The organism is Luteibacter yeojuensis (genome assembly GCF_011742875.1).
Lineage (GTDB): Bacteria > Pseudomonadota > Gammaproteobacteria > Xanthomonadales > Rhodanobacteraceae > Luteibacter > Luteibacter yeojuensis.
Genome location: NZ_JAAQTL010000001.1, coordinates 459,372 through 515,595 on the forward strand (window position 1 = coordinate 459,372; position 56,224 = coordinate 515,595).

Annotated in this window: 55 protein-coding genes and 1 tRNA gene (2 of these 56 only partly in view); 36 read left to right on the forward strand and 20 right to left on the reverse strand. The window is 65.2% G+C overall.

The features are described 5' to 3' along the window. Positions 1-1,079, reverse strand: partial view of a peptidase domain-containing ABC transporter gene (locus HBF32_RS01915; protein WP_338039723.1) — the 5' portion only. It extends 1,054 nt beyond the left edge of the window; the window shows 1,079 of its 2,133 coding nt (coding positions 1-1,079); it begins with the start codon at positions 1,077-1,079; its stop codon lies beyond the left edge, outside the window. Positions 1,080-1,113: 34 nt separating this feature from the next. After that, positions 1,114-2,091, reverse strand: coding sequence for a beta-barrel domain-containing protein (locus HBF32_RS19445; protein WP_166697946.1), 978 nt, complete (start codon positions 2,089-2,091; stop codon positions 1,114-1,116). A gap of 557 nt (positions 2,092-2,648) precedes the next feature. On the opposite strand from HBF32_RS19445, the gene HBF32_RS01925 reads away from it, so the two are divergent. Then, on the forward strand, positions 2,649-2,984 hold the full coding sequence (locus tag HBF32_RS01925) for a DUF6932 family protein (protein ID WP_166697947.1): 336 nt from the start codon (positions 2,649-2,651) through the stop codon (positions 2,982-2,984). A 5-nt stretch (positions 2,985-2,989) separates the two neighbouring features. Here the strand turns inward: HBF32_RS01925 and HBF32_RS01930 are convergent, their stop codons facing one another. Next, positions 2,990-3,502, reverse strand: a complete 513-nt coding sequence (locus tag HBF32_RS01930; protein ID WP_166697948.1) for a mismatch-specific DNA-glycosylase — start codon at positions 3,500-3,502, stop codon at positions 2,990-2,992. Between the two features lie 32 nt (positions 3,503-3,534). Here HBF32_RS01930 and HBF32_RS19175 point away from each other — a divergent pair, with 32 nt between their 5' ends. Next, complete coding sequence (locus HBF32_RS19175; RefSeq protein WP_166697949.1) at positions 3,535-4,098, forward strand: DUF1003 domain-containing protein; 564 nt, start codon at positions 3,535-3,537, stop codon at positions 4,096-4,098. Positions 4,099-4,167: 69 nt separating this feature from the next. On the opposite strand, the gene typA is transcribed toward HBF32_RS19175, so the two are convergent. Next, positions 4,168-6,018, reverse strand: a complete 1,851-nt coding sequence (typA, locus tag HBF32_RS01940; protein WP_166697950.1) for a translational GTPase TypA — start codon at positions 6,016-6,018, stop codon at positions 4,168-4,170. A 163-nt stretch (positions 6,019-6,181) separates the two neighbouring features. Here typA and HBF32_RS01945 point away from each other — a divergent pair, with 163 nt between their 5' ends. The 5 genes from HBF32_RS01945 to HBF32_RS01965 all read left to right on the forward strand — a co-directional run bounded on the left by HBF32_RS01945 (position 6,182) and on the right by HBF32_RS01965 (position 11,988). Continuing rightward, positions 6,182-7,927: a 3-hydroxybutyrate oligomer hydrolase family protein gene (locus tag HBF32_RS01945; RefSeq protein WP_166697951.1), complete on the forward strand. Its 1,746-nt coding sequence runs from the start codon at positions 6,182-6,184 to the stop codon at positions 7,925-7,927. A gap of 124 nt (positions 7,928-8,051) precedes the next feature. Next, complete coding sequence (locus HBF32_RS01950) at positions 8,052-8,558, forward strand: peptidylprolyl isomerase (protein WP_166697952.1); 507 nt, start codon at positions 8,052-8,054, stop codon at positions 8,556-8,558. 178 nt (positions 8,559-8,736) lie between these two features. After that, positions 8,737-9,936, forward strand: coding sequence for an aminotransferase class I/II-fold pyridoxal phosphate-dependent enzyme (locus HBF32_RS01955; protein WP_166697953.1), 1,200 nt, complete (start codon positions 8,737-8,739; stop codon positions 9,934-9,936). A gap of 34 nt (positions 9,937-9,970) precedes the next feature. After that, a complete protein-coding gene (locus HBF32_RS01960) occupies positions 9,971-10,954 on the forward strand; it encodes a malate dehydrogenase (protein ID WP_166697954.1) in 984 nt (327 codons plus the stop codon). A gap of 92 nt (positions 10,955-11,046) precedes the next feature. After that, positions 11,047-11,988 (forward strand): cation diffusion facilitator family transporter, encoded by a 942-nt coding sequence (locus tag HBF32_RS01965; RefSeq protein WP_166697955.1) that lies wholly within the window; start codon positions 11,047-11,049, stop codon positions 11,986-11,988. 117 nt (positions 11,989-12,105) lie between these two features. Here the strand turns inward: HBF32_RS01965 and gnd are convergent, their stop codons facing one another. Next, a complete protein-coding gene (gene gnd / locus HBF32_RS01970; protein WP_166697956.1) occupies positions 12,106-13,110 on the reverse strand; it encodes a phosphogluconate dehydrogenase (NAD(+)-dependent, decarboxylating) in 1,005 nt (334 codons plus the stop codon). Between the two features lie 174 nt (positions 13,111-13,284). Between gnd and HBF32_RS01975 the strand changes: the two genes are divergently transcribed. From HBF32_RS01975 to HBF32_RS01985, 3 genes are read left to right on the forward strand one after another with little or no spacing between them, the layout of a single operon-like run. Then, a complete protein-coding gene (locus HBF32_RS01975) occupies positions 13,285-15,204 on the forward strand; it encodes a M1 family metallopeptidase (protein WP_166697957.1) in 1,920 nt (639 codons plus the stop codon). A gap of 11 nt (positions 15,205-15,215) precedes the next feature. Further along, positions 15,216-15,857 (forward strand): Pr6Pr family membrane protein, encoded by a 642-nt coding sequence (locus HBF32_RS01980; protein ID WP_166697958.1) that lies wholly within the window; start codon positions 15,216-15,218, stop codon positions 15,855-15,857. A 30-nt stretch (positions 15,858-15,887) separates the two neighbouring features. Continuing rightward, a complete protein-coding gene (locus HBF32_RS01985) occupies positions 15,888-17,720 on the forward strand; it encodes an ABC transporter ATP-binding protein (RefSeq protein WP_166697959.1) in 1,833 nt (610 codons plus the stop codon). 95 nt (positions 17,721-17,815) lie between these two features. Here HBF32_RS01985 and HBF32_RS01990 read toward each other — a convergent pair whose 3' ends face one another. Continuing rightward, positions 17,816-18,694, reverse strand: coding sequence for a LysR substrate-binding domain-containing protein (locus HBF32_RS01990; RefSeq protein WP_166697960.1), 879 nt, complete (start codon positions 18,692-18,694; stop codon positions 17,816-17,818). Between the two features lie 98 nt (positions 18,695-18,792). On the opposite strand from HBF32_RS01990, the gene HBF32_RS01995 reads away from it, so the two are divergent. Both HBF32_RS01995 and HBF32_RS02000 read left to right on the forward strand, forming a co-directional pair. Next, positions 18,793-19,695, forward strand: coding sequence for a DMT family transporter (locus tag HBF32_RS01995; RefSeq protein ID WP_166697961.1), 903 nt, complete (start codon positions 18,793-18,795; stop codon positions 19,693-19,695). Between the two features lie 67 nt (positions 19,696-19,762). Beyond that, positions 19,763-21,397: a serine hydrolase gene (locus HBF32_RS02000; protein ID WP_166697962.1), complete on the forward strand. Its 1,635-nt coding sequence runs from the start codon at positions 19,763-19,765 to the stop codon at positions 21,395-21,397. Between the two features lie 43 nt (positions 21,398-21,440). Here the strand turns inward: HBF32_RS02000 and HBF32_RS02005 are convergent, their stop codons facing one another. Continuing rightward, positions 21,441-23,855 (reverse strand): DUF3772 domain-containing protein, encoded by a 2,415-nt coding sequence (locus tag HBF32_RS02005; RefSeq protein WP_166697963.1) that lies wholly within the window; start codon positions 23,853-23,855, stop codon positions 21,441-21,443. Between the two features lie 161 nt (positions 23,856-24,016). Here HBF32_RS02005 and tpiA point away from each other — a divergent pair, with 161 nt between their 5' ends. From tpiA to HBF32_RS02045, 8 genes are all read left to right on the forward strand, one after another. Further along, complete coding sequence (tpiA, locus tag HBF32_RS02010) at positions 24,017-24,769, forward strand: triose-phosphate isomerase (protein WP_166697964.1); 753 nt, start codon at positions 24,017-24,019, stop codon at positions 24,767-24,769. A gap of 25 nt (positions 24,770-24,794) precedes the next feature. Then, positions 24,795-25,226, forward strand: coding sequence for a preprotein translocase subunit SecG (secG, locus tag HBF32_RS02015; RefSeq protein WP_166697965.1), 432 nt, complete (start codon positions 24,795-24,797; stop codon positions 25,224-25,226). Between the two features lie 23 nt (positions 25,227-25,249). Then, a tRNA-Leu gene (locus HBF32_RS02020) sits at positions 25,250-25,334 on the forward strand. A gap of 236 nt (positions 25,335-25,570) precedes the next feature. After that, complete coding sequence (locus HBF32_RS02025) at positions 25,571-26,800, forward strand: AAA family ATPase (RefSeq protein ID WP_166697966.1); 1,230 nt, start codon at positions 25,571-25,573, stop codon at positions 26,798-26,800. A 73-nt stretch (positions 26,801-26,873) separates the two neighbouring features. Continuing rightward, the gene (locus HBF32_RS02030) at positions 26,874-27,425 is read left to right on the forward strand and encodes an RloB family protein (RefSeq protein WP_205287744.1); all 552 of its coding nucleotides are present in this window, start codon (positions 26,874-26,876) and stop codon (positions 27,423-27,425) included. Between the two features lie 102 nt (positions 27,426-27,527). Then, on the forward strand, positions 27,528-28,022 hold the full coding sequence (locus tag HBF32_RS02035) for a hypothetical protein (protein ID WP_166697967.1): 495 nt from the start codon (positions 27,528-27,530) through the stop codon (positions 28,020-28,022). A 16-nt stretch (positions 28,023-28,038) separates the two neighbouring features. Further along, positions 28,039-28,542 (forward strand): GNAT family N-acetyltransferase, encoded by a 504-nt coding sequence (locus HBF32_RS02040; RefSeq protein WP_166697968.1) that lies wholly within the window; start codon positions 28,039-28,041, stop codon positions 28,540-28,542. 24 nt (positions 28,543-28,566) lie between these two features. Continuing rightward, complete coding sequence (locus tag HBF32_RS02045; protein ID WP_166697969.1) at positions 28,567-29,001, forward strand: hypothetical protein; 435 nt, start codon at positions 28,567-28,569, stop codon at positions 28,999-29,001. Positions 29,002-29,051: 50 nt separating this feature from the next. On the opposite strand, the gene HBF32_RS02050 is transcribed toward HBF32_RS02045, so the two are convergent. Together HBF32_RS02050 and HBF32_RS02055 are read right to left on the reverse strand one after the other, a co-directional pair. Beyond that, positions 29,052-29,417, reverse strand: coding sequence for a UBP-type zinc finger domain-containing protein (locus HBF32_RS02050; RefSeq protein ID WP_166697970.1), 366 nt, complete (start codon positions 29,415-29,417; stop codon positions 29,052-29,054). Then, positions 29,414-29,680 (reverse strand): hypothetical protein, encoded by a 267-nt coding sequence (locus HBF32_RS02055; RefSeq protein ID WP_166697971.1) that lies wholly within the window; start codon positions 29,678-29,680, stop codon positions 29,414-29,416. The genes HBF32_RS02050 and HBF32_RS02055 overlap by 4 nt, the downstream gene beginning before the upstream one ends. Before the next feature lie 133 nt (positions 29,681-29,813). On the opposite strand from HBF32_RS02055, the gene HBF32_RS02060 reads away from it, so the two are divergent. The 4 genes from HBF32_RS02060 to HBF32_RS02075 all read left to right on the forward strand — a co-directional run bounded on the left by HBF32_RS02060 (position 29,814) and on the right by HBF32_RS02075 (position 33,528). Beyond that, positions 29,814-30,173, forward strand: a complete 360-nt coding sequence (locus HBF32_RS02060; RefSeq protein WP_166697972.1) for a DUF1304 domain-containing protein — start codon at positions 29,814-29,816, stop codon at positions 30,171-30,173. Positions 30,174-30,249: 76 nt separating this feature from the next. After that, positions 30,250-31,959, forward strand: coding sequence for a patatin-like phospholipase family protein (locus tag HBF32_RS02065; RefSeq protein ID WP_166697973.1), 1,710 nt, complete (start codon positions 30,250-30,252; stop codon positions 31,957-31,959). A 152-nt stretch (positions 31,960-32,111) separates the two neighbouring features. Further along, positions 32,112-32,483: a response regulator gene (locus tag HBF32_RS02070; protein ID WP_166697974.1), complete on the forward strand. Its 372-nt coding sequence runs from the start codon at positions 32,112-32,114 to the stop codon at positions 32,481-32,483. 7 nt (positions 32,484-32,490) lie between these two features. Beyond that, positions 32,491-33,528 carry an Lnb N-terminal periplasmic domain-containing protein gene (locus tag HBF32_RS02075; RefSeq protein WP_338039724.1) on the forward strand — a complete coding sequence of 346 codons (1,038 nt, stop codon included), beginning with the start codon at positions 32,491-32,493 and terminating at the stop codon, positions 33,526-33,528. On the opposite strand, the gene HBF32_RS02080 is transcribed toward HBF32_RS02075, so the two are convergent. Next, a complete protein-coding gene (locus HBF32_RS02080) occupies positions 33,495-34,511 on the reverse strand; it encodes a TraB/GumN family protein (RefSeq protein ID WP_166697975.1) in 1,017 nt (338 codons plus the stop codon). The genes HBF32_RS02075 and HBF32_RS02080 overlap by 34 nt on opposite strands. A 66-nt stretch (positions 34,512-34,577) precedes the next feature. On the opposite strand from HBF32_RS02080, the gene HBF32_RS02085 reads away from it, so the two are divergent. From HBF32_RS02085 to HBF32_RS02105, 5 genes are all read left to right on the forward strand, one after another. Beyond that, positions 34,578-35,297, forward strand: coding sequence for an NADPH-dependent F420 reductase (locus HBF32_RS02085; RefSeq protein WP_166697976.1), 720 nt, complete (start codon positions 34,578-34,580; stop codon positions 35,295-35,297). 155 nt (positions 35,298-35,452) lie between these two features. Next, the gene (locus tag HBF32_RS02090; RefSeq protein ID WP_166697977.1) at positions 35,453-35,698 is read left to right on the forward strand and encodes a DUF2188 domain-containing protein; all 246 of its coding nucleotides are present in this window, start codon (positions 35,453-35,455) and stop codon (positions 35,696-35,698) included. 65 nt (positions 35,699-35,763) lie between these two features. Then, positions 35,764-36,000: a hypothetical protein gene (locus HBF32_RS02095; protein ID WP_166697978.1), complete on the forward strand. Its 237-nt coding sequence runs from the start codon at positions 35,764-35,766 to the stop codon at positions 35,998-36,000. Positions 36,001-36,202: 202 nt separating this feature from the next. After that, positions 36,203-39,037 carry a TonB-dependent receptor plug domain-containing protein gene (locus HBF32_RS02100; RefSeq protein WP_166697979.1) on the forward strand — a complete coding sequence of 945 codons (2,835 nt, stop codon included), beginning with the start codon at positions 36,203-36,205 and terminating at the stop codon, positions 39,035-39,037. Between the two features lie 73 nt (positions 39,038-39,110). Next, complete coding sequence (locus HBF32_RS02105) at positions 39,111-39,317, forward strand: hypothetical protein (RefSeq protein WP_166697980.1); 207 nt, start codon at positions 39,111-39,113, stop codon at positions 39,315-39,317. 7 nt (positions 39,318-39,324) lie between these two features. Here HBF32_RS02105 and HBF32_RS02110 read toward each other — a convergent pair whose 3' ends face one another. Continuing rightward, positions 39,325-39,474 carry a hypothetical protein gene (locus tag HBF32_RS02110; protein WP_166697981.1) on the reverse strand — a complete coding sequence of 50 codons (150 nt, stop codon included), beginning with the start codon at positions 39,472-39,474 and terminating at the stop codon, positions 39,325-39,327. Positions 39,475-39,538: 64 nt separating this feature from the next. Further along, complete coding sequence (locus tag HBF32_RS02115) at positions 39,539-41,560, reverse strand: hybrid sensor histidine kinase/response regulator (protein WP_166697982.1); 2,022 nt, start codon at positions 41,558-41,560, stop codon at positions 39,539-39,541. A 146-nt stretch (positions 41,561-41,706) separates the two neighbouring features. Between HBF32_RS02115 and HBF32_RS19450 the strand changes: the two genes are divergently transcribed. Beyond that, positions 41,707-41,832: a hypothetical protein gene (locus HBF32_RS19450; protein WP_275690409.1), complete on the forward strand. Its 126-nt coding sequence runs from the start codon at positions 41,707-41,709 to the stop codon at positions 41,830-41,832. Between the two features lie 126 nt (positions 41,833-41,958). Here HBF32_RS19450 and HBF32_RS02120 read toward each other — a convergent pair whose 3' ends face one another. Then, the gene (locus tag HBF32_RS02120; RefSeq protein WP_166697983.1) at positions 41,959-42,144 is read right to left on the reverse strand and encodes a CsbD family protein; all 186 of its coding nucleotides are present in this window, start codon (positions 42,142-42,144) and stop codon (positions 41,959-41,961) included. Between the two features lie 197 nt (positions 42,145-42,341). Between HBF32_RS02120 and HBF32_RS02125 the strand changes: the two genes are divergently transcribed. Continuing rightward, complete coding sequence (locus HBF32_RS02125) at positions 42,342-42,929, forward strand: DNA-binding protein (RefSeq protein ID WP_166697984.1); 588 nt, start codon at positions 42,342-42,344, stop codon at positions 42,927-42,929. A gap of 53 nt (positions 42,930-42,982) precedes the next feature. Here the strand turns inward: HBF32_RS02125 and HBF32_RS02130 are convergent, their stop codons facing one another. Continuing rightward, the gene (locus tag HBF32_RS02130; protein WP_166697985.1) at positions 42,983-43,135 is read right to left on the reverse strand and encodes a hypothetical protein; all 153 of its coding nucleotides are present in this window, start codon (positions 43,133-43,135) and stop codon (positions 42,983-42,985) included. Positions 43,136-43,669: 534 nt separating this feature from the next. Between HBF32_RS02130 and HBF32_RS02135 the strand changes: the two genes are divergently transcribed. Both HBF32_RS02135 and HBF32_RS02140 read left to right on the forward strand, forming a co-directional pair. Next, positions 43,670-44,782 (forward strand): S-(hydroxymethyl)glutathione dehydrogenase/class III alcohol dehydrogenase, encoded by a 1,113-nt coding sequence (locus tag HBF32_RS02135; protein ID WP_166697986.1) that lies wholly within the window; start codon positions 43,670-43,672, stop codon positions 44,780-44,782. A gap of 11 nt (positions 44,783-44,793) precedes the next feature. Then, positions 44,794-45,018 carry an RNA-binding S4 domain-containing protein gene (locus tag HBF32_RS02140; protein WP_166697987.1) on the forward strand — a complete coding sequence of 75 codons (225 nt, stop codon included), beginning with the start codon at positions 44,794-44,796 and terminating at the stop codon, positions 45,016-45,018. 107 nt (positions 45,019-45,125) lie between these two features. On the opposite strand, the gene HBF32_RS02145 is transcribed toward HBF32_RS02140, so the two are convergent. The 5 genes from HBF32_RS02145 to lexA form a co-directional block, all read right to left on the reverse strand. Next, the gene (locus HBF32_RS02145; protein WP_193570315.1) at positions 45,126-45,461 is read right to left on the reverse strand and encodes a pentapeptide MXKDX repeat protein; all 336 of its coding nucleotides are present in this window, start codon (positions 45,459-45,461) and stop codon (positions 45,126-45,128) included. 187 nt (positions 45,462-45,648) lie between these two features. Next, complete coding sequence (locus tag HBF32_RS02150) at positions 45,649-48,795, reverse strand: error-prone DNA polymerase (RefSeq protein ID WP_338039725.1); 3,147 nt, start codon at positions 48,793-48,795, stop codon at positions 45,649-45,651. A 110-nt stretch (positions 48,796-48,905) separates the two neighbouring features. After that, positions 48,906-50,315, reverse strand: coding sequence for a Y-family DNA polymerase (locus HBF32_RS02155; protein ID WP_166697988.1), 1,410 nt, complete (start codon positions 50,313-50,315; stop codon positions 48,906-48,908). 16 nt (positions 50,316-50,331) lie between these two features. Then, a complete protein-coding gene (gene imuA, locus HBF32_RS02160) occupies positions 50,332-50,961 on the reverse strand; it encodes a translesion DNA synthesis-associated protein ImuA (protein ID WP_166697989.1) in 630 nt (209 codons plus the stop codon). A 2-nt stretch (positions 50,962-50,963) separates the two neighbouring features. Continuing rightward, complete coding sequence (gene lexA / locus HBF32_RS02165) at positions 50,964-51,629, reverse strand: transcriptional repressor LexA (RefSeq protein WP_166697990.1); 666 nt, start codon at positions 51,627-51,629, stop codon at positions 50,964-50,966. 109 nt (positions 51,630-51,738) lie between these two features. On the opposite strand from lexA, the gene HBF32_RS02170 reads away from it, so the two are divergent. Genes HBF32_RS02170 through HBF32_RS02180 form a run of 3 tightly spaced genes read left to right on the forward strand, consistent with a single transcriptional unit; the run spans position 51,739 to position 54,263 of the window. After that, a complete protein-coding gene (locus HBF32_RS02170; protein WP_166697991.1) occupies positions 51,739-52,857 on the forward strand; it encodes an MFS transporter in 1,119 nt (372 codons plus the stop codon). A gap of 18 nt (positions 52,858-52,875) precedes the next feature. Then, a complete protein-coding gene (locus HBF32_RS02175; protein ID WP_166697992.1) occupies positions 52,876-53,496 on the forward strand; it encodes an HAD family hydrolase in 621 nt (206 codons plus the stop codon). Further along, entirely contained in the window at positions 53,493-54,263 is a 771-nt protein-coding gene (locus tag HBF32_RS02180) for a DeoR/GlpR family DNA-binding transcription regulator (protein WP_166697993.1), read from the forward strand. The genes HBF32_RS02175 and HBF32_RS02180 overlap by 4 nt, the downstream gene beginning before the upstream one ends. Before the next feature lie 129 nt (positions 54,264-54,392). Here HBF32_RS02180 and ppsA read toward each other — a convergent pair whose 3' ends face one another. Then, a protein-coding gene (ppsA, locus tag HBF32_RS02185; RefSeq protein ID WP_166697994.1) for a phosphoenolpyruvate synthase crosses the window boundary here: on the reverse strand, positions 54,393-56,224 show its 3' portion. It continues 541 nt past the right edge of the window; the window shows 1,832 of its 2,373 coding nt (coding positions 542-2,373); its start codon lies off the right edge, out of view — the gene reads right to left on this strand; its stop codon occupies positions 54,393-54,395.

Consider the following 56,224-nt stretch of genomic DNA (forward strand, 5'->3'; position numbering starts at 1 on the left):
ATGGCTTGCACTCCTCGGATTGCTTCAATGAGGCAGCTCTGCTGTCGCGCATCCATGGCAATTTGATTTAAATTTTTCTCCAGAAGGGTTCTGTAATAGGCTGCCCGGAGAAGCGCATATAGAATGACGCCAGCGACAACAATGAAGCTCATCAATGTGCTGTAAAAAAAGAGCAAGGCTAGGGTTGCGAATGCCATTAGGCCATCAATCAACGCCGCTACGAGCTGCGTTGTGAGGCTTTTTTGTAGTGTAGAGATAGCACCCATTCTGGAGACGATGTCGCCTAGACTTCGTCTGAGGAAATAAAGCTGTGGCAGCTTCATCAAGTGCGAAAAAATGTTTCCCGTCCAGTTCATAGTGAAGCGGCTTCCCAGCCAAACTACTGCCCAGCCACGCAGAGCCGAAATTAGTGATTGGATGGCGACGAGTAGGACGAAGCTGATACCTACAATTGTCAGTAGGTCCTGGTCTTCGTCCGCAAGGACTTGATCGACCGTGATCTGCATGAATTGCGGCATGAGGAGAGCTACGGCCTCAAGTGCAATTGCAAACCCAAAAATTGTTCGGATTGCCTTGCCGAAGCCGGTGATAGTTCCGGCCAGCTTGACGAGGGATATGGGAGGCGGAGCAGGTCGTCGCTTGAAGTCCGGCCCGATGCTCATCTCCAGAGCTACGCCCGTAAAGCTTGATGCTGCGTTATCCAAGGATAAATATCGAATGCCCTTCGATGGATCATGAATGACAATCCGATTTCCCCGCACATGCTTTAGTACCACGAAATGGTCGAGATTCCAATGAAGGATGCAGGGAGCGCGGAGCTTTGAAAGTTCATGTATTTCTAGACGTACGGCCCTTGATGTGATGCCCATGGCATCAGCATGTCGCGTAATCACGGACAGGCTGCATCCACGATACGAGCTAGTGAATCGCTGGCGAAGTTCGCCAAGAGTGGCGTGGTGCCCGAACCAGCCTAGTATCATGGCTAGGCAGGAGAGGCCGCATTCCCCAACTTCTACCTGTCTAATCATGGGAAGTCGCCTACCGCGTCTCATCGTTAGGAGGTCTGAAAATGTGTTCATGGTTCTTGTCTCCCCGCGCAGGGTTTTCGCGATGTCATCCTTTCCATCGTTCCCTCGCCCCCAACAAAGGCTCAAATAGCCATTCGACGAGATGACGGCGGTCCAGAAGAAGGTCTGCCTCGACTGCCATTCCGGGACGTAGTTCTTCTTTGCGTCCGTAAGCGGTGATGGTTTGACTTTGGAGATCCACCTCCACTTGGTATAACGGTTCCTGTTCAACCTGTTTTTGTCTCAGTAGTGCCGCGACTTCTTCCGAGGACAGCGCGCTGTGGGAGACGTGCTTGACGATACCTTTCTGAATACCAAATTTTTGATATGGAAATGCCTTCAGGTGAAGCGCGACTTTTACTCCGGGTTTAACGAATCCTATAGCATTGCTCTTTACGAGAAGGCGGGCTACGAGCCTTGAATTTTCGGGAACCAAGGTGGCCAATGCTTGCCCCGCTTCCGTAGACTGACCTTCCTTTAGATGTATCGCCGAAACCTGTCCCTTCTCCGGTGCTGTAACGAAAATCTCCCGATCTATCTCAGTTCGTGCCAATGATTGATTGGTCGCAGATTGTTGGGCGTCTAGTTCGCTTAGTCGCGCAGACAACTGTAAGGGAAGTTGTCGGATTTTTGCTTCAGAGGTAGCGATTTGTTGGCTTAGTTCGCCACGCTGTCGAAGCAGAGACTTGAGTTCGGATTGAGCCTCTAATTTGCTTGCCTTATGTTGTTGATGCTGAAAGATTGATATGTATCCTTTGGACAGCAATGGCTCGATCTTTTCAACTATATCTTGCTGGAGCATTATCTTTTCGCGTAGAAGTTCTATCTGGTCGTTAAGATGCTTCAACTGAGAATTTGCTATTTCTATTTGCTGCCGATATGCCTTCGTCTGTTCCGTGTTCAGAAGGGCGGCGTCTTTTCGATCGGCTTTAATTCGTTGGCGGTCAGCGTGTAAATTTTCGACGACACTCGTTATTGCCGGACCAAGAGCTGTGCTGTTGCGCTCCGTGGAGATGATTGCCACGGCATCTCCACGTGATACATACTGTTTCTCCTTGACTAGTATTTGCGTGACCGTTCCCCCGGAGCGTGTATTTACGATTATTAGACCTCCGGCAGGCACCAGGTGGCCAGCTACATGCACGCGTCGCGTGTAGGTCCCGAACACGAGCCATGAGATCACGGTGATTACCAGGACGATGCAGGCATGCATCGCGACTCGATGCGACTGTGGTGGAGTGATGCACACGGAACCTCGGGGGGCGAGCTTATGATCTACAACTTCCGTTCGAAATAGGGTAGTCACGGCCTTCCCCGATTAGTGTAGAAATTGTATGACTCGGGGTTCTCGCGAGTAGGAGGCATCTTGGTGTTCTTCATCTAAGCGGCCCCCTCGATGTTGTGTAATTCTTCGCCTATATTCGGAGAGTCTTAGTGCTTCACAGTTGTCAGTTTCCTCCACTGCATGCACCTGAGAGTGAAGCTACGCCTCTCAATTCAAGCCCTTATCTCATTGGGCCGGCGGAGTTTTTAGCTTTGGCCGATGCGTGGGATGGCCGATCAGCATGGGCGCACCTACTCGTGAGTCAGCGCAGCCGTTCGCACAAGTTTGGCGTTGTCGTCGATGCTGCCTTGGTGGGCGGTTCTTTTATGGATGACTCGATTTCCCGTCCTCATGACATCGATTCAGTATGGTTCTACCGCTCCGAGACGTCGAGCGAGGTAGACGCCGTGGGTCTTAAGCAGGAGCAACATCGACTGAGATCACTTGGGTTGGATGTAAGGTTTATTCCCATTGATGGAGAACCTCTCATCCTCCTTCGTGCGATGGCATTCTTTACGATGATTTATTCCAAGCGCCGTGACTCAAATGCGTTGACTCGCGGCATGATATTGATCGACTTCTCGTCGAGCTAATCGATTCAGCGACGCAAGAATTCAGCCAGCTCCCGCCATGTGTGGAGATCCCAGGATCTTCGTGCCTGGCCGGAGGGCGAGGGCAGCACGAAGGTGGGCACGCCGGCAAACCGTGCCTCCTGCAAGCCATAGACGATGCCCTTGCCGAGCGCGGCCGTGCCGCCGTGCTTGCTGGTGAAAGCGATCGCCCCCGGCGCGTAGTGCTCGACCTTGGAGCGCAGCGCGGCCACGTCGAACGCGTCGACGGGAAGTTCAGCATCGTTGCCGTAATGGAACTTCGACAGATCGGTCAGCCCGATGCCGAAGCCCGGCAGCAGGGGATATTCTGCCGGCACGAGCAGGCGAGGCGTCAGCCCCACGGCGAACAACGTCCGCCAGAACATGTTGCCGGGATGCGCATAATAGGCCCCGTCCCGCGCGGATCGCGCCCCGGCGGCCGTTCCGCAGAACACGACCCGCAAGCCGGGACGGAGGAGGTCGGGAAGCACAAAGCTTTCGGTCTTCGGATGGTTCACCATGGACCTACTTTACCGTGCCCGGAGATATCCCCGTGACAACCGAACACAGCCCCGAACAGGCCGCGCGCCACTGGTTTTCGAAAAGCCTCGACGACCTGGGCCACGTCGAGCAGAAGATCCTGGAGAAGCTGGTCCAGCGCAAGACCGTGTCGCAGGACGTCAACGCGGAGTTCCGCTCGGACCTCACCTTCGGCCAGCGGCTCGCGGACAACGTATCGCGCTTTGGCGGCTCCTGGACCTTCATCCTCGTCTTCGCCGCGATCCTGGTGCTGTGGACCGGGGTGAACTCGTACGTGCTGCACAAGCCGTTCGACCCGTATCCGTACATCTTCCTCAACCTGATGCTGTCGATGCTCGCGGCGGTGCAGGCGCCGGTGATCATGATGAGCCAGAACCGGCAAGCGGCGATGGACAGGCTCGATGCCGCGAACGACTACAAGGTGAACCTCAAGGCCGAGATCGAGATCATGGGCCTGCAGGAGAGGCTCGACCACATCTGCAACGAGCAACTGGCGATGGTGCTGGCGAGGCAGCAGGAACAGATCGACCTGCTGACGAGACTGCTGATGGAGAGACCCGACGATCGGGCGGAATGAGTCTCCGGGCTCCCCTACGAAAAAGGCCCGGCTGATGCCGGGCCTTTTCGTTGCGCAACGACCGCGGGATCAAGCCTGGCCGCGCGAGGCCTTCTTGCGGTCGTTTTCCGTCAGGTGCTTCTTGCGCATGCGGATTTCCTTCGGCGTCACCTCGACCAGTTCGTCGTCGTCGATGAAGTCGAGCGCCTGTTCCAGCGAGAACTTCGTCGCCGGGGTCAGCTGGATCGCATCGTCCTTGCCCGAGGCACGCATGTTGGTCAGCGGCTTCGGCTTGATCGCGTTGACGGTGAGGTCGTTATCCTTCGCATGGATGCCGATCAGCTGGCCTTCGTACACCGAATCGCCTTCGGCGGCGAACAGCTTGCCGCGCTCCTGCAGGGGGCCGAGCGAGTAGGCCGGAGTGGTGCCCGGGGCGTTCGCGATCATCACGCCGTTCTGGCGCTTGGCGATCGGGGCGGTTTCCATCGGACCATAGCTGTCGAACACGTGGAACAGCAGGCCCGAACCCTGGGTGAGGGTCTTGAACTGGTTCTGGAAGCCGATCAGGCCACGCGCCGGGATCTTGTATTCCAGGCGCACGCGGCCCTTGCCGTCGGACACCATGTTCTTCAGCTGGCCCTTGCGGATGCCGAGGCGCTCCATGACCGGGCCCTGGTGGATTTCCTCGAGGTCGACCACGAGTTCCTCGATCGGCTCCATCTTCTGGCCGTCGATTTCCTTGATGATGACTTCCGGACGCGACACCGCGAGCTCGTAGCCTTCGCGACGCATGTTCTCGATCAGCACCGAGAGGTGCAGTTCGCCGCGGCCCGAGACCAGGAACTTGTCGGCGTCCGAACCGTCTTCCACGCGCAGGGCCACGTTGTGGACCTTCTCGCGCTCGAGACGCTCGCGCAGCTGGCGGCTGGTGAGGAACTTGCCGCCGGAGAGATCCTTGTTGCCGACGAACGGCGAATTGTTGACCTGGAAGGTCATGCTGATCATCGGCTCGTCGACGCTCAGCGGCGGCAGCGCTTCCGGCACGTCCGGCGAGGTGACGGTGTCGGAAATGGTCAGCTCGGGGATGCCCGCGATGGCGACGATGTCGCCCGCTTCGGCGCTGTCCTGCTCGATGCGCTCGAGGCCGAGGAAGCCGAGCACCTGCACGACCTTGCCCTGGCGCTTCTTGCCGTGGCGGTCGATGACGGCGACCTGCATGCCCTTCTTCAGCGTGCCGCGCTGGATGCGGCCGATGCCGATGACGCCCACGAAGTTGTTGTAGTCGAGCTGGCTGATGCGCATCTGGAAGGGGCCTTCCGGATCGACGTCGGGCTTCGGCGCATGCTGCATGATCGCTTCGTACAGCGGGGTCATGTCGCCTTCGCGGGCGTTCTCGTCGAGCGAGGCATAGCCGTTCAGCGCCGAGGCGTAGACGATCGGGAAGTCCATCTGCTCATCGGTGGCGCCGAGCTTTTCGAAGAGGTCCCACACCTGCTCGACGACCCACTCCGGACGGGCGCCCGGACGGTCGATCTTGTTGACGACCACGATCGGCTTGAAGCCCATCGCGAACGCCTTCTGGGTCACGAAGCGGGTCTGCGGCATCGGGCCGTCCATCGCGTCGACGAGGATCAGCACGGTGTCGACCATCGACAGCACGCGCTCCACCTCGCCGCCGAAGTCGGCGTGTCCTGGGGTGTCGACGATGTTGATGCGGTTCTTGACGCCCTTCTTCTTGTCTTCCCAGGTGATGGCCGTGTTCTTGGCCAGGATCGTGATGCCACGCTCCTTTTCCTGGTCGTTCGAATCCATCACGCGCTCGGCAAGCACGGTGCGCTCGTTGAGCGTGCCGGACTGCTTGAGGAGCTGATCGACGAGGGTGGTCTTGCCGTGGTCGACGTGAGCCACGATGGCGATATTGCGCAGGAATTCGATCGACATGCGTCATGCGCCGGCCTTCAGCCGGTGCACCTCTTTGGTGTGGGAAGCCGCCGATTATAAAGGAAATTGGCGACTTTCGCATGACTGCCCGGCCGCCGTCTTGCGCCGACGTCCGGAGGCGCGCATCTTGCCGCCTTCTCCAGACGCGAGGCCCGATGCGCCCATGGACCGTTTCGGCGAGGTACGTGCCACCACGCATCGCGACGGCGATGACCTGCTGAGTGCCGGCCTGGGGCTTCGCGGCCTCGCCGGCGCGCCGGTGCCGTTCACGCGGCCGGCGGCGCCCACACCCGCGGAACTGCGCCGGCGCGCCATCCAGTCCTGCTGGAAAGGCATCGCCGACCTCGGCCCGCTTGGCGGCTTCGGGACCCTCTATGGCCGGGTGCCCGACGTGCCCGGCCGGGAGTTCGCCGCCTTCACCACGCTGAATGGCGCGAAGGCGCCGCACCGCGTGCTGGTCCAGGTGCCGGACGCCTTCGATCGGGCGAAGCGCTGCCTCGTCGTCACCGCTTCGCCGGGCACGCGGGGGGTCTACGGCTCGATCGCCGTCGCCGGCGCATGGGGACTGCCGCGGGGTTGCGCCGTGGCTTACACGGACAAGGCGGCGGGCAGCGGCTATTTCGATACTGCGGACGGCAGCGGCGTCGCCCTCGACGGCACGCGGGCGAAAGCGGGCGAGGCGCCGCTCGAGTTCGAGCCTGCGGGGATGCGGGCCGAGGCCGGCATCGCCGTGAAGCACGCGCATTCCGGGGATCACCCCGAGGCGGACTGGGGGCGCCACGTGCTGCAGGCGGCCCGCTTCGGCCTGGCCATGCTCGACCGGGCATTTCCCGACGAGGCCCCGTTCACGCCCGCGAATACGCGCATTATCGCCACCGGCCTGTCCAACGGGGGCGGGGCCGTGCTGCGCGCCGCCGGCGAGGATACCGACGGCATCCTCTCGGCCGTCGTGGCCCTGGCGCCGAACATCCACGTGGCCGGCCACGGGCGGCCGTTCTACGACTACGCCACCGAAGCCGCGGTGCTCCTCCCGGCCGCGCTGGCGGCGCCGGATTTCGACGGGCTGCCCTTCGCCCGTGTGGGCGGCGCCCAGCCACCGGCATGGGCCCTGCGTGCCGCCTCCCTGCGCGCCCATGGCCGCTTGTCCGGCCTCCTGCCTCCCGCCCAGGCCGCGGAAGCCCTGGCGATGCTGCGGGCCTCCGGGTGGCAGGACGAGGCGCTGGCCGTCGGTGCGTCGTCGACCTCGCTGGACATCTGGCGCACCGTGACGGTGGCCTACGCGTCGGCTTACCTCCGGCGTTCCGCCGGGGGCATGCCCTGCGGCTTTTCTTACCGCCCGCAACACACTGGCGGTGTCGCGGGCCCGGTGGATGCCATCGTCCGCGCCGCGTGGTGGGCCGACGGTTCGGGCTCGCCGCCCGGCGCGGGCATCCTGCTGGCCGGCGGCAGCGACCTCTCGATGGATCCGACCCTGCCGGGCAACCTCTGCCTGCGCGACCTGTGGACGGGGCAGGGGTCGGAGACGACACGGCTGCGCGCGGCGGTGGACGCCACGGCCGCGGCCTTGCCGCGTGAGGACTTGCCGATCCTCGTGGTGCATGGCGCGCAGGACGGCCTGCTTCCCGTGGCGTTCACGTCGGAGCCGTACGTGGCGTGGCTGCGTGCGTCCGGGCGCTCGCCGGTCTTCTGGAAAGTGCCGTACGCCCAACATTTCGACGCCTTCCTGGCCTTTCCGGATTTCGGCGACCGTCATGCGCCGTTGCTTCCCTTCGGGTATGCCGCGCTGGACCGGGCCTGGGCGTGCCTGGCCGAGGGCAGGCCCCTGCCTGAGGACGCGGCGGTACGCGACACCCGGCCAAGGGGACCCGGTGCCTTTACTGCTTCCGCGCTCGCCGTGCCGGCGGGCTGAACCGCCATCACGCTTTCTTGCTTGAAGTCCTGTGACAGGGGCGCCATCTTCGGTAGCCTTGCATCCCCCGGGCCGGGCGCGACCAGCGCACCGGCCTGCATTTCAACGAGTTACAGGAACCGCGATGACCATCAACGTCACCATGAAGACGAACAAGGGCGATATCCACCTGCGCCTGCACGACGAAAAGACCCCGATGACGGTGGCCAACTTCGTGAACCTGGCCAAGCGCGGCTACTACGACGGCCTGTCGTTCCATCGCGTGATCGCCGACTTCATGATCCAGGGCGGTTGCCCGGAAGGTTCGGGCCGCGGCGGTCCGGGTTACCGCTTTGGCGACGAGTTCGACGGCAGCCTGAAGCACGACAAGCCCGGCGTCCTCTCCATGGCCAACGCCGGGCCGGGCACCAACGGCTCGCAGTTCTTCATCACCCACGGTCCGACCCCGTGGCTGGACGGCAAGCACAGCGTGTTCGGCGAAGTGGTGGGCCCGGAAGACCAGAAGGTGGTCGATGCGATCCGCCAGGAAGACACCATCGAGAAGGTGGAAGTCTCCGGCGACGTGGACGCGCTGCTCGAGAAGCAGGCCTCGAACGTGGCGAAGTGGAACGAGACCCTCGACGCACGCTGACAGGCGGGTGCAGGGACCTGTAGAGGCGCTATAGCGGCGAGAAGCCCACGGAGCGATGAAGCGGCGAGGCAGGTTCCCTCGCCGCTATAGCGGCTCCTGCAGGAGACAGACCTACAGCGGCGGACGGCGGGGCCGTGTTAAAATGGCGGCCTTTGCCCCAGCCCCCGTCGAGGAAACGATGCCGCAACTCGCCAAGCGTATCGGTCGCGCCAAACCCAGTGCGATCATGGTCATCGCCGAGAAGGCCAAGCGCCTGAAGGCCGAAGGCCGCGACATCGTCAGCTTCTCGATCGGCGTCCCGAACTTCCTCCCCGGCGACCACGTGTACGCCGCCGCGCGCGAGGCGCTGGCGAAGGATTCCGGCCAGTACGGCAGCAATCGCGGTCCCGACGCGCTCATCGACGCCTTCCTGGCGCACATCGAAGCGCTCGGCCTCACCGGTTACGCCCGCAAGAACGTCACTACCGGCGTCGGCGCGAAGCAGGTGCTCTATAACCTGGCCGAAGCGCTGCTCGACGAAGGCGACGAGATCTGCTTCCCGGCCCCGTACTGGACGAGCTACCTCGACATCGCCGAGATCGTCGGCGCGAAGATCAACATCCTCCCGTGCCCGCCTGAGCAGAACTACAAGCTCACGCCGGCGCAACTGGACGCCGCGCTGGCGCGCAAGCCGCGCGTGTTCCTGTTCAACAATCCGTCCAATCCCACGGGCATGGTCTATACGCGCGAGGAAATCGCCGCGCTGGCCGACGTGATCGCGAAGTACCCGGACACCTGGGTCGTCACGGACGATATCTACAACACGATGGTCTTCGACGGCGTGGGTTACCACAATTTCGTGCACGTCCGGCCGGACCTCAAGGACCGCGTGATCTTCGTCGATTCGATCTCGAAGACCTATGGCATGCCGGGCTGGCGCGTGGGCTTCATCGCCGCGCCGGAATCCGTGGCCCTGGCCGTCACCACGCTCAACTCCAACCACATCACCAGCCTGCCGGAAGTGGTCAACGCGGCGGCCCTTGCCGCGCTGTCCGGGCCGCAGGACATCCCCCTCGCGAAGTGCAAGGAATTCGCGGCGAAGCGCGACCGCGTGTACAACGCGCTGCTCTCGATTCCCGGCGTGGTCTGCCCGCGTCCGCAGGGAGCGTTCTACGCCTTCCCCGACATCTCCGTAGCCTTCGGCAAGAAGCACAACGGCGTGGCGATCGATTCCGATATCGATTTCTGCGCCGTGCTACTCGAAGCCAAGGGTGTGGCCTGCGTGCCGGGCTCGGCCTTCGGCGAGCCGCGCGCGCTGCGCATTTCCTATTCCTGCCCGGACGAGGCGCTCGACAAGGGCATGGCCCGCATCGTCGAGTTCTTCGCCGAGCTCACCTGATCTTCAGTCCAGCGATATTTTGAGGAGTCGAAAGATGAAAGCACCCGTTCGCGTCGCCGTCACCGGCGCAGCCGGCCAGATCGGTTATGCCCTTCTGTTCCGTATCGCCGCCGGCGACATGCTCGGTCCCGACCAGCCGGTGATCCTGCACCTCCTCGAGATCACCCCGGCGCTTCCGGCGCTGCAGGGCGTGGTGATGGAACTCAACGACTGCGCGTTTCCGACCCTCGCGGGCGTGGTCGCCACGGACGACGCGAACGTCGCCTTCAAGGACGTCGACTACGCGCTGCTCGTCGGTTCGCGTCCGCGCGGCCCGGGCATGGAGCGCAAGGACCTGCTCGAGGCCAACGGCGCCATCTTCGCGCCGCAGGGCAAGGCCCTGAACGACCACGCCAAGCGCGACGTGCGCGTGCTGGTCGTCGGCAACCCGGCGAACACCAATGCGCTGATCGCCCAGCAGAACGCACCGGACCTCGATCCGAAGTGCTTCACCGCCATGGTCCGCCTGGACCACAATCGCGCGCTGTCGCAGCTGGCCGAGAAGACCGGCGCGCACACCGCCGAGATCAAGAAGGTCACCATCTGGGGCAACCACAGCTCCACCCAGTACCCGGACCTGCACCAGGCCTCGGTGAAGGGCAAGCCGGCGCTGGAGCAGGTCGACCAGACCTGGTACGCCGACACCTTCATCCCGACCGTCCAGCAGCGCGGTGCGGCCATCATCAAGGCGCGCGGCGCGTCCTCGGCCGCGTCGGCCGCCTCCGCCGCGATCGACCACATGCGCGACTGGGCGCTGGGCACGGCCGAGGGCGACTGGACCTCGATGGCCGTCCCGTCCGACGGTTCGTACGGCATCGAGCCGGGCGTGATCTTCGGTTATCCGGTGACGGTGAAGGACGGCAAGTACGCCATCGTGCAGGGCCTGGCGATCAACGCCTTCTCGCAAGCCCGCATCGACGCGACCGACAAGGAACTGCGCGAGGAGCGCGCCGGCGTGGAGCACCTGTTCGCGAAGTGATCGCGACACGACCATGCAAACGAGGAGGCCGCGCTGCAAGGCGCGGCCTTTTTCTTTTTGCTCACCTTTGACCTTGCAACCTTCGAGTCGCCATGGCCCACAGTCCCCGCCTTGTCATCTATGCCGCGCTCGCTGCCAACATCGGCATCGCCGCGGCGAAATTCTTCGCCGCCGCCGTCAGCGGCAGCTCGGCCATGCTGTCGGAAGGCGTGCACTCGCTCGTGGACAGCGTCAACGAGGTACTCCTGCTGCATGGCCTGCGTCTTTCGCAGAAGCGGCCCGACCGGCAGAACCCCCTGGGATACGGACGCGAACTGTATTTCTGGAGCTTCATCGTGGCCCTGCTGGTGCTGGCCCTCGGCGCCGGTTTTTCGCTCTACGAGGGCGTCAGCCACATCCTCTCGCCCGAACCCCTGCGCGATCCGACGATGAACTACATCGTGCTCGCCGTGGGCGTCGCGTTCGAGGGCACGTCATGGTGGCTTGCGCTGAAGAGCGTGCGGCGGAGGAAAGGCATGCTCGGTTATTTCGAGGCGTTCCGCACCACCAGGGATCCGACCACGTTCACCGTGCTGTTCGAGGATACGGCGGCGCTACTGGGCCTCGCGATCGCCGCCACGGGCATCTACTTCTCGCATGCCCTGGGCGATCCGCGCATCGACGGCTGGGCATCCATCGGCATTGCCGTGGTGCTTGCGCTGGCCTCCGCGCTGCTGGCCCGGGAAAGCAAGGCGCTGCTCATCGGCGAACCGGCGACCCCGAACCTGCTGGCGAAGGTCTGCGGCATAGCCGGGCGTGTCAACGGCGTGGAGGCGGTGAACGGCGTGCTCACCCTTCAGGTGGGGCCGGATCATGTGCTGGTGGCGATTTCCGCGGCCTTCGACGACCGGCTGACCACGGTGGAGATCGAGGAGGTCGTGCGCACCATCGAGGCCCGCACGAAGGAGGCGAACCTGCCGATCGTGGCACTGTTCATCAAGCCGCAGACGCCCGAAAGGTGGCGCGAACGGTTACGGGAACTGGACGGCGATTGAGACGCTACGGGAGTGCGCCCTTGCGGGAGCCGGCCATGCCGGCGATCCCGCGGCAGCGGGCAAGCTGCCGCGAGTACCCATCGCCGCGGAAGCGGCTCCCACACAAAGCGCGCGCGCTCAGGAGTGCTCGCCTTCCTTCGGCGGTTTGCCGCGGCCTTCGATGTGGCCGCCGAAGCCCATGCGCATCGCCGACAGCAGGCGCTCCGCGTAGGTGTGGTCCTGGCGCGAGCGGAAGCGGGCGAAGAGGGCGGAGGTGAGCACCTCGGCCGGCACGGCCTGCTCGATGGCGGCGTTGACCGTCCAGCGGCCTTCACCGGAATCGTCGACGTACCCGGAATAGTTGTCGAGCTCCGGGCCCTTCGCCAGCGCGCTGGCGGTGAGGTCGAGCAGCCACGACGAGACCACGCTGCCGCGGCGCCATACCTCGGCGATGTCGGCCATGTCGAGCTCGTAGCGTTCGCGCTGGGGCAGGTGGGCGGCGTTGCGGTTCTTCAGGATGTCGAAGCCTTCCGCGAACGACTGCATCATGCCGTACTCGATGCCGTTGTGGATCATCTTGACGAAATGGCCCGCGCCTGCCGGACCGGCATGCATGTAGCCGTTTTCCACGCGCGGGTCGCGGCCTTCGCGGCCCTCGGTGCGCGGAATGTCGCCGGCGCCCGGGGCCAGCGTCTTGAAGATGGGGTCGAGATAATCGACCGTGGGCTTGTCGCCGCCGATCATCATGCAGTAACCGCGTTCGAGGCCCCAGACGCCGCCGGAGGTACCGACGTCGACATAGTGCTGGCCCTTCGCGGCGAGCGTTTCGGCGCGGCGCGCATCGTCCTTGTAGAACGTGTTGCCGCCGTCGATGACGATGTCGTCCTTGCCGAGCAGGTCGCTGAGCTTCGCGACGGTGGTTTCGGTGATCTCGCCAGCCGGCAGCATGACCCATACCACGCGGGGCGAGGGCAGGGCCTTGACCAGGGCTTCGAGGGATTCGACCGCCTGGCCGCCATCCTTCGCCAGCGCGTCGCGGGCCGCGGCATTGTTGTCGTAGACCACGGTCTCGTGACCGTCCCTCATCAGCCGGCGGGCGATGTTGCCGCCCATGCGGCCCAGTCCGATCAAACCGATTTTCATGCGTGGGGTCCTCGATGTGTACACATAAGCACTAGGGTATTGCGGTTATCCAGGCCGTACGCAAGATATACATACGGATACCGTCCGACCCGGGGCAGGAACCTGACTTCCGGCATGCTGGAGTCCGGATTCGGTTGCCGGTTACGCTGAGGGGTCGTCCCATGAGTGTAGCCGATGAAAAACCTTGTCCGATTGTCGCTCGCTGCCGTGGCGCTCGCCGGGGCCTTTGCCGCCATGGCCGCCAACTTCGATCCGCGCGAGACTTTCGCGCCCTTCACGTATCCGGAGCCGGTCAACGCGTATCGCTCGGGCAGCGGCATGCCGGGGCCGATGTTCTGGCAGAACCGCGCCGATTATGAACTGGCCGCCACGCTCGATCCCGTGAAGAACACGATGAGCGGCAAGGCGACCATCCGCTACACGAACAACAGTCCCGACGCGCTCGACGTGCTGTGGCTGCAGCTGGACGAGAACCGCTTCACCGCCGATGCGCGCGGCAACTTCACTTCGGGCAAGGCCGAGAAGCGCCATACCGACGGTTACCGCATCGCATCGGTGACGGTCGACGGCAAGAAGGCCGACTACATCGTCAGCGACACGCGCATGCAGGTCCGCCTGCCGGCGCCGCTCGCGGCGAAAGGCGGCAAGATTTCGCTGGCCATCGTCTATTCTTACGATCTTCCTGGCGATTTCGGCGGCCGCACCGGCTTCGCGCCGTCGAAGAACGGCAACATCTACGAGATGGCCCAGTGGTATCCGCGCATGTGCGTCTACGACGACCTGCGCGGCTGGGATACCGCGCCTTACCTCAACAGCGAGTTCTACCTCGAGTACGGCGATTTCGACTATGCCGTCACCGTGCCGTCCGACATGATCGTGGCCGGTTCGGGCGAACTGGTGAACCCGGAGGACGTGCTCACCGCCACGCAGCGCGAGCGCCTGGCCAGGGCGCGGCAAAGCGACAAGACGGTGATGATCCGCACGGCGGAAGAGGTCTCCGACCCGGCGAGCCGTCCGAAGAAGGGTGGCACGCTCACCTGGAAGTTCCGCATGAAGAACACGCGCGACGTGGCCTTCGGCGCGTCCACAGCCTATGTGTGGGATGCCGCGCGGATCAACCTGCCGGAAGGGAAGACGGCGCTCGCCATGTCGGTCTATCCGGTGGAGAGCGTGGGACAGGATCGCTGGGGCCGTTCGACCGAATACCTGAAGGCGTCGGTCGAGCATTTCTCCACGAAGTGGTATCCCTACCCGTATCCGGTGGCGATCAACGAGGCGGGCACGGCGGCCAGCGGCATGGAGTACCCGGGGATCGTCTTCGATCCCATGAGGGCGCCGGCCAAGCCGCTGCACATGGTGACCGCGCACGAGATCGGCCATACCTGGTTCCCCATGATCGTGGGCAGCAACGAGCGTCGTGACGCGTGGATGGACGAGGGCTTCAACACGTTCATCGACGTGTACGAAGCCGATGCGTTCAACCACGGCGAGTTTGCCCCCAAGCGCGACGCCGAATATGCGCCGAAGGGTGGCAACCCCGTCGACGAGATCCTGCCGCTGCTGGCCGACCAGGACGCGCCGCCGCTACTGATCGGCGCCGACATGATCAAGGAGAAGTACCGCCACCCGGCCACTTACTTCAAGGCGGCGCTTGGCCTCGTTCTGCTTCGCGAGCAGATCGTCGGCCCGGAACGCTTCGATCCCGCCTTCCGCAAATACATCGCCACCTGGGCGTACAGGCATCCGTCGCCGTCGGACTTCTTCCGTCTGATGGAAAGCGAGACAGGCGAGGACCTGTCCTGGTTCTGGCGCGGCTGGTTCGAGCACAACTGGCAGCTGGACATGTCGGTGGACAAGGTCGACGGCTCGACGGTCACGGTGTCGAACCTGGACCGGCTGGTGATGCCAGCCACCCTCCGGGTCACCTTCGACGACGCGTCCACCCGCGATATCCGCATTCCGGTGGAAACCTGGCAGCAGCACAAGAGCTTCGACGTGGACGTGCCCGGCGGTCGCAGGATCGTCCGCGCGGAAATCGACGCGGACCACAAGATTCCAGACCGCGATCGCGGCAATAATGCGTGGCCCCGCTGACGGACCGCCCGATGTCGAACCGTACCACCGCCGTGTCCAACCTCTTCGCCATCGTCGTCGCGGCGGTGGCGTGGCCCACACTCGTGCTGCAGTACTGGCTCATCGTCTGGTCGGGCTCGCTCGGGGCGGTGACGATCCGTTATTTCAGCTTCTTCACCATCCTCTCGAACCTGCTGGTGGCGCTCGTCGCCGCGTCCGCGGCGACGGGCGGCAACTGGGCGCCCATGCGGCTCCTGCGCGCACCGCGGGTCCGCGGGCTCGCCGCCGTGTCCATCGCGGTAACGGGCCTGGTCTACCTGGTGGTATTGCGCTCGTTGTGGCACCCCCTGGGGCCCCAGCTGATCGCCGACCGCTCGCTGCACTACGTGATACCCATGCTGTATCTGGCGTGGTGGCTGGCCCTGCTGCCGCACGGCGGCCTGGTATGGCACGACGCCTTGCGCTGGCTGTGGTTCCCCTTTCTCTTCGCCCTCTGGACCTTCGTGCGCGGCGCGATCGTCGACGAATATCCCTATCCGTTTCTCGACGTCGGCCAACTGGGCTATCCGGCGGCATTGCTCAACGCGACGCTGGTAGCTGTCCTGTTCCTGGTGCTGGGCGTAGCCCTGGTGACCCTGGACAAGGCCCTGGGTAAGCGATCCACCGACGGGTAGGAAGGCACCCGAGGGGACTACAATGGCGGCATGATCTTCCGCTGGTTCGAATCCCTCATCGACATCTTCCGCGAGGCGCCCGACCAGGCGCCGCCGAAGGGTGTCGTGCGTTTCTACGCGTACTACCTGCGCCAGGTCTGGAAGATCTTCGCGGCGACGCTCGTCGTCGGCCTGGCGGTGGCGTTGATCGAGGTAGCGCTGTTCGACTTCCTCGGCCGCGTCGTGGACATGGCACAGAAGACCCCGGCGGCCGTGTTCTTCCAGACGCACTGGCGCACGCTGGCCTGGATGGCCTTCGTCGTGGTCGTGCTCCGGCCGCTGGCCATGGGCCTGCACGACCTGCTGGTGAACCAGGCGCTGAGCCCCGGCATGACCAACATGGTGCGTTGGCAGCATCACCGCTATGTACTGAAGCAGAGCCTGGCGTTCTTCCAGAACGATTTCGCAGGCCGCATCGCCAATCGCATCATGCAGACCGCGCCGTCGCTGCGCGAGTCCGCGGTGCAGGTGGTGGATGCGCTCTGGTACGTGAGCGTCTATGCGGGCACCTCGGTCTATCTGTTCGCGAAGGCCGACGTTCGCCTGGCGCTGCCGCTGGTGGGATGGATCCTCTGTTATATCGGCATGCTGGTGTTCTTCGTGCCACGGGTGAAGGAGCGTTCCTGGCGTGCCTCCGAAGCCCGCTCCAAGCTGATGGGCCGCATCGTCGACGGGTACAGCAACATCATCACGCTCAAGTTGTTCGCGCATACGCACCGCGAGGAGGCCTATGCGCAGGAGGCGATGCGCGAGCAGACCGACAAGGTGCGTTCGTCCAGTCGCATGGTGACCGGGATGGATGTCTCGATCACCTCGCTCAACGGCCTGCTGATCGCGGGCACGAGTGCCCTGGCGTTGTGGCTGTGGGTGCGCGGCATGGTGTCGACGGGCCAGGTGGCGCTCGCGGTGGGCCTGGTGATCCGTATCAACAACATGTCCGGCTGGATCATGTGGGTGGTCAACGGCATCTTCGAGAACGTGGGCACGGTGCAGGACGGCATCACCACGATCTCGCAGGAGCGCACGGTACTGGACCGCGAGGACGCGGTGCCGCTGCGGGTGACCCGAGGCGAGGTCCGTTTCGACGACATCCATTTCCATTACGGCAAGGCCGGCGGCGTCATCGCGGGCCTGGACCTCATCGTGCGGCCGGGCGAGAAGATTGGACTCGTCGGCCCCTCGGGCGCCGGCAAGACCACGCTGGTGAACGTGATGCTGCGCCTCTACGACCTCGAGGACGGCCACATCGCCATCGACGGGCAGGACATCGCGAAGGTCACCCAGGAATCCCTGCGCTCGCACATCGGCGTGGTGACCCAGGACACCTCGCTGCTGCATCGCTCGATCCGCGACAACCTGCTTTATGGCCGCCCCGACGCGACCGAAGCCGAGATGCTGGCCGCGGTGCGCCAGGCGCGGGCGGACGAATTCATCCCGGGACTCTCCGACGGGGAGGGGCGGACGGGCTTCGATGCCCATGCGGGCGAGCGCGGGGTAAAGCTGTCCGGCGGGCAGCGGCAGCGCATCGCCATCGCGCGCGTGCTGCTGAAGGATGCCCCGATCCTGGTGCTGGACGAGGCCACCTCGGCCCTGGATTCGGAGGCGGAGGCGGCGATCCAGGAGAGCCTGGAAATCCTGATGCGCGGCAAGACCGTGATCGCCATCGCCCATCGCCTCTCGACCATCGCGAGGATGGACCGCCTGGTGGTGATGGAGCGTGGCGCCATCGTCGAAACCGGCACGCACGCGGAACTGATCGCGCATGGCGGCCTGTATGCCAGGCTTTGGGCGCACCAGACCGGCGGCTTTGTCGGGGTGGAATAGCTGGCTGTAGGAGCCGCTATAGCGGCGAGAAGCCAGCGAAGCGATGAAGCCGCGAGGTAAGCCCCCTCGCCGCTATAGCGGCTCCTACAGTTTCGTCACCCGCGAGGCTCCTGCGCCTCGCGCTCGATCCATCCAATGAACGCCAGCGCCGCCGCCGAAGGCGGGCGGTGGGCGGAGTGCGCTACGTAGTACGCGAACCGCGTCGGCAGCTCCGGGCCGGGCAGGCGCACCAGCCGTCCGTCGGCGAGGTGTGCCGTGGCCAGCCGTGTCCGCGCGAGCACGGCGCCCAACCCGATCGCGGCCGCGTTCAGGCTGTCAGCGGAGTCGCTGATGGTGTGTACGGTGCCTTTGCGCGGATACCGTACCCCGGCCGCCTTGAACCACTCGCGCCAGCCCTCGGGAGCGATGTCGGTCAGCAGGGGCAGGGCGGCGACATCGCAGATGTCCTGCACCCGCGCCGCGAGCTCGGGCGATGCCAGCGGCTGGAGCGAGTCGTTCATCAGGAACCGCGATGTCACGCCCGACCATTGCCCGAAGCCGTAGCGGATGCCGAGGTCCGGGCCGCCTTCGTCGAAGCGTGCCAGGGCGCGGTCGGTATCGATGGAAAGCCGGATATCCGGATGGGCGTCGATGAACCGGCGGAGCCTCGGCGTGAGCCAGTTCGCCGCCAGCGAAGGCAGCACACTGAGACGGAGGCCGTTCTCGCGCCGGTGCTGGCGCAGGCTGTCCAGCACCGACTCCACATCGGCCAGGGCCGAACCCGCGGCGTCCGCCAGCAGACGGCCCTCGGGGGTGAGGGCCACGCCGCGGGCATGTCGCTGGAACAGGCTCACCCCCAGGGACACTTCGAGCTTGCGTACGTGGTGACTGACCGCGCTCGCCGTGAGGTGCAGCTCCTCGGCCGCGTGCGCGAAGTTCTGGTGGCGTGCCGCGGAGGCGAAGGCGGCGAGGGCAGGGAGCAGAGCGGAACGCATGCGAGGGATGAATCAGATGAGAGGCTGGCTTGCAAAGGATGCGCTTGTCGCGCCTCCGGTTCCAGCGACAATAGTCACTAGCCACAAGTGAGGTTCGCATGTCGTCCGCTGCAGACTCCCCCATCGATTCCCTCGCCCCGACGGCGGACCGCGACTGGCGCACGCCGGTCGAGCTCGTGGCCCTCGGCGCCATCTGGGGCGGCTCATTCCTCTTCATGCGCGTGGCGGCGAAGGACTTCGGTCCGTTCCCCATGGTCTTCACGCGCCTCGCGTTCGGCTCGGCCATCCTGCTGCCGTTGTTGTGGCGCGCACGCTCGACCCTCCGCCTCGCCCACCTGTGGAAGATGCTGGCCATGGGCGCGCTGAGCGCCGCCATTCCGTTCACCCTGTTCGCCTGGGGTGCCGAACGAGCCCCCGCTGGCATCGGCGCCATCGCCAACAGCATGACGGTGCTCTTTGCCGCGCTCGTGGCCTTCGTCGGCTTCGGCGAGAAGATCGGCACGCGCAAGGCCATCGCCCTCGTCGCGGGCTTCGTGGGGGTGGTCATCCTCGCCAGCGGCCGCACGGCCGGCGAAAACGTCGCTCCCGCCGCCCTCGCCGGCGCCGCCGCGTCCTTCTGTTATGGCCTGGCCGGCAATCTCATCAAGAAATACCTCGCCGACATCGCGCCCACGGCGGTGGCCGCCGGCTGCCTGCTCGGCGCGACCATCCTGATGGCGCCCCTGGCGGCGGTCACCTGGCCCGACGCGGCCATCCCGGCGAAGTCCTGGGCCGCCGTCGTCGCCCTCGGCGTGCTCTCCACCGGCCTGGCTTATGCGTTCTATTTCCGCCTGATCCAGCGTATCGGCGCGCCGCGAGCGGCCACCTCCACCTACCTGGTGCCGCTGTTCGGCGTGGGCTGGGCGTGGATGTTCCTGGGCGAGGCCCTGACGCCGACGATGGCCCTGGCAGGCGTCATCATCCTGGGCAGCGTCATTTTCAGCCAGAAACGCAAGGCCTGATCGATCCCTTTCGCCGGAGGCGCGGCATCGACTAGTCTCGGCTCTCTTCATACAGCCGGGACTCTCCATGCCGCGCCTCCGTCACCTCCTCGCCTTCGGCGTCACCAGCTTCGTTTTCGCGCTCGCCGCGCACGCCCAGGAGGCCGGCTCGCCGGCGTCTCCGGCAGGGACCGAAAGCGCTGCGCGCCCCGCGGCGCTCGCCGATTTCGACGCCTACGTGGATGCGACACGCAAGCAGTTCGACGTCCCGGGCATCGGCGTGGCGATCGTGAAGGACGGCAAGACGGTGCTGGAGATGGGCTCGGGCGTGCGCAAGCTCGGCGAGCCGGCGAAGGTGGATGCGCATACGCAGTTCGCCATCGCCTCGAACACCAAGGCGTTTACCGCCGCATCCCTCTCGATCCTCGCCGACGAGAAGAAGCTGGACATGAACGACCGCGTCGTCGACCGGCTGCCCTGGTTCCAGATGTCCGATCCTTACGTGACCCGCGAGATGCGCATCCGCGACCTGCTCGCGCACCGCAGCGGCCTCAGCCTCGGCGCGGGCGACCTGTTGTACTGGCCGGCCACCACTTATACGACGCAGGAGGTGGTGCAACGCCTGCGCCACGTGCCGCTGACCAACAGCTTTCGCGCAGAGTACGCATACGACAATATCCTGTTCGCCGTGGCGGGCCTCGTCATCGAGCAGGTGTCGGGCAAGCCGTGGGCAGATTTCGTGCGCGAGCGCATCTTCACGCCCCTGGGCATGACCGAATCGCAGACGCATGCGCCCGACAGCATCGGGCCGAACGACGACATCGCCACGGGTCATGCGAAATTCGACTTCAAGGACCTTAAGCCGGTCGCCCCGATGTCTTGGAATAACAACCAGGCCGCCGGCGGCATCTATTCGAGCGTGCACGACCTATCGAAATGGATGAACATGCAACTGGCCGGCGGCACCTATACCGATGCCTCAGGAAAGCAGCAGCGGCTGTTCAGCGAGAAGCGGCAGGCCGAGATGTGGTCGCTGGTCACGCCGATCAAGATTTCCGAACCCAGCGTGCCGGAACTGAAGGCCACGAAGCCGAACTTCTCCGGCTACGGCGAAGGCTGGTTCGTTTCCGATTACCGCGGCCACAAGCTCGTATGGCACACCGGCGGCTGGCCCGGCATGGTGTCGCGCGTGACCCTGGTGCCCGATCTCAAGCTCGGGATCGTGGTGTTGACCAACCAGGAATCCGGCGCGGCCTTCCAGGCGGTGACATACCGTGCACTGGATGCCTACATGGATGCACCGAAGACCGACTGGAACGCGGCGTACGCGGCAAGCGTGAAGAAGTCCGAGGCCCATGCCGACGACAGCATGAAGAAACACGAAGCGGCACGTGCGAAGGGATCGAAGCCTTCGCTGCCGCTGGACGGCTACGTCGGCACCTACCGCGATCCCTGGTACGGCGACGTCAAGGTGGCGAAGCAGGGCGGCCGGCTGACGATGAGCTTCACGAAGACGGCGCAGCTCAAGGGCACGCTGGAACCGTGGCAGCACGATACCTTCATCGCCCACTGGAACGACCGCTCGCTCAACGGCGACGCCTTCGTGACCTTCGCGCTCGACCCGGACGGCAAGGTACGCGAGGTGCGGATGGAGCCGGTGTCGCCGCTGACGGACTTCAGCTTCGACTTCCAGGATCTGCGCCTGGCACCCGTCAAGGACTGACGGAACGCTCTATAGGAGCCGCTATAGCGGCTCCTACAGGCATCTACGCCGACGGATCCGGATCGATGGGCGATGGCGGTGCGCCGCTGGCGGTGGGGCCGACAAGATCGCTCACGCCGCCACCCGACCTCAGCACCAGGTCCTGCGGCCGCAGCAGCGGAATGTCCGCACCGCGCAGTCGCGCGACGATATCGAAGAGCAGGTCGCTCTTCACTCCGCCCACGTCGCGCGGACTGCCCACATAGCAGATGGCCATGAAGGTCATCGCCGCATGGTCGATGTGGTCGAGCATCAGCAGCGGCGGGGGTGTTTCCTGCACCGAGGCATGCGCATGCATCGCCGCGAGCATGTGGTTCCGCACTTCGACCGGGTCCGTGTCCAGTGGCATCGGCAGCTTGAACAGCACGCGGCCCTGCGGGTTCGCCATCGTCATGTTGCGCACGGGCTTCGTGATGAACGACGAATTCGGCACGATGATGGTCGAGCGGTCCGCCACCTGGATCTCCGTGGCGCGCACGTTGATCCTGCGGATATCGCCTTCGGCATCGTCCAGCACCACCCAGTCGCCGACCTTCACCGGCCGCTCCGCCAGCAGGATCAGGCCCGAAATGAAGTTCTGCACGATCGCCTGCAGGCCGAAGCCGATGCCGACCGAGAGCGCGGAAGCGACCCATGCCACGTTTTGCACCGAGAGGCCCATCGCCAGCAATGCGATGGCGACGACGATCACGATGCCGACGTATCCCAGCAGCGTGGTGAGCGAGCTGCGCATGCCGGGATCGAGGTTGGTCCGCGGCAGGTACTGCTCGGACATCCAGTTCTTGATGACCCGCACGGCCAGCAGGCCGAGGAAGAACAGGCCGATGGAACTCAGGATCTGGCTGGGCTTGAGTTCGACGTTGTAGATCTTCAGCGACTGCAGTTTGGCGCCCAGCGCGACGATGTCCGACGCACCCGCGCCGAAACCGGACGCCACGGCGGTGAGCCCGAAGAGGAACAGGGCCAGCCGCGCCACGCCGGAAAGCAGTACGCCGGCCTGGTCGAGAAGCTTCGGATGCGTGCCGAACACCGCCTGCGCACGTGCGCTCATCGGGCCCTTCTCGGAAAGGAGGGTCTCGAACAGGTCGTCGACGAGGCGCATCGTGAGGTACGTGGCCGCAATCACGATCGCCGTCCATACCACCTGGCCGGCCATGAACGAGGCGAACGCGATGAAACCGGCGAGTAACCCGATCCACGACGCGACGATGCCGATCCACGCCGCGGCGATGAACAGGCTGGCCCAGATCGGCCTCGGCGGCGGCGGGGTGCCTTCCTCGTCGTAGCGATACGTACGGCTGAGGCGCTGCAACGCCACCGCACTCAGCACGGTGAGTACGATCGCCTGCAAGCTGCTCGTGACCACGGTGGCGGCGAGGCTGGTGCCGATCGTGCGGTTCAGTTCCTTGAGGAAGTAGAACAGCACCACCGCCAGCGAAATCAGCATGGGAAAGCGGCGAAGGGCGAGCGCGGTCTCGTCGGGAATGGCGGGCAGGCGCCACGACGGGCGTTTCGCCGAGAGCAGCGCGCGGCCGAGTCCCGCCACGAAGGCGCCGAGGAACACGATACGCACGATGGCGCGCGCGATGTCGTCGGTCTCCTTGCCGAAGCCGTCGTTCCAGTTGAGCCCGAGGTAGAGCAATTGCGTGCCGAGGCCCGTCGTCAGCGTGGAGGTGAGGGCGATGCCGACGATCAGCGCCGAGCGACGCAATCGTCCGGGCGGCATGCGGTTGGCGGTGAGGCTGCGCACGCGCGATTCGATATAGAAGCGCACGGCGGTCATCAGGAGAAGGCCGAGCACGACGCAGGCGATCAGCGCCGTGCGGTTGCCGACTGTCCAGCTGCTGGCAAGGTCGCTCTTCACCGCGCTGGCGAATTCGCGCAGGTTCGCCGAGTCGCGCGGGAAGGCGTCCGCCGGCTGCGACCAGAATGGCCGGGAGAGCGGCGAGTTCGTGCGCTGCGAAATGGTTTCCTGGAAACGCGTGCGGCGCAGATCGGCCAGCTGGTTGCCGGTTTGCTGGGCCTCCAGGGCAAGGCCGTCCGCCTGCTTGATCCGCGCATCCACGCTGTCGAATGCCTTTTGCGCGTCCTTGCGCGTGGCGGCCAGTTCGGGAGCCTCCTTGGCCCCTCCGGCGGGCGGCGGGCCCAACTGGTCGAGCCGCGCCTTCGCGCTGTCCCTGTCGGGCTGCAGGGTGCCGGACAGTTTTTGCGCGGCTCCCGATACATCCACGGTCTTCCCGCGCAGGTCGTCGATGTCCTGGTTGGATATCCTGTCGTCCTTCATCGCCTTCTCGATCGCGTCGAGCTGGCTGCGCAGGTCGTCGATCTGCTGGGCGGGCGTGGGGTCGCCCGTCTGGGCCAGGGCCCCGCCCGAGCAGGCGAGGAACAGGGCGATGGAGAGAATTCTCAAGATGCGCATGGCGGGATGATCGAAGGCGGTTTCAGCAAGGTCAATGCCGGACCGTTGCGTTACCCTCGGTGAACGGCGCGCGTGTGGACGCTCCATGCGGCAATGCAGCTTTGCCGCGGAGAGTGTCGCCGCTATCCTGCCGCCCCTTTCTCCACGCCTGGAAGTCTCCCATGCGCAAGAAGCTGGTCGCCGGTAACTGGAAGATGCACGGCTCCCGCGTCATGGCCGACGCCCTCGTCGGCGAGATCGTCGAGAACCTGCCCGGAGGCGTGGAGGTGGTGGTCTTTCCGCCGGATGTGTACCTGGCGGGGCTGAGCGACCGATACGGCGACCGCGGCCTGGGCTTCGGTGCCCAGGACCTGTCCGAGCACCACGCCCTGGGCGCGTATACCGGTGAAATCGCCGGCGAGATGTTGCGCGATGTCGGTGCCGATTGGGTCCTGGTGGGCCATTCCGAACGCCGCCAGTACCAGCGGGAAACCGACGATCTGCTGGCGAAGAAATTCGACGCGGCGCGCACCGCCGGCCTGAAACCCATCCTGTGCGTCGGCGAGACCCTCGAGGAGCACGAGGACGGAAGGGCCGAGGAGGTCATCGGCCACCAGATCGGGGTGGTGATCGACTGCTGCGGCATCGAGAGCTTCCGCGACGCCGTGATCGCCTACGAGCCGGTCTGGGCCATCGGTACCGGGCTTACCGCGACCCCCGAGAAGGCGCAGAAAATTCATGCCGCCATCCGTAGCCAACTGGCAAAAAAGGATGCTAATATCTCGCTCCTGACCCGGGTGCTTTACGGCGGAAGCGTCAAGCCGGCCAATGCGGCCGAACTTTTCGCCCAGCCGGATGTGGACGGGGGACTCATCGGCGGCGCCTCACTGGTGGCTTCCGATTTCCTGGATATATGCGCCGCGGCGCGTCGATAAACGCGACACGGCAAAACAAGAAGACATGTTCATTCTCTTCAGCGTTTTCTATATCCTGATCGCCGCGGCGATGATCGTGCTGATTCTCATGCAGCGCGGTGCCGGCGCGGAGGCAGGTTCCGGCTTCGGTGGCGGTGCTTCCGCCACGGTGTTCGGTGCGCGCGGCTCGTCGAGCTTCATGACGCGAGCCACCGCTGTGCTTGCCACCCTGTTTTTCCTGCTCAGCCTCGGCATGGGCATCTACCTCGGTCGTACGGGCAATCCCCAGCCGGCCGCGGATCTTGGCGTGATGTCGGGTGTCACCACCCCGGCCGCTCCCGCCAATAACGCCCCGGTGGCCCCGGCCGCGTCGGACGTGCCCAGCGCACCCGCCGCCACGGCACCGGCAGCGAACAACGACGTTCCGGCCCCGAAGCAGGAAGCCACGCAGGCTCCCGCCGAACCGGCCAAGAAGTAATCGCGACACGCAGTAAAAGTTATGCCCAGGTGGCGGAATTGGTAGACGCACTACCTTGAGGTGGTAGCGGCTTAGGTCGTGGGGGTTCGAGTCCCCCCTTGGGCACCAACGCAAGATCCGGACAACCTCGACCGGATCGCAAAAGAACCCGCGAAAGCGGGTTTTTTTGTGGCCGCATGCTCACGCTCGTCATCCCGGAGAAAGCCGGGACCCAGCGCCTCGGTCGCCCTGTCTCCGGCGGCCTCCGGCGCGATCCCGTTCATTCTTCTGCAGTTTTTTTGCAGTTGATCTTAGTAAATGCTAGATTTGCTGAGCATTTATTACCTCAGCTACGGAGTTTCTGCATGTTGATCGAATTCTCCGTCGCCAATTTTCGCTCGTTCCGGGAGCGCCAGACGTTCCAGATGACCGCCGCGCCGAGACCGGGAAAGAGGGAAAACGTCTTCAGCACCAACGTCCCCGGCGACAAGCTGCCCGACCTCTTGAAGGTTGCTGCGATTTACGGCGGCAATGCGTCGGGAAAGACGAACCTCATAAGGGCCTTGGGCATCTTCTCCAAACTGGCAGCTCATCGTCCCGAGGCCAGAGCCCGAAGCCTGCCTGTGGAACCATTCCGTTTCGACGCTGCGTTATTGAACGAGCCGAGCGTGTTTGAGGTCCACTTCATCGCGAACGGCACCCGCTATCAGTTCAACGTAAGTGCGACGCGCGAGCGCATCATGCACGAATCCCTCATAGCTTTCCCTCGCGGCAAGGAAGCACTGCTCTATGTGCGGGCTCGTGGGGAGATCGCCGACGAATATGAGTTCGGTGGGGCGTTCGAAGGACCCGCTGGGATTCGGGACGTCTGGCGAGGGCTAACTGGACCGCAGTCCCTCTTCATATCGCAAGTTGTGGCCAATAGTAGCGAGGACCTTAGTCAGCTTCGGGCTCCATACGCTTGGCTAGCCCAGGGTGCAGTCGTCCTCGACGACGGTCCGAAGCAACTCGAGCGTATCGCCGAGGCTCGAACGGGGGAGTTTTGGAGCGGGGAGTCCGCCGATACGTGGAAGGAGGGCATCAGTGCCTACCTCCAGGATATCGATGTGCCTGTTACGAGTTATCGTTTGGAAGAAAATGAGACAGGGCGAGCAAGAATAATTCTGACCCACCAAACGAGGCTTGGGGAGGCTGATTTTGAGCTGCATGAGGAGTCGAGCGGTACGCGAAACTTGATTGGATTCTGGTTGATGTGGAATCTACTGATAGGAAGCGCAGGCCCGTCCCCAGAACGATATGGCATCATCGTGGTTGATGAACTCGATGCGAGTCTTCATCCCGAGATTGTCGAACACCTTGTTGCCAAACATATTTCGTCAGGGTCGAAGACCCAGCTCATCTTCACCACCCACGACACCCACCTCATGAGCACACGGTTGCTCAGGAGGGACCAACTATGGGTGGCCGATAGGAACAGCGACGGTGCCACGCGATTGACATCGATCCATTCCTACGAGGGGCGCGAAGGCGAGGACGTCGAGAAGCGGTACTTCGAAGGCCGCTACCGTGGCCTGCCCGTGCGCAAGCGAGGCTGACCATGGCACGGACAGGGAGGTCGTTCAACCGTAGCAAGCCCGATCGCGCACCGCAGCCGACCATCTTGATCATCTGCGAAGACACCAAATCGAGCAGAAATTATCTCGAGATGCCGCCATCCACTTTCGTGTGAATGCGAAGGTGGAAGTCACGCATTGCGGCAAGACGGACCCCAAGGGAATCGTCGAGGAGGGGATACGCAGGAAGGCGCGGTTCGACAAGGTTTTCTGCGTTGTCGACCGCGATACCCATCCCGGCTGGGACGAAGCCATGCGCCTGGCTAAACGGCACGAGGGACTCGAGATCATCTCGTCGTTTCCCTGCTTCGAGTTCTGGCTCCTCCTCCATTTCAACGGCAACCGGAAGCCCTATGTCGCGCAAGGCAACAAGTCGCCGGCGGAATGTTGCGTCGCCGATCTGAAGAAGTGCGAGTCGATGCGGGACTACGACAAGGGCAGGATCGGGCGTGTCTTCCAGTCGCTGGTCGGGCGTCTCGCCGGTGCGAGCAAGCGATCGGAGGAAATCCTCAAGGACGCGAAAGTGACCAACGCCTTCAACCCGAGCAGCAGGCTGCACGAACTGATCCGGTTCTTCGAAGCCTTGGAAAAGGAAATGAACCCGTGAGCCGCACGACTTTGCTTTAGGCCCTTGCCACGCTAATCTCGCCCTTGGGGTGAGGTCCGCTAACCATCGAGGCCCGATATGAAGATTCGGCATTGGTTTGTCGTGACGTTCTTATCCACCATGTGCCTGACGGCCGTATCCACCGAGCGGGGGCGGGTGCCTCCCATCCCGGCGGCCGATCACGAGACCATCCGGAACTACCGGATCGACGACGATGTTCTGCGGCGATTGCTGGCGGTTTCCGCCGATGCCCAGAAAGCACACGTCGGCGGCACGTGGTTCTTCGCCCAGCTGTTTTCCTATTCGCTGGACGACATCACCGACCGCGTGTTGACCAAGCAGCCTCGCCTGGCCCGCATCGTCGAGAAACATGGCTTCGGCCGACGCGAATACATGACGGCGGTCTTCGCCCTGGCGAGCGCGAGGAAGGTGGCACTCTACGGTCCGGAAGAGCCCGAGGTGCACGACCAGTTCGTGTCGTCGAAGAACGCAAGCGACGCGAACATCGCCTTTTACGAATCGCACCAGGCGTTGCTCGAGCCGCTGATGGGCGGAGGCCCGGTGACACAGGCCAATAGGAAGCGCATCGGGGATTGAGGTATATACCTCGTCTATGGACTACGACATCTCTCTCGCATCCAGCGTGAATGTGGACGACATAAGCGCGCTGCTGCAAGCGAATGCGCCGTCGCAAGGCGGTTCCCTGACCGGGGAGTTCCCGCCCGACAAGGTCAGGAAGATGATCATCGGCGGCATGCCGGTCGTGGTGGCCCGCCGTGAGGGAAGAGTGGTGGGCGTGTTGTTCAGTGCCGCCACGGACGCGCCCGCGCCGCCGGTCGTCCGGGCCATGCTCGACGCTTGGTCCGGCGGCTCCGGGTCTTATGTGTACGGGCCGGTCTGCATCGCGGATACCGAGCGGGGGAGAGGTTTGCTCCCGCAACTTTGTGCGGTGCTGAAGAAGCGGCTTCCTGGGCGCGAGGCGATCCTCTTCATCCGGACGGATAACATCGCTTCCATACGTGCCCACGAGCGGTTGGGCATGCGTGAGGTCGCGAGGTTCTTCTTCGAGAGCAGCGATTTCGTCGTTTTCAGCAGTGACGCCGATGGCGTAGGATGACCCGCTGCCACCCGGGATGGATGTATGGAAGAGATTGAGAGTCCGGTGAACCGCCTGTTCGGTTTCGTCGTCGAATTCGCCGAGCAGATGCTGGCGACGAGCGGGGAATTCTTTCCGTTCGGCGGCTCGATCACCGACACCGGCGAGATCGCGGCGGCTGCCGGCATGGCGGATGACGGTTCGGAGCACCCGAACGCGCAGGATGTGTACCGGCGCGCTGCGCAGGGGCTCGCGTCGCTTGTTTCCCGTGACGACGACGTGGCGGCCGTGGTGCTCGTGGCGAACGTCATCATTCCCACGGAACTCGAGCCGGTGGCCGAAAGCGGCATCCGGGTGCATGTCGAGGCACCCGGTTTTGCTCGGATGGTTTACATACCTTATGATTTCACGGGCGAGGATCAAACGGTTCGGCTGCACGAACCGGTTGCTGTCGAGATCGAGGCCGAGTTCTTCGACTAAGGCGCGAGCCTTCATCGCCGCTGAAGTGGCTTCCGCACAGCGCGATCCTCCTATCGTTCGCGGGACTGCAGCAATATGCGCTGCCACCTCTTCGGAACGCGGTCTTCCGGGCCGGGTACGGTCTGGTCGACAGGGTGACTGTTCGGCGGCGCCAGAATGGGGCCGTCGAACACGCTTTCGTCGCGGTAATCGTAGAACCAGTCTTCGCCGGGCTCGAAACTCTGGATGATCGGGTGGCCGGTTTCCTGCGCGTGTTTCGTGGCGTGTTTCGCCAGGGAATCGTCGCAGCAGCCGATGTGGCCGCACTGCGCGCAGCGGCGCAGGTGCAGCCACCAGCCGTCCTCGCGTTCGCATTCGGCGCATCCGGTACCGCTGGGAGCCGCCGTTGGATCGATGCCGTTGCCTTTGCCGTTCATGTCCGCATTCCGTCGACCGATGTCGTCAGGAAGCGTAAGGCAATCCGGAGTTCCATGGCATTGGGGCAGCCGCGGGCCAGCAGGGCCTCGATCTTCTCGGCGGCGTCGGCGACCTTCAGGCAATCGTGCTGGAGCGCGCAGCGGACCATGTAGTTGGCGCGGAGCTGTGCCTCGTCGTAATCGTGGTGCAGCAAGGCCTGGAGTAGCCCGAGGGCCTCCAGGGATATCTCCTGGGCTGCCGAGTCCTTGCACATTCCACCCATGGTGCCGAATGTCGGTCACAATGCAATCCGCCTTCCGGCCTAAGCGGCGTATCCCGGGACGAGGCAGACCCGGGTTGCCGGGCGGATAAGCGGCTATCCTCGGTCACCGGCCCCTCAGCCCAAGGACAAGAGCATGCCCGTCGTCGCCACCGCGCTCACCGTCCTGGTGATCCTGATCCACGTGTACATCGTCGTCCTGGAAATGGTCCTGTGGCGCTCGCGCGGGCCGAGGGTGTTCGGCATCAGCGCCGATTTCGCCCGGGACAGTGCCGCGCTCGCCTCCAACCAGGGGCTCTACAACGCCTTCCTCGTGGTCGCGTTGGCGTTGGGACTCGCCCTGCGCGAGCCGTTCGCCACGGTCTTCGTCTTCTACGGCCTCGGTTGCGTCGTCGTGGCCGGCCTGTGGGGCGCGCTGACCGCCAGCCGGCGCATCCTCTATGTCCAGGCCCTGCCGGCCGCCCTGGCGCTTGCGGCCCAGTGGATGGCCCGATAAGGAAAGCGCGGCAGGGGGCCGGGAATAGGCGCGCGGCATTGTCCATAATGCGTCGACCCCTGGCGATGGAGTGGACATGCCCGATACGGACCTGCCCCTGGCGCACCCGGAAATCACGCCTCCCCCACGGGCGTACACCTTCGAACTGGGGCTTGCGCTGGCCGGTGCGGTGTCCGGCGGCGCCTATGCCGCCGGTGTCCTGGATTTCGTCTATGAGGCGCTGGAACACTGGTACGAGGCGAAGCGGAACAAGCTTCCGGTCCCCAGCCACGACGTCCTCCTGAGGGATATCTCGGGCGCGTCGGCCGGCAGTATCAACGGCGTGATGTCGGCGGTGGCGCTGCCTTACGCGTTTCCCCACGTGCACATCGCCGATGTGGACGTGCCGGACAACCCGTTCTACGACGTCTGGGTGAAACGGATCGACATCCGTGGTTTCCTCGGCACGGACGACCTCAAGGACAAGAACGTCCCGATCGCCTCGCTGCTCGACACGCGCTCCCTGGACGATATCGCGGCGCACGTCCTGCGCTTCGAGGGCCCGCCACTGGCGCGCCCTTACGTCGCCAACCCGCTGAAGCTGGTGTTCACCGTGACGAACCTGCGCGGCGTGCCGTATGCGGTGCCGTTCGCGGGCGCCACCGCGGACGCCGTGCACAGCATGGTCGCGCACGAGGACTACCTGCGCTTTGCCGTCGACACGGGGCAGGGGCCTTACGACCGCGCCTGGCAGTACCCCGACGATCTCTACGTGCCGCATCCCAAGCAGCTGCCCGATCGAGCCTGGACCTCCCTGATGAACGCCGCGCTGGCATCCTCGGCGTTCCCCGGCGGCCTGCGTTATCGCGAGGTGGAGCGGCGCTGGAGCGACTACATGCAACGCACCGTCGTGGTACCGGACGAACATGGCAGGTCACGGGTCGTGCCGATCGAGCCGAGGCGCGACGCATGGGACCGCCACGGCCCGACCTACCGCTTCGTCGGGGTGGACGGCGGGGCGATGGACAACGAGCCCTTTGAACTCGCCCGCACCGAACTGGCGGGCACCCTGGGCCGGAACCCCCGCCGTGGCGACGAAGTGAACCGCATCGTGCTCATGGTGGACCCGTTTCCCGAGCCCGACGACCTGGGGCCTGAATTCGCGGCGTCGATCAACATCGTGGAAGCGCTGACGGCGCTCTTCGCCTCGTGGAAGCAACAGGCGCGCTTCAAACCCCGGGAGATCGCCCTGGCGCTCGACGATGCGGTCTATAGCCGCTTCCTGATCGCGCCCACCCGCCCCGCGCTGGACGGAACCACCCGCTGGCTCGGCGGCCGTGCCATCGCCGCGGGGGCGCTCGGCGGTTTTTCCGGCTTCTTCGCCGAAGCCTACCGCCGCCATGACTTCCTGCTCGGCCGGCGTAACGCCCAGCGTTTCCTGGCCGAGCATTTCCTCGTGCCGGCGAATAATCCCATCGTCGCCGGGTGGGCCGCCGATCCGGCGCTGGCCCACTTCCTTCGCGATCGCGACGGCGTGCGGCACGCACCGGTCATTCCCCTCGTGGGGCACTGCGACCCCGGCCAGCGCGAAGACCTTCTTCCGGACTGGCCCAAGGGCGCCTTCGATCCGGCGAGCCTCATGCCGGCGGTAAAGAAGCGGCTGGATGCGCTGTATTCGGTCGCCACGGCCACATGGAAAGACAAGATCCTGACCTGGCTTGCCTGGCATACCTATGCACGCAGGAAGCTGCTCGATTTCGCCTCGCGAAAGCTGCTCGAAGCGTTGCAGAAACATGACCTCTGGTGAGGAAAAATCCCTTAAATCGTGGCAAACGACATCGTGCATTCGATTTCGTGAAGAACTACAAAAATTTCCTAGCCGAATTTGCGCACGGCGTATGGTCGTGACGCGAAAACGGGAGTAGCTTGGTTTCCAGGCCACAGATCGCAGGTTTTCGTATGAACATGACAGCCGCGCCGCGGGCGATCGTCTTCGAAGATCATTCGGGTCTGGCTTCCGCCCTGACCGACCTGCTCGCCGAGCGGCTCGGTTACGACGTGGCCGCCTGCGCCGATTGCATCGAGGAGGCCATCCGGGTGGCCCACGTGGAGCCTTGCGACGTGGCCGTGGTGGACCTCGATCTGCAGGGGATCATGGCCTATCCCGCGCTGGACGAACTGAAGCGCCGCGGCATCCCGTACGTGCTGGCTACCGGCTCGATGGCCGTCGATATCCCGCATCGGTACCAGGCGCCGCTGGTATGCAAGCCATACAGTGCGCACCAGCTCGAGAACGCCATCCGCGAAGCGAGCCTGGCGCGGGCCGGCTAGCCCGGGCGTGACCCGGTCCGGCCTGCTCGCCCGCGGCGCGGCCGGACTTCTCGCGGGCCTGTTGCTGTTCGTTTCCGGTGCCTGGGGGGCGTTGGCCCTGGCGTTCCGTTTCCCAGGGCCCCGCGCCCTGCGTCTCGCCGTCGCGACTGTCTGGATGGCGGGTTGCCTGCTCGCATGGGTCGCATGGCTGTCCTGGGGGGCGAAGTGGGCGTTGCCCACCGTTGCCGTTGGCTATGCCGCGCTGCTGGTCTGGTGGGCGTCGATCCGCCCGCGCAACGATCGCGTATGGGCCGACGACGTGGCCTGCCTGCTGCGTGGCGAGGTGCGCGGTCACGATGTGGCGCTGCATAACGTGCGCGATTTCGACTGGCGCGGCGAGAACGACTACGACGCACGCTGGGAAACGCGGGTATACGACCTGGATCGCCTGGCTGGGGCGGACGCCATCGTCTCCTACTGGTCGGGCAAGGCGATTGCGCATGCCATGCTTTCGTTCGGCTTCGACGACGGACGGCATGTCGTGTTCTCCGTGGAGATCCGGCGCAAGCGCGACGAGGCGTTCTCCGAGATCGGCGGCTTCTTCCGTCAGTTCGAACTCGTGCTGATCGCCGCGGAAGAACGCGACATCGTGCGCGTGCGCACCAACGTGCGCGGCGAGGACGCGTACGTCTTTCCGCTGCGGATGACGCCCGAAGCCATGCGTTCCCTTTTCGTCTCCTATGTGGAGGCGGCGAACGAACTCGAGCGGGCGCCGCGCTTCTACAACACCGTCACCTCGAACTGCACCACCATCGTCTACCGCATGGCGAAGCGGATCGATGGCGCACTGCCGCTCGACCTGCGCCTGCTGTTGACGGGATACCTCCCCGAGTACCTGCGCGACGCGGGTGCCCTCGACCGTCGCTTCGACGTGGACGAATGGCGGCGAATGGGGCGGATCACGTCGCGGGCCAAGGCAACCGGTCCGGACGACGATTTTTCGGCAGCGATCAGGCAGGGTATGCCGTCCGCTCAGTCGGCCTCGTCCGGCGATTCCACGGTGTAGCCGCGGGACCGCAATGCTTCGAGATAGCCGTCCTTGCCCAGGAGGTCGTCGATCGACACGATGGCGACGGCCTGCGCATCCGTCGCCAGGGTCGCGTTGACGGCGGCAAGCCAGCGTTCGCGTACCGCCTTCGGAACGTCGGCGAGGCCGATGCGCTGTGCCACGCCGCCCTCGGTCACCGCATTCATGCAGGTTATCCGCTGCTTCGCGCTACGCTCGTCGCGCAACGCGGCGATGTCGCCCGTGGCCCAGGCATTCGCACGCCGCGTCATGTCGGCCAGCTGCGCATCGATGTTGTCGACGCTCTGCGTGAAGCAGGACACGTCGTCGAGCGTCGAATGCTTGAACGACTTGATGGCGGCGCGCGGGTCGTCCACCAGCAGCGTGTACTCCACCGGCACCTGTCGCACGCCGTGCTTGCGGGCCAGGTCGGCCACCGAGCGGGTAATGTCCCCGGACTTGCCCAGCCCGGCCTTCTTGACGGCCGACTTGTAAAGTTCCAGCACGGCGAAGATGGGACGGTAGCGCTCCACGCCGCGATCGTTGCCGATGTAGCGGGCCTTCACCGCGAGCCAGCGCGCGTAGACGTCCGGCGGGACAGTCTCTTTCAGCGTGGCCCCGTCGGGCGCCTTGCGCACGCCGATGAGGGAGGGAAGCAAAGCCAGGCGTCCGAAGAAGCCGGTGTTGGGCTTGATCTCGACGTGCGGGGGCATGATGAGCGCGCCCGAATGGGCGAGCGCGTCGTCGATCTCGCCGGTCTTCCAGGTCATCTTTCCCGGCAGCGGCACGAGGCTGCCGAGAATGAGGAGCGTGTGACCGTCGCGCCTCGCCCGCCACAATCCCGGTCCGGGCTGTTCGCCGCTGACCGTGACGGCTTCCAGCGTAGGGATATAGCCCGTCGGTGCCGTCTGCGCCACCGCTACGGCGGGAAGCCAGGCCATGCAAAGGAAGGCGAGGGTGGCGGGAAGGGTGTGCGCGCGCATCGTGGAAGTATAGGAGGCTCACTCTTCGCTCGCCCGTCTTTCACGCGGCGCGTCGAAGATGGAGGGATGAACCCGAACGGAGTCCGTACCATGAAGATCGGCATCATCGGCGCCGGCAACATCGGCCATACGCTAGCCCGCCGTTTCCGGGAGATCGGCCACGACGTGCTCATCGCCAATTCGCGCGGTCCCGAGACGCTCACCCACATCGAGCAGGAAACCGGCGCCGTCGCCGTCACTGCCCGCGAGGCCGCGCGCGGCGTCGATGTCGTCATCGTGACGATCCCCGAAGCGAAGGTGACGAGTCTGCCGCCCGACCTGTTCGACGGCGTGCCCGAGGAAACGGTCGTGGTCGACACCGGCAACTATTATCCGCAGCAGCGCGACGGCCGGATCGAATCGATCGAGGATGGCGTGCCCGAGAGCCAATGGGTGTCCGATCGGATCCGCCGTCCCGTGATCAAGGCGTTCAACAACATCTATGCCGAGCACCTCGGTACGCTCGGCAAACCCGCCACGGCCGATGCGAGGATCGCGCTTCCCGTGGCGGGCGACGATGCCAATGCGAAGGCGAAAGTGCTGAAGCTCGTCGATGAGTTGGGCTTCGACGGCGTCGATGCGGGTTCGCTGGCCGAGTCGTGGCGTCAGCAGCCGGGAACGCCCGTTTATACGGCCGATCGCGACCTGGAAGGCGTACGTCAGGCGTTGCTCGACGCGCAACGCGCGCGGAAGCCGGAGTGGCGCGCCTCGAAGAGCAGTCCGGGCACGTTCGACGAGCCCCGTTGATCGCGTCGTGATCGCCGCGTGAAGGAAAGGCCGGGATCGCTCCGTTGTAGCGAAGGAATGAAACGGATAATCTTGCGCCTCTGTTGATGCTGCCGTCTCGCCCCATGTCCCTGGGATCGCCGGCCCTACGCCTTGCGAGGTTACCCACCTTTTCCATGGCCATGGTGATCTACGACATTCCCTTCCATCCCGATATGGCGGGTCTTTGGCACGTGCAGATGAATGGCGTGCCGACTGAGAACTTCGAGACGCGAATCGCCGCCATCGCCTACGCGGTCCAGCAGTCCAAGCTGCTGGGCACGCAGAACGGCGTCCAGGTGCTGGTGTCGGTGGAGGGTGCCGACGGCATCTGGCGCGAGTTCGAATCCAACGCGAAGCGCCCGGTCAGCGGGCTGCAATAGCGCTGCACGTCGCGTTGATGCGCGATGCATAGGATGGGAGCCGGAAACGGAGGATCACCCCACCCATGACGCATCGAAAGATCGGTTACTTCGACGTGGAAGGCACGTGTTACGTTGCCAAGCCAGGCCGCTGGCGCGGTAAGTACGTCATCAGCGAGGATGGCGAGGAGATAAGTGAGAAGCTCTGCGTGACATTGCATGAGAACGAGGACGATGCCTGTGCGGAGGGCATGCGCCTCGGCATCCTGGCGGCCCGCCAGTTGATGAAGGATCGCGAGGGTTTCGATCCCGGCGAGACCTGACGCGAAGAAGGCCCTGTGCTGCATAGGGCGTGCCACATGCCCCTGTTTTTCGGGGCCGCAATATATTCCGAATGGCCGATGGTGCGTCCTTCCTGCGCGGCGTAAGTTTTCCTTGCGTCCCTGTGAATGAAGCGTTTTTTCAGGTCCATTCCCGGAGCCGCGAAGTCCCAGCCCAACTCCCCTAAGGCTTCGGAGACTCACAATGAAAAGCTCGTCGCAGAAGGTGCTTCGGCGCCACGGCCTCGCATTGTCCATCGCCACCGCCCTGGCGTGCGGCGCGGTTGCCGCGCAGGAGGCGCCATCGCCGCCGCCACCGCCGCCGCAGAACGCGCAAAGCGGCCAGACCACGGAACTCTCCACCATCACCGTCACCGGTTCGGCCCTCCCGCGTATCGACGTGGAAACTCCCTCGCCGGTGACCACGATCACCGCCGAGCAGATCCAGAAGAGCGGCCTGACCACCGTCTCGGACGTGGTGCGAGCGGTATCCGCCGATAACAGCGGGTCGATTCCCGCCTCGTTCACCGCCGGTTTTGCGGCGGGCTCGTCGGGTGTCGCCTTGCGCGGCCTCACCGTTAATTCCACCCTGGTGCTGATCGACGGGCGGCGTGCGGCGAGCTATCCGCTGACCGACGACGGCCAGCGCTCGTTCGTGGACCTGAACACCATTCCTTCCAACGCCATCGAGCGTATCGAGGTGCTGAAGGACGGCGCTTCGTCGCTCTATGGTGCGGACGCCATCGCGGGCGTGGTGAACGTCATCCTGCGTCCGGACTACCAGGGCACGGAATTCACCGCCGACATCGGCACCTCGCAGCATGGCGGCGGCACGACCAAGCGCGCCACGGTGCTGTTCGGCGGCGGTGACCTGAAAAAGGACGGCTGGAACGCTTACCTGAGCGCGGAATGGCAGCGGGACGAGGAAATCCTGACGCGCCAGCGCGGCTATCCGTACAACACGGCCGACATCCGTCGCAGCGGCGGAAACAACCTCATCGGCGGTCAACCGTCGCAGAATTCCGGGTCGATCTATGGCACGGTCACCCCGGGCACGTTGTCGCGTCCCGGCGATGTGACATCCGGCGTTGCCGATCCGGATGGCGTGGCGCAGCCGCTCGCACCCTGCGGTCCGAGGTCGACACTGGTGACCGACGACCCGGCGAATCCGGGCAGCTACTGCGCGCAGAACTTCGCACGCTACACCGCCATCCAGCCCACCATGGACCGTCGTGGCCTGTATGGGCGTTTCACCCTCAACGTGGGCGAGCGCTCGAAGGCCTACCTGGGTGCCAGCTACTACGAAGTGACCACGACCTTCCCGGGCGCGCCGGCACAGATCCAGGCGGGGACGCCGCGCAACACGAATTCGATCGCCCTGCCGGCCACGCTGCCCGACGGCTCGCTCAATCCGAACAACCCGTTCGCGGCGGAGGGCAAGGCCGCGCTGATCAACTTCGGTTTTCCCAGCGCGCTCGCCAGCGGCGGCAGCAAGAACCACAACCTGCGCATCATGGGCGGCTTTACCGGGTACTGGGGCGACTGGGGTTACGACACCGCGCTGGTGTTCAATCATTCGTCGCTGGATACGTGGCTGAACGGCTTCCTCGACTACAACAAGCTGATCGAGGTCGTCACCAACGGCACATACAACTTCCTCGACCCGGGGTCCAATTCCCGGGAGCTGCTCGACGCGCTGTCGCCGCAGCTGAAGAAGACATCCACGAGCGACCTGCAGCAGTTCGACTTCCGCGTCACGCGGCCGCTGGCCGACCTGGGCGGCGGTGCGCTGGGGCTGGCGGCGGGCATCGACGTACGCCACGAAGAGCAGGACGATCCGGACCTCAATCCGGGCCTGCGTGCGCAGGGTCTCGGCATCGCGCACGTGAAGGGCGACCGCACGGTATCCGGCGCCTATGTGGAACTGGATGCGCCCTTCCTCGAGTCGCTGGAAGTGGACGTCTCGGGCCGGTTCGACCATTACTCGGACTTCGGCAACAACTTCTCGCCGAAGATCGGCATCAAGTGGAAACCCATCGAGGAGCTTGCCTTGCGCGGCACCTTCTCGAAGGGATTCCGCGCGCCAAGCTTCGCCGAGAATGGTTCGAGCGAGGCGCAGGGCTTCGCCACGTACACTCCGCCGGAAGACTTCCAGGCCCTGCACAACAACAGCGGCTACGTGCAGCCTTATGGCCTCGCTTTCCTCACGCGGGCCAATCCGGACGTGAAGCCCGAGCGCTCCAAGAGCTGGACGTTCGGCGTGCTTTACCAGCCCACGCAGGACCTCAGCGCGTCGCTGGATTATTACCGGATCAAGAAGACGGGCGTGATCGCGCAGCAGAGCCCCAGCGCCGTGCTGGATGCGTACTATGCCGGCCAGCCGTTGCCGGAAGCCTCGGCCATCGTGCCCGACGTGCCCGACCCGGCGGCGCCCGATGCGTTGCCGAGGCCGTTGATCGTCTCCGCGCCCTACGTCAACCAGAATGCGCTGGAGACGAAGGGCCTGGACCTCAACCTCAAGGCAGGATTCGACCTTGGCCCGAACGTGCGCTACACCAGCGAACTGAACCTCACGAAGATCATCACGTGGAAGCTGACCCTCGAGGACGGCACGCGGCTGGAATTCGTGGGCACGCATGGACCCTATGGCGTTTCCTCGGGCGCGGGCACGCCGCGTTATCGCGGGTCGTGGGCCAACAGCATCCAGTTCGGGAAGGCGACGATCACCGGCACGTTGTACTACACCAGCGCCATCAAGCTCACCGCGCCGGACATCGCCCCGGGATGCTTCTCCACCAACACGGACACGGGCGCGAACGTACCGGCGAGCTGCCGCATGGCCTCGTTCACCGACTTCGACCTGACCGGCCGTTACGACCTCACCGACAAGGTGGCGATCACCGGTTCCGTCATGAACGTGTTCGACAAGAAGGCGCCGTTCGACCCGCTGAACTATGCCGCGCTGAACTACAACCCGACCTACGCACAGAACGGCGTGGTCGGCCGGTTCTTCACCCTTGGCGTGCGGGTGAAGCTGTAGGAAGCATTGACGGGCCCGGCCTTTTGCTTTAAACGGCTCCCTGGGGGAATACCAACAGGGGGCCGTAAAGGCCATGGCAAGTCGATTCACGCATTTTCGCTCGATCGAAGTCCGTTCCAACCCGGATACCGCGGCAGCATGGCCGGACGGCTTCATGCCGGGCACGGTCGCGCCGTTCGTGATGCGCTACGGCACCGATTTCCTGGTGGCCATGCAGCGCGCCGCGACAGCGCACGATGCCGCCGAGGCGACCGCCGCCTCCGAGGCCGAGCCGGCTTAGGGACGCGCTAACGTTCCGCGGGCCGTGCCGCCGGTGCCCGCTCGCCGTCGTCGGGTACGTCGCCGGCCGGGCCGCCGCGATGGATGGCGCCGATCACGAAGATCGCCACGAGCGCGACGATCAGCGCGATAAGGGCGTAGTAACGCGAACGGTTCATCGGGTGCTCCGGGGGGACGAGCCGAGTCTCACGGGCGGCCGGTCAAGGAAATGGATGGCCGGTGTTAGGGGTTCGTGCCGTCAATCAGGTCCGCCACGGCATCGACCAGGGCGTGGAGCGAGAAAGGCTTGCCGAGGATGGATGCCCTGGGCGGCAGCCGCGGCGCGTCGGCGAACGCCTCCCACGCGTAGCCGGTGATGAACAGCACCGGGAGATCGGGCATGGCTTCGCGCGCGAACTGGGCCAGCTGGCGTCCGTCCATGCCTGGCAGGCCGATATCGGTGACCAGGATGTCGGGTCTCGAGGCGCCACGCAGGGCGCGCAGGGCCTCCGCGGCTTCGGCATGGTCTTCCACCGAATAACCCGCTTCCTCGAGAACCTCGCGTGCGAGGGACCGCAGCATGTGTTCGTCTTCCACCAGGAGGACGCGCCGGCCCGCCCCGTGGCAGGTGCTGCGATCGATATGCGCGTGCGTGGCCTTGGTGTCGCCGGCATGGCGCGGTAGCCACAGGCTCACCGTGGTGCCCTTGCCGGGTTCCGATTCGATGATCGCCCGGCCGCCCGTCTGCCGCGCGAAGCCGTCGACCATCGAGAGGCCGAGGCCCGTGCCCTGACCGATCGATTTGGTGGTGAAGAACGGATCGAAGGCCTTCTCCGCCACCGCACGCGACATGCCGGTGCCGGTATCGGTCACCGCGATGACGACGTAGTCGGCCCGCCCCATGCCGATGTCCTGGGCCACGGCGTTGCGTGTCGCGATGCAGAGCATCCCGCCGCCGGGCATCGCGTCGCGTGCGTTGATCGCGAGGTTGAGGATCGCGCTTTCCAACTGGCTCGCGTCGGAAAGCGTGCGCCACAGGTCGTGCTGCATGCGCAGCTCAAGGGCTACCTGTTCGCCCAGCAGCGGGCGGAGCAGCAGGTCCAGCCCGCGCACGATGCCGTTCGCATCCACGTCGGACAGCGACAGGGCCTGTTGCCGCGCATAGGCGAGCAGGCGATGGGTGAGGCCGGCCGCGCGGTTGACGGCACCGTGGGCGGCATCGAGCATGCGCCGGGTATTTCCCAGCCTGCCGTTCTCGATGCGTTCGCTCACGATCTCGATGGCGCCGCCGATGCCGCCGAGGATGTTGTTGAAGTCGTGCGCGATACCGCCCGTGAGCCGTCCCAGCGCCTCGAGCTTCTGCGCGTGGCGCAACTGGTCCTCCATGTCGCGCCGCTTCTGCACGTCGCGGCCCATGCCATAGACCACCTCGCCGTCGGGCACGCAGGTCCAGGCGAACCAGCGGTGGCTGCCGTCCTTCGCGCGCAGGCGCACCTCGAGGTCTTCCACCGTTTCGCCGTCCAGCAGTTGGGTCATCGCGTCGCGGGCACGATCGAGGTCGTCGGGATGGACGAGGTCGCCGAAGCCCATGCTGGTGACCTCGCCGGCTTCGTACCCAAGCTCCTTCTGCCATGCCGGATTGACGTTGCGGTAACGGCCGTCGCGCGCCATGACGATGTAGAGGTCCGGCGACACGGCCCAGATCTGGTCGCGCTCGCGCGTGCGGACGTTGATCTCGCGCTCCAGCGAGTCGTTCAACTCGCGGAGGGTCATTGCCGAGCGCACGCCGCGCGTGGTCTCGTTGGTCATTGCGTACATCCCGATGACCTTGCCGCATTCGTCGCGCAGGGGCGCGAACGAGAAGGTCCACCACGTGCTCTCGACGAAGCCGTGCCGGGTCATCGCCAGCGGCAGGTCGCGATGCATGCTGCCGTTGCCGGCCAGCGCCTGCGCCACGTGCCCGGCGATGTCGTCCCATACGTCGGCCCACAGTTCGTCGAAGCGCTTCCCGATGGCGCCGGAGAGACGCCTGCCGAGGATGGCCCGGTAGGGATCGTTGAAGAAAAAGACCTGTCCCGGTTCCGCCGACACGAACATGGGCTGCGGCGAGCCGAACATCGTGGCGAGCATCGCGCGAAGCCCCACCGGCCATGTCGCCACCGGGCCCAGCGGCGAACGGTCCCAGTCGAAGGCGCGTATCTCGGCGGCCGTCGGGGAGTCGGCGGGGAGGAAGGCGAAGGGATCGGGGTAACGGTGGTTCGACATGTCCGGCGCCGGTAGCTGGCTTCCGGAATAATGCAAGGGCCGCGAAGGCTGCGTCGTTGCGAATCTTGTCGTGGCGTGGCTGTCACGCGCGATCCACGGCCAGCGTCGGAACGTCGTCCACGACACCAACCCGAGGAGGGACACGCATGAACGACGACAGCGCGCCGCAGCCAGGCAAGCAGAAGGGCGGCATCGGTTACATACTTCTCTGGATCCTGGGCGTGCCCATCCCGATCCTCATCCTCATCGCCCTGGTACGCGGCTGCACCTGAGGTAAGGGCCGGTTCCCGATATGCTTCCCTGGTTCTCCAGGGAAGCCCCCATGTCCGAACCGACCCTCCCGCGCAGCCCGGGCTCAAGGAGAGGGCGCGGGGGCCCCCGGCCCCCGCGCAGGACTGTCAATGATGGCGATCGTTGTCGCGGGCGCGATCCGCTGCCTTGCCGACTTCACGCTGGGCCTTGCCGACATTCTTTTCGATCTTGCCAGCCGCTTCCTTTGCGTGGTTGCCCGTCATCTTGCCGGCCGCTTCCTTCAGGCTGCCCTTGACTTCGTGTTTCATGCCTTCGGTACGGTTCTTGTCCACGGTGACCTCCTCGCTGTGACTGCGCCTTTCGCAGTGCGATCTGTGTACTCCGGCTGTGGATTACCGATGCGTGAAGCCTGCGTACGGCCTGCTTCACCGTTTTGGCCGCGCTGACGCGGACAGCACACGCGCATCACGTTTGCCCGAGCAGTCTCGTCAGCCGACGACACCGTCAACTCCCGGAGGAGCCTCGAGTCATGCCTGAGAAGAAAACCACTGCCAGGGCACGAAAGGACAAGCGCGAAGGGAAGTCGGCCTCGACACAGGCCGGTGAATACGTACGCGAAGAGATCGAGCATGTTCGCGAAGGCAAGCATGGTGCACGTTCCGCCAAGCAGGCCATCGCCATAGGCCTGTCGAAGGCCCGCCGGGCGGGGGTCAAGGCCAAACCGTCGAAGACGGCGAGCAAGGCGACGAAGAAAAAGGCAGCGCAGGATTCCCGCGCAGCCACCCGCAAGCGTTCGTCGGGAACGACCGCGAAGAAATCCGCCACGCGCAAGCGCGCGTCGACGAAGAAGTCCACGGCGAAGAAGTCCGCGACAACGAAATCGACGGCGAAGAAATCGACAGCCCGGTCGCGGGCCACGACGGCGGCGTTGAAGCGCGATGGGCGTTCAGCCGCATCGAAGCGGGCCCTGTCGGCGCAGGGGCACAAGGCTGCCGCCAAGCGCAGCGCTTCCAGCCGTTCGGCCTCCGCGAAGAAGGCGGCGCGGACGAAGGGCGCGGCGGGACGTAAGACGGCCGCGAAGAAGGCGGCACGGACGAGGGCGCGGAAGGCGTCCTGACAAAAGGAAGGCCCGCCGCGAGGCGGGCCTTCCGGTATGGGGGCAGAGCGTTGTTAGAGGGCGTCGCCGCTCAGGCGGCTGGCCACTTCGCCCAGCCAGTCGTAGCCGTCCATCTCGCCGCCGAACAGGTCGAAGCTGCCGCTGCCGTTGGCACCGGCGGCGAATTCGTAGGTGGCGATGCCGTATTCGTTGCGCAGTTCGTTCATGTCGTGTCTCCCAGTCAGTACGACCGGATGTCTCGATACTCTGGCGCCGACGCCGCCGGTCTCTGGCGTGGCGGGGACCTTACGCTCCCTGGACCTTCCGAAGAAGTCGCGCGGGGGCACCGGTCCGTTTCGTTTGGTGAACAATCGGTTCGTTAGGCTTTCGTCACGCGGCTTTGGGGCCGAATTTCTGAACTAACGAGTTTACTACGCCCCTTTACTATGGGCGGCCCGAGGCTTTACAAGGCCTCACAGGCATTAAAAAGTTCGACAACGGTTGTAAGCAAAAGGTTCAAGGAAATCCTCAACGGGAGCCGTTCCTCGGTTTCCTCGGACCCTTACCCGAGCCTTTCGTTCGCCGTCTGGGGCGTATCCGTTAACCCTAGTTTAACTCAATGGGTCCCCCGGTGTCACCCGAGGACTGTGAAAGCGTTCACGAATGTCCTCGGAGACGGTTGGAGACCGGCCTGCCGGGCTAGAATTCCGGGTTACGCCGGCCTTCTTGCCGGACCGATAGTCGAACGAGGGAAACCGTCCATGAAGTCTCGCGCCGCCGTCGCCTGGGAAGCAGGAAAGCCGCTGTCCATCGAGGAAGTCGACGTCCAGGGACCCAAGGCGGGGGAAGTGCTGGTCCGCATCGTCGCCACCGGCGTCTGCCATACGGACGCGTATACATTGTCAGGCGACGATCCGGAAGGCGCCTTCCCGGTGATCCTCGGCCACGAAGGCGGCGGCATCGTGGAAGAGGTAGGCGAGGGCGTCACCTCGCTGAAGCCCGGCGACCACGTGATTCCGCTCTATACGCCCGAGTGCGGCGAGTGCAAGTTTTGCCGTTCGGGCAAGACCAACCTCTGCCAGAAGATCCGCGTCACCCAGGGCAAGGGGCTGATGCCGGACGGCACCTCGCGTTTCTCCGTGAACGGGAAGCCGCTGCTGCATTACATGGGTACCAGCACCTTCAGCGAGTACACGGTGTTGCCGGAGATCTCGCTCGCGAAGATCAACAAGGACGCCCCCCTCGAGAAGGTCTGCCTGCTCGGCTGCGGCATCACGACAGGCATCGGCGCGGTGCTCAACACCGCCAAGGTGGAGCCCGGCGCCACGGTGGCCGTGTTCGGCCTGGGCGGCATCGGTCTCTCGGTGGTCCAGGGCGCGGTGATGGCGAAGGCCGGGCGCATCGTGGTGGTCGACACCAACCCGTCGAAATTCGAGATGGCGAAGATGCTCGGTGCCACCGATTTCGTGAATCCGCGCGACTATCCGGATACGCCCATCCAGCAGGTCATCGTCGATCTCACCGACGGCGGCGTCGATTATTCGTTCGAGTGCATCGGCAACGTGGACGTGATGCGCGCCGCGCTGGAGTGCTGCCACAAGGGGTGGGGCGAATCGATCATCATCGGGGTGGCCGGCGCGGGGCAGGAAATCCGCACCCGCCCGTTCCAGCTCGTGACGGGTCGCGTCTGGCGCGGCTCGGCGTTCGGCGGCGTGAAGGGCCGCAGCCAGTTGCCGGGCTACGTGGAGCGTTACATGGGGGGAGAGATCAAGATCGATCCGATGATCACGTACACGATGGGTCTCGAAGACATCAATCGCGCCTTCGACCTCATGCATGAGGGTAAGTCCATCCGCTCCGTCATCGTGTACTGAGGACGGATCGCATGGCTTTCCACGAATTCCGCCTCGAGGGCGACTACGTCGAACTCAACCTGCTGCTCAAGCTGGTGGGCATCGCTTCCAGCGGCGGCGAAGGCAAGCATATGGTCGCCGACGGCCTGGTTTCCGTCGACGGCGTGCGCGAGTTGCGCAAGACGTACAAAGTGCGTGCCGGGCAGGTGGTGACGATCGGCGACGAGGAAATAAGCGTCCTGCCCGAGTTCGACTGAGCGGCGCCCAAGTCGCTGGGTGCCTGCTTTCGCAGGCACGACGTGCGGCAGCATCCCGTCGTCGCCCCTGCGAAGGCAGGGGCCCAGCGACTTGCGTTCCCCTGGGGTTACATCCCGGACGTGGAAGACTTCGCCGGTGCCGACATCGAGTCGTCCTTCTTCATCTTGTGCGTCTTGTGGGTCGACTTCATCGCATCGTGGCTCATCGAATCCTCGCCCTTCTTCATCGAATCGTGGCTCATCGAGTCGCCGCCCTTCTTCATCGAATCGTGGCTCATCGAGTCGTGGCCCATCGAATCGTGGCCCATCGAATCGCCGCCCTTCTTCATCGCTGCGGTCGAGGACGAGGTGGGAGTGGCTTGCGAAGCGTCCTGGGCGAGGACGGCCCCGCTCATGGTCATACAGCCGGCGAGCATCGCGACGATCAGTTTCGTATTGCGCATGATGGATCTCCTGGAACGGATGGCGCCTTGGGACTCTCGGCGATGTTCGGCGCGAAGGCATCGCTCACCGGTAAGACCGGACTAGCAAAGGTTTGCTGACGCTATCCCTTTTTCAACGCGTTTTCTCTTTGCAAAGCAGCAAATTGTCGGCATTCGTTCAGGAGAGCATGCGTCGCCATTAACGACCCTAATGGAAATCCCTGGAAACGGAGTCCATGGCCGGGAGCAGGTCGCTGAAATCGTGCAGGCGGGTCGCCACGAGGTGGCGCACGCCGTCGATGGCCTGCCACTGGCCGTCGACGGCGAGCAGGACCGCATCCAGAAGGGCATGGCGGCAGGCCTCGGCCACCTTGGGCCGGACGATCACGTTGACCTGTCCGGTCTCGTCTTCCAGTGTGACGAAGGTGATGCCGCCGGCGGTCTGCGGCCGCTGGCGCACGGTGACCAGACCGGCATGGCGCAGCCAGGCACCGTTGCGTTCACCGTCGAGGTCCCTGGCACGCCGCGCGCGTCGGGCCAGCAAGTTCTTGCGAATGAGCCGTAGCGGGTGCGCCGTGAGCGAAAGCCCGTGGGTGGCATAATCGGCGAAGACGTTCTCCGCCAGGGTGGGGGGGCGCAGGACCGGGCGCGCCTCCGCGACCGCATCGATGAGAGGCAGGCTGCGCTCGATGCCGGAGCTTTCCCAGCGCGCGCGATGGCGATGCCCGCTGAGCACGCGCAGGGCGCCCGCGTCGGCGAGGCGTTCGCGTTCGAAACGGTTGAGGTCCGCGCGCCGGGATAGGTCGGCGAGGTCGCGGAAAGGCGCCGCTTCGCGCGCGGCGACAATCCGTTCGCCGAGGCCGGCAGACAGGCCGCTCACCATGCGCAGGCCAAGCCGCAGGGCATGTCTCCCGGGTTCAGGACCGACGGGTTCGAGCGTGCAGTCCCAATGACTGGCCGTGACATCCGGCGGCCGTACTTCCACCCGATGCCTGCGCGCGTCGGCCACGAGTTGCGCGGGTGCATAGAAGCCCATGGGCTGGCTGTTGAGCAGGGCGCAGGTGAAGACTCCCGGGTGGTGGCACTTCATGTACGACGACGCATAGGCGATGAGCGCGAAACCCGCCGCATGCGATTCGGGGAAGCCGTAGCTGCCGAAGCCCTTGATCTGGTCGATGATCTGCTGGATGAATTCGGGCGAATAACCGTTCGCCGCCATGTTCCTGCGGATCCTCGGTTCGAATTTCTCCACGCCGCCGCGGCGCTTCCACGCGGCCATGGACCGACGCAGGTCGTCGGATTCGTCGGCGGTGAAATTCGCCACCACCTGCAGGAGCGCCATGACCTGTTCCTGGAAGATGGGCACACCCAGCGTGCGCTCCAGCACGGGCTTCACGCCTTTTTCGTAGACGACTTCTTCCCGGTTCTTCCGCCGTTGCAGGTAGGGATGGACCATGCCGCCCTGGATGGGGCCGGGACGCACGATCGCCACCTGGATCACCAGGTCGTAGTACTCCCGTGGTTGGAGGCGCGGCAGCATGGACATCTGTGCGCGCGACTCGATCTGGAATACGCCGATGGTGTCCGCTTCCCGGATCATCGCGTAAGTGCGCTCGTCGTCGGGAGGAATGTCGGCAAGCCGCCTGTAGTCGGGCCCTCCCTGCGCGCGCAGCAGGTCGACCGCCTTGCGCATGCACGTGAGCATGCCGAGGGCGAGGCAGTCGACCTTGAGCAGCTTCATGGTTTCCAGGTCGTCCTTGTCCCACTGGATCACCGTTCGATGGTCCATCGCCGCGTTCTCCACCGGCACGAGGTGGTGGAGCGGCGTGTCGGAAATGACGAAGCCGCCCACGTGCTGGGAAAGGTGCCGCGGCATGCCGACCAGCTCGTCCACCAGCAGCATGAGTTGGCGGATGGTGCGGCTCGTCACGTCGAAGCCGCGTTCGGTCAGGCGCTCGACGATGGAGACGTCGCCGTGCGCATGCGAATAGGCGCGGCTCAGCTGGTCGAGCTGGTCTTCGGACAGGCCCAGCGCGCGACCGACGTCGCGCGCGGCGCTCTTGGAACGGTAGCTGATCACCGTGGCGGCGAGGGCGGCGCGCTCGCGTCCGTACTTGTCGAACACGTACTGGAGGACTTCCTCGCGCCGCTCGTGCTCGAAGTCCACGTCGATGTCGGGCGGTTCGTCGCGCTCGATCGAGATGAAGCGTTCGAACAGGGTGGACACCTGGGATGGGTTCACCTCGGTGATGCCGAGGCAGAAGCAGACCACCGAGTTGGCCGCCGAACCGCGGCCCTGGCAGAGGATCTGTTTCGAACGGGCGAAACGGACGATGTCCTCGACGGTGAGGAAGAAGGCTTCGTATTCCTTGTGCGCGATGAGCGCCAGTTCCTTTTCGATGCGCTCGACGATGGACGGCGGCACTTCGTCCGGCCAGCGCGTGGCGGCCCCCTCGTAGGTCCGGCGACGCAGGTAGGTGGCCTGGTCGAGGCCCTCGGGGACCAGTTCGCGCGGATAGACGTAATGGATCCGGCGGATGTCGAATCCGGTGCAACGTGCGGCGACGGCGAGCGTTTCCTCCATCATGTCGCGCGGATAGATGCGCGCGATCGTCTCGCGCCTGCGCAGGTGGCGTTCGCCGTTGGGGAAGAGCGCGTGTCCGGCTTCGGACAATGGCTTGTTGATGCGGATCGCGGTCATCACGTCCTGCAGGGCCCGGCGGCTCCGCAGGTGCATGTGGACATCGCCCGCGGCCACGCAAGGCAGGCCGTGACGTTCGCCGAGTTGGCGCATCGCGGCCAGCTCGGCCTCGTCGTGCTGGCCGCGATGCAGTTCCACGGCGAGCCGTGCGCGCCCCGCGAAATGCGCCGCCACCCAGGTGGCGCGCGCGTCGTGCGTCGCCGTGTCGGTGGCGCCGTAAGGACCCGGTGCCCAGAGCAGGCAGAGGCCCGCGCCCAGGGTTTCGAGGTCGGCGCGATGCAGTTCGTAACGTCCCTTGGGCGCACGCCGCCGGGCGAGCGTGATCAGTCTGCACAGCTCCGTGTATCCGGCCTGGTTCTCGACGAGGAGGACCACGACGGTACCGTCGGAAAGGCGGAACTCGCTGCCCACGACGAGGGGCAGGCCGGTGTCGAGCGATGCTTCCAGTCCGCGCACGATGCCGGACAGCGAGCATTCGTCGGTGATGGCGAGCGCGGCATAGCCGATGGCCTTCGCCCGCTCGAACAGCTCCCGCGCACTGGATGCGCCACGTTGGAAACTGAAATCGCTGAGCGCATGCAGTTCGGCATAGGCGGGGACATCGCTGTCCTCGTCGTTGGCCGGTGTCAGATTGGCTGTATCGAGCTGCATCATGATGAAAATGTAGGAGCCGCTACAGCGGCGAGAAGCCAACGGAGCGATGAAGCGGCGAGGCGGGTTCCCTCGCCGCTATAGCGGCTCCTGCCGTCGGGCGAAATCCATGGTCAGGCGAACCAGCCGTGCAGCATCCAGCCGTCGAGGGTGCCGGGCGGCAGGTAGGCCCAGGCCTGCTGTCCCTGTGCCGTGCGCACGATGTAGTAATCGCGACGCGTATCGCCGCCATCCCACCAGCCGCTTTCGATGCGCTCGGGGCCGGCGAGCACGGCCGCCGGTTCCGGGCGCATCGGTTGCGGCCGCGGCAGGAGCCAGAGGGGCCGGCGACGTCGCGGCGGAGATACCGTGTCGCCGGGCCTGCCGTAGCGGGAGGCGTATTCGGGACGGTGATCGGCGACCAGCGCGATCTGGCGCAGCGCCGCGTCGCCGAGGCGTGCGCGCAGGCGCTCGTCGAGCGTGGGCCAGTCCAGGCCGTCGCCGCGCACGGGTTCGAAAAGGTCGCGCACGGGCGGTCGGAATACCGGCAGTTCGGCGGCGTCGAGTTCGATCGCCCGCGCGGGAGCGGGCAGGGAGGCACGTTCCAGCCGCGTGCGCGCCAGTTCGAACAGGCGCTCGGCATCGCGCTGCGGTGCGGCCATGGCGACCGCGATACGCGTGGCCTCGCCGCGCGCATGCTCGAGGGTGAGCGTGAAGCGCTGCACGCCGCCGTCGCGTGCGGCAAGCTGGTTGGCAAGCGCGCGGGTGAGCCGGCGCAGCGGGAAGAGCAGCGGTTGGCTGCCGTCCAGTTCGCCGTCGAACTCGATTTTCTGCCGGAAGCTTGCCGGCGGCTGCCATGCGGGCAGCACGTCGGACGCATGGCCCCGCACGCGGTCGAGCCAGTTCACTCCCTCGCGTCCGATGCGCCGCGTGAGTTCGGGACGCGGCAGACGGAACACCTCGTCGAGGCGGCGGAAGCCCATCGCCTGCAGCGAGGTCACCGTGGCGGCGGGCAGCCCGCTCTGCTTCAGCGGCAACGCAGCGAGCATGCGCCGCACGCCCTCATGCTCCGGCAGCACGATCCCATCGGCGCTGGCGGCGAACACCCAGGACGCCGCGGCGAACGGTGTGGCCGCCAGCGTATGCGCATGACCCTGTCCGGCCAGCCCCGCGCGCAGGCGTCCGGCCAGCAGGGGCCAGCCGTCGAAAAGGCGCAGGCTGGCGCCGACCTCCATCAGGATCGCGTTGGGTGGCACGAGGCTCACATGGCCGCTGAACTGGTAGCACCAGGCGGCCAGTTCGGCGAGCAGGCGTTCTTCCGCGCCGGGATCGCGCGGACGTACTTCGAGAGCGGGACACAAGGCGCGCGCAGCGGCCAGGCTCTGTCCTCGACGCACACCGAAGGATGAGGCTTCGGTGTTCGCCGCGGCGATCAGACGCTGGCGCGCCTTGTGGTCCAGCAGGGCGGAGGGGCCTGCCTCCGGCACCACGGCGAAGGCGGCGGAGAACGCCAGGCCGGGAAAGCGGAGACAGGCCCAAAGCATGGCTGCGCGAGCATCGTCAGGCACGCATGCGCAGCAGCGGAGCAGTGGTGGTCAGCAGACCGCGCGACTTGAGCACGTCCACGTAGGTGGCTTCGTCGCTGTTGCTGACCTTGAGGCGGAGCGCGGCCGGGCTGTTCTGCGCGGCGTGCGCGGCGGGACGGAAGAGCATGGCGCACGCATCGCCGCTTTCCGCGGCCAGCTGCAGGCGGCGCAGGCTGCGGTAATCGATCTCGGGCAGCCAGCCGACCACCGCGCCGCAGCAGCCCGAACGCAGGCACTGTTCCATGCTCCACGCGGCCTCGGTGCTGCCGGCGTGGATTTCGTGCAGGAAGCGCAGGTCCACTCCGGCCGCCGCGAGCGCGGGGGCGTAAGGCAGGTAGGGCGGAGCGACGAAGATCACCCGGCGGTGTTCCTGGGTGAGCGCGGCCAGTGCGGGCATCACCAGGTCCAGCTCGCCGAGGCCGTCGTGCTCGAACAGGATCTCGCTCAGTGCGCCCTGCGGCCAGCCGCCGCCGGGAAGCTTCGCGTCCAGCGAGGTCCAGCCCGTGGACAGCGCGCGCACGCGCGGCTGGCGATCGGCTGACCGGCGCCAGATACCGGGATGGTCGAGCACCTGGGCAAGGGTCGGGGTGGCGATGGCGTTCATGGTCAGGTCCTGCGGATGATGCCGACGTAACGCCCTTCGATGGCGAACGCATGGCGGCGTGGATCGACTTCGATGGGGGCGAAGTCGGGGTTTTCGGGGAGCAACAGGAGACGGTCGCGCTCGTGCTTCAGGCGCTTCACGGTGACTTCGTCGTCGAGGCGCGCGACGACGATCTGGCCGTCGTTCGCCGTGGCGGTCTTGTGCACGGCGAGCAGGTCGCCGTCGAGGATGCCCGCGTCGCGCATGCTCATACCCACCACGCGAAGGAGGTAGTCGGCGCGCGGGCGGAACAGGGAGGGATCGACTTCGAGCTGCGCCTCGATGTTCTCTTCCGCGAGGATGGGCGAACCCGCGGCGACGCGGCCGATCAACGGCAGGTCGTTCGCGGCGGCGATGCCGCGGAAGTCGCTGGGCTCCCGCCTTCGCGGGAACGACGACAGGTAACCCGCGTCGCCGGCCGGCAGGCGCAGGCCACGATGCTGCGGCGAGCGCTCCAGCACGCCCTTCTTCACCAGCGACTCCACGCAGGCCTGGGCGGAACTGTGGCTGGAGAAGCCCAATGCCTCGGCGATCTCGCGCAGCGTGGGAGGAAGCCCCTGGCTCTGCAGGTATTCCCGCAGGAAGGCGAGGGTCTTTTGCTGACGCTCTGTAAGGGAAGGTGTCGACATGTGTACATTTGTACATATGTACGAGGAGCGGCGCAAGAGGCGACGAGGGATTGCACGTTGTTGCACGATTGCATACAGTGCTGCGCATTCACTCCTGAAAGGAAGCCGCATGCATCCCGCACGAGCGACGCGCCTGATCTTCCTTCTCTCGGGGATCGGCATGGCCAGTTGGGCGCCGATGGTCCCGTACGCAAAAGCCAGGCTCGGCCTCGACGAAGCCGCGCTCGGACTCGTGTTGTTGTGCATGGGGTGCGGTGCCGCGGCGGCCATGCCGCTGGCAGGTTTCCTGACCCATCGCTACGGCAACCGCGACGTGATCGGTGTCAGTGCCCTGATGGTCTGCCTGGCCTTGCCCTTGCTGACGATCGCGCCGGACGCGTATTGGCTGGGTGCCGCGCTGCTGTTCTTCGGAGCGTCGCTGGGCGTGGTCGATGTGTCCATGAATGCGCATGCGGTGGACGTGGAAAAGCACGCCGGCAAGCCGATGATGTCTGGATTCCACGGCCTTTTCAGCGTGGGCGGCCTGGTCGGCTCCGCGGGCATGGCGGCGCTGTTGAAGGCGGGCGCACCGCTCACCGGCAGCGCGTTGGCCGTGGGCGGCGGCCTGCTCGCCATCGTGGCCACGCAATGGCGGCACTTCATGGTTCGCCTGCACGACGCGGACGAAACGCATTCGATCTTCCGCCTGCCTTCCGCCGCCGTGCTCCTGCTCGGTTTCCTCTGCCTCGTGGTGTTCCTGGCCGAAGGCGCGATGCTGGACTGGAGCGCGGTGTTCCTGCGTTATTCGCGCGGCTTCGATCCTTCGCTCGCCGGCCTGGGCTATGCGGCGTTCTCCATCGCGATGGCCTGCGGCCGTCTCCTCGGCGACCGCATCACGGCCTCGGTGGGGCGGGTGACGATCGTCCGCGCCGGTGCCTTCGTCGCCGCGCTGGGTTTCTTCCTCGCCACCATGCTGCCGTGGACGTCCGCGGCGCTGCTGGGCTTCGTGCTCGTCGGCGTGGGCGCATCGAACATCGTCCCCGTGCTGTTCAGCGCCGCCGGCCGCCAGCCGCGTACCTCGCCGGGCATCGCCATCGCCACGGTGACGTCGCTGGGCTACGCGGGCATGCTCGCGGGACCGGCGGCGATCGGTTTCGTCGCCCACCGCAGCAGCCTGTCCATCGCCCTCGGCGGCGTGGCCGTGCTGCTCGTCGTCGTCTCGGCCTGCGCGTCCATCGTGCGGCGTTAAGCAAACCAGGGAGTCATCATGCATAGCAAACGCGATGTCGTGATCTTCGATTTCGGCGGCGTCCTGATCGACTGGAACCCGCGTTACCTTTATCGCAAGCTGTTCGGCGACGACGAGGCGGCGATGGAAACCTTCCTTGCGGAAGTCACCACGCCGGAATGGAACCTGCAACAGGACGCGGGACGCTCGTGGGACGAGGCGGTGCGCCTGCTCACGGCGGAGCATCCGACGAAAGCGGAACTCATCGCGGCCTACCAGCACCGCTGGGAGGAAACGCTCGGCGGTCCCATCGACGACAGCTTGCATATCCTGCGCGAACTGAAGGAAGCGGGGCATCCGCTTTACGGTCTCACCAACTGGTCGCAGCAAACCTTCCCCGTGGCGCTCGAACGCTTCGACTTCCTCGCGCTGTTCGACGGCATCGTCGTATCGGGCAGGGAGGGCATGGTGAAGCCCGACCCGAAACTCTACGAAACCCTGCTCGAGCGCTACGACATCGATCCGTCGCGCGCCGTCTTCATCGACGACAACAGGACGAACGTGGATGCCGCGGAAGCCTTCGGCATCCACGGCATCCATTTCCATACGCCGGCGCAGTTGCGCGCCGAACTGGTGGAACTCGGCTTCCTGCCGCGATGAACGCGCCGTTCGACACCACGCTGCCGCGCGAGCGGCAGCAACTGATCCTCGAGCGGCTGGGCCGCGACGGGAAGGTGGTCGCCGCCGATCTCGCCCTGGAATTCCGCGTCTCGGAGGATTCCATCCGCCGCGACCTGCGCGACCTGGCGGCACAGGGCCTGTGCCGGCGCGTGTACGGCGGCGCCTTGCTCATGCAGCACGTGGCGCCGCTGGGCGAGCGTCATGCGGAACGCGCGGAACTGAAGCGCTCGCTCGCGCGCGTGGCCGCGGGGCTGGTCGGGGAAGGGCAGATCCTCTTCGTCGACGCCGGTTCGACCAATACCGCGCTGGCCAAGGCGTTGCCCGACCATCGCGACCTCACGGTGGTGACCAATGCGCCGGACGTGGCGATGGCGGTGCTCGGCCGCCCCGGTTTCGAGGTGATCCTGCTCGGCGGCCGGGTGGATCCGCGGATCGGCGGCGCGATCGGATCGCGCACGGTGCGCCAGGCGCAGGACATCCGCGCCGACCTGTGTTTCCCGGGGGTATGCGCGATCGATCCGGAACGGGGGCTGTGGACCTTCGACGAAGAAGAGACCGTGTTCAAGCAGGCCATCATCGAGGCCAGTGGGGAAACCGTCGCCATCGCCACGCCGGACAAGCTGGTGGCCTCGGCGACCCATCATACGGTGCCGGTGACGGGGATCGCGCATCTGGTGGTGGCGGGCGACACCGATCCGGCGCTGGTGTCGCGCTATCGCGCGGCAGGCGTGGCGGTACATATATAACGAATGTGGGAGCCGCTATAGCGGCGAGAAGCCAACGCAGCGGTGTAGCAGTGAGGGTTGTTGCCCAGCGGTGTAGCGGCGAGGGTTGTTGCCCTCGCCGCTATAGCGGCTCCTACAACGTAAGCTGCGTCAGCCGGCTTTCTTCTTCGCCAGGCGCAGCCACGTATCCACCACGGTATCCGGATTCAGCGACATCGACTCGATGCCCTGTTCCATCAGCCATTCGGCAAGGTCCGGATGGTCCGAGGGGCCCTGGCCGCAGATGCCCACGTACTTGCCCTTCTCGCGCGCCGTGCGGATCGCCATCGCGAGCAGCTTCTTGACCGCCGCGTCGCGCTCGTCGAACAGGTGGGCGACGATGCTCGAGTCGCGGTCGAGGCCGAGGGTGAGCTGGGTGAGATCGTTCGAGCCGATCGAGAAGCCGTCGAAGATGTCGAGGAACTCGTCGGCCAGCAAGGCGTTCGACGGCACTTCGCACATCATGATGACCTTGAGGTCGTGCTCGCCCTGGACCAGGCCGTTCCGGCGCAGGACGTCCACCACCTTGCGGCCTTCGTCCAGCGTGCGCACGAACGGGATCATCACCCACACGTTGGTGAGGCCCATCGTCTCGCGTACGTACTTCACCGCCTTGCACTCGAGCGCGAAGGACTCCGCGAAGCCCGAATCGACGTAGCGGCTGGCACCACGGTAGCCGATCATCGGGTTTTCTTCGTGCGGCTCGTAACGCGAGCCGCCAAGCAGCCCGGCGTATTCGTTCGACTTGAAGTCGGACAGGCGCACGATCACCGGCTTCGGGTACACCGAGGCGGCGATGGTCGCGATGCCTTCGCCCAGGCGGTCGACGTAGAAAGAGACGGGATCCTTGTAGCCGGCGATGCGCGCGTCGATGCGCGCCTTCGTCTCGGCGTCCTGCTTCGCGTATTCGAGCAGCGCCTTGGGATGCACGCCGATATGGCTGGCGATGATCATCTCGAGGCGGGCGAGGCCGATGCCGGCGTTGGGCAGCATGCCGAAGTCGAACGCGCGCTCCGGATTGGCCACGTTCATCATGATCTTGAGCGGCGCCTCGGGCATCGCGCCCAGGTCGGCGGTGATGCGCTCGAACTTCAGCGTGCCTTCGTAGATCGTGCCGGTATCGCCTTCGGCGCAGGAGACGGTGACGTCGGTGCCGTCGGGAATGGTATCCAGGGCGTTGCCGCAGCCGACGACGGCCGGGACGCCGAGCTCGCGAGCGATGATCGCGGCGTGGCAGGTGCGGCCGCCACGGTTCGTGACGATCGCCGCGGCACGCTTCATCACCGGCTCCCAGTCGGGGTCGGTCATGTCGGCCACGAGCACGTCGCCGGGCTGCACCTTGTTCATGTCGGCGAGCGAGCGGATGACGCGCGCCTTGCCGGCACCGATCTTCTGCCCGATGGCGCGGCCTTCGGTGAGTACCTTGCCCTTTTCGCCGAGCTGGAAACGCTCCAGCGTGGTGGCGTGGGAACGCGACTTCACCGTTTCCGGGCGGGCCTGCACGATGTACAGCTTGCCGGTGTGGCCGTCCTTCGCCCACTCGATGTCCATGGGGCGGCCGTAATGCTGCTCGATGACCAGGGCCTGGCGCGACAGCTCTTCCACGTCGGCATCGTCGATGCAGAAGCGATGGCGGTCCTGCACCGGCGTTTCCTCGATGCGCACGCGCTCGCCAGGCTGGTCCGAATAGACCATGCGCTGCTGCTTCGCGCCGAGGCTGCGGCGGAGCACCGCCGGCTTGCCGTCACGCAGCGTGGGCTTGAACACGTAGAACTCGTCCGGATTCACGGCGCCCTGCACGACCATCTCGCCGAGGCCGTAGGAACCGGTGACGAACACCACGTCGCGGAAGCCGGATTCGGTGTCGAGGGTGAACAGCACGCCCGAGGCGCCGACGTCGGAGCGCACCATGAGCTGCACGCCGGCGGAGAGGAAAACGTCCT

Coding starts and splice junctions, on each gene's coding strand:
- HBF32_RS01930 (WP_166697948.1), bottom strand. CDS start 3,502: ATGGTGAACCATCCGAAGACCGAAAGCTTTGTGCTTCCCGACCTCCTC.
- typA (WP_166697950.1), bottom strand. CDS start 6,018: ATGTCGATCGAATTCCTGCGCAATATCGCCATCGTGGCTCACGTCGAC.
- HBF32_RS01945 (WP_166697951.1), top strand. CDS start 6,182: ATGGACCGTTTCGGCGAGGTACGTGCCACCACGCATCGCGACGGCGAT.
- HBF32_RS01950 (WP_166697952.1), top strand. CDS start 8,052: ATGACCATCAACGTCACCATGAAGACGAACAAGGGCGATATCCACCTG.
- HBF32_RS01955 (WP_166697953.1), top strand. CDS start 8,737: ATGCCGCAACTCGCCAAGCGTATCGGTCGCGCCAAACCCAGTGCGATC.
- HBF32_RS01960 (WP_166697954.1), top strand. CDS start 9,971: ATGAAAGCACCCGTTCGCGTCGCCGTCACCGGCGCAGCCGGCCAGATC.
- HBF32_RS01965 (WP_166697955.1), top strand. CDS start 11,047: ATGGCCCACAGTCCCCGCCTTGTCATCTATGCCGCGCTCGCTGCCAAC.
- gnd (WP_166697956.1), bottom strand. CDS start 13,110: ATGAAAATCGGTTTGATCGGACTGGGCCGCATGGGCGGCAACATCGCC.
- HBF32_RS01975 (WP_166697957.1), top strand. CDS start 13,285: ATGAAAAACCTTGTCCGATTGTCGCTCGCTGCCGTGGCGCTCGCCGGG.
- HBF32_RS01980 (WP_166697958.1), top strand. CDS start 15,216: ATGTCGAACCGTACCACCGCCGTGTCCAACCTCTTCGCCATCGTCGTC.
- HBF32_RS01985 (WP_166697959.1), top strand. CDS start 15,888: ATGATCTTCCGCTGGTTCGAATCCCTCATCGACATCTTCCGCGAGGCG.
- HBF32_RS01990 (WP_166697960.1), bottom strand. CDS start 18,694: ATGCGTTCCGCTCTGCTCCCTGCCCTCGCCGCCTTCGCCTCCGCGGCA.
- HBF32_RS01995 (WP_166697961.1), top strand. CDS start 18,793: ATGTCGTCCGCTGCAGACTCCCCCATCGATTCCCTCGCCCCGACGGCG.
- HBF32_RS02000 (WP_166697962.1), top strand. CDS start 19,763: ATGCCGCGCCTCCGTCACCTCCTCGCCTTCGGCGTCACCAGCTTCGTT.
- HBF32_RS02005 (WP_166697963.1), bottom strand. CDS start 23,855: ATGCGCATCTTGAGAATTCTCTCCATCGCCCTGTTCCTCGCCTGCTCG.
- tpiA (WP_166697964.1), top strand. CDS start 24,017: ATGCGCAAGAAGCTGGTCGCCGGTAACTGGAAGATGCACGGCTCCCGC.
- secG (WP_166697965.1), top strand. CDS start 24,795: ATGTTCATTCTCTTCAGCGTTTTCTATATCCTGATCGCCGCGGCGATG.
- HBF32_RS02025 (WP_166697966.1), top strand. CDS start 25,571: ATGTTGATCGAATTCTCCGTCGCCAATTTTCGCTCGTTCCGGGAGCGC.
- HBF32_RS02040 (WP_166697968.1), top strand. CDS start 28,039: ATGGACTACGACATCTCTCTCGCATCCAGCGTGAATGTGGACGACATA.
- HBF32_RS02045 (WP_166697969.1), top strand. CDS start 28,567: ATGGAAGAGATTGAGAGTCCGGTGAACCGCCTGTTCGGTTTCGTCGTC.
- HBF32_RS02050 (WP_166697970.1), bottom strand. CDS start 29,417: ATGAACGGCAAAGGCAACGGCATCGATCCAACGGCGGCTCCCAGCGGT.
- HBF32_RS02055 (WP_166697971.1), bottom strand. CDS start 29,680: ATGGGTGGAATGTGCAAGGACTCGGCAGCCCAGGAGATATCCCTGGAG.
- HBF32_RS02060 (WP_166697972.1), top strand. CDS start 29,814: ATGCCCGTCGTCGCCACCGCGCTCACCGTCCTGGTGATCCTGATCCAC.
- HBF32_RS02065 (WP_166697973.1), top strand. CDS start 30,250: ATGCCCGATACGGACCTGCCCCTGGCGCACCCGGAAATCACGCCTCCC.
- HBF32_RS02070 (WP_166697974.1), top strand. CDS start 32,112: ATGAACATGACAGCCGCGCCGCGGGCGATCGTCTTCGAAGATCATTCG.
- HBF32_RS02080 (WP_166697975.1), bottom strand. CDS start 34,511: ATGCGCGCGCACACCCTTCCCGCCACCCTCGCCTTCCTTTGCATGGCC.
- HBF32_RS02085 (WP_166697976.1), top strand. CDS start 34,578: ATGAACCCGAACGGAGTCCGTACCATGAAGATCGGCATCATCGGCGCC.
- HBF32_RS02090 (WP_166697977.1), top strand. CDS start 35,453: ATGGCCATGGTGATCTACGACATTCCCTTCCATCCCGATATGGCGGGT.
- HBF32_RS02095 (WP_166697978.1), top strand. CDS start 35,764: ATGACGCATCGAAAGATCGGTTACTTCGACGTGGAAGGCACGTGTTAC.
- HBF32_RS02100 (WP_166697979.1), top strand. CDS start 36,203: ATGAAAAGCTCGTCGCAGAAGGTGCTTCGGCGCCACGGCCTCGCATTG.
- HBF32_RS02105 (WP_166697980.1), top strand. CDS start 39,111: ATGGCAAGTCGATTCACGCATTTTCGCTCGATCGAAGTCCGTTCCAAC.
- HBF32_RS02110 (WP_166697981.1), bottom strand. CDS start 39,474: ATGAACCGTTCGCGTTACTACGCCCTTATCGCGCTGATCGTCGCGCTC.
- HBF32_RS02115 (WP_166697982.1), bottom strand. CDS start 41,560: ATGTCGAACCACCGTTACCCCGATCCCTTCGCCTTCCTCCCCGCCGAC.
- HBF32_RS19450 (WP_275690409.1), top strand. CDS start 41,707: ATGAACGACGACAGCGCGCCGCAGCCAGGCAAGCAGAAGGGCGGCATC.
- HBF32_RS02125 (WP_166697984.1), top strand. CDS start 42,342: ATGCCTGAGAAGAAAACCACTGCCAGGGCACGAAAGGACAAGCGCGAA.
- HBF32_RS02130 (WP_166697985.1), bottom strand. CDS start 43,135: ATGAACGAACTGCGCAACGAATACGGCATCGCCACCTACGAATTCGCC.
- HBF32_RS02135 (WP_166697986.1), top strand. CDS start 43,670: ATGAAGTCTCGCGCCGCCGTCGCCTGGGAAGCAGGAAAGCCGCTGTCC.
- HBF32_RS02140 (WP_166697987.1), top strand. CDS start 44,794: ATGGCTTTCCACGAATTCCGCCTCGAGGGCGACTACGTCGAACTCAAC.
- HBF32_RS02145 (WP_193570315.1), bottom strand. CDS start 45,461: ATGCGCAATACGAAACTGATCGTCGCGATGCTCGCCGGCTGTATGACC.
- HBF32_RS02150 (WP_338039725.1), bottom strand. CDS start 48,795: ATGATGCAGCTCGATACAGCCAATCTGACACCGGCCAACGACGAGGAC.
- HBF32_RS02155 (WP_166697988.1), bottom strand. CDS start 50,315: ATGCTTTGGGCCTGTCTCCGCTTTCCCGGCCTGGCGTTCTCCGCCGCC.
- imuA (WP_166697989.1), bottom strand. CDS start 50,961: ATGAACGCCATCGCCACCCCGACCCTTGCCCAGGTGCTCGACCATCCC.
- lexA (WP_166697990.1), bottom strand. CDS start 51,629: ATGTCGACACCTTCCCTTACAGAGCGTCAGCAAAAGACCCTCGCCTTC.
- HBF32_RS02170 (WP_166697991.1), top strand. CDS start 51,739: ATGCATCCCGCACGAGCGACGCGCCTGATCTTCCTTCTCTCGGGGATC.
- HBF32_RS02175 (WP_166697992.1), top strand. CDS start 52,876: ATGCATAGCAAACGCGATGTCGTGATCTTCGATTTCGGCGGCGTCCTG.
- HBF32_RS02180 (WP_166697993.1), top strand. CDS start 53,493: ATGAACGCGCCGTTCGACACCACGCTGCCGCGCGAGCGGCAGCAACTG.